This window comes from Exiguobacterium sp. A1_3_1 (genome assembly GCF_048985645.1).
Lineage (GTDB): Bacteria > Bacillota > Bacilli > Exiguobacteriales > Exiguobacteriaceae > Exiguobacterium_A > Exiguobacterium_A indicum.
Map to the genome: position 1 here is coordinate 1 of NZ_WBYY01000006.1, position 43,206 is coordinate 43,206.

The following is a 43,206-nucleotide window of genomic DNA, read 5'->3' on the forward strand; positions in this document are numbered from 1 at the left end:
ATATTCGACATAACGACCACCACCGACTAAATGTTCCGAACGTAATAGTGGCTCGTAACGTAATGTTTCTTCTTTACTGAGCATCGTCCGGCGTTCATTGCGTTTGACGCCTGCGAGCTGGTCATAGACGCGTAAGCCGATCGATGTCGAGAAGCTGCCGAACGTTCCGCCTTCGACGAGTGGAAGCATCATCCACTCCGGCGTCGTCACGTGTGGGGCGTTCTCATACACGATGGCACGTTCTTTTCCGACTTCGGCAACAAGTTTGATTTCGAACTGCTTCAGATAACGCAATCCACCATGGACAAGTTTCGTCGATCGGCTCGATGTCCCTTCGGCGAAGTCCTGCATCTCGATCAATCCTGTCCGCATGCCTCGACTTTGTGCGTCAAGTAAAATACCGGCTCCCGTGATACCGCCCCCGATGACGAGCACGTCTAAAAGTTCTTGTCCCATCTCTTCTAACCAAGCTGTCCGTTCCGTACTTGAAAACATCTTGTCTTCCCCCTGTTCGTCTGAATGGATAGTTAGTCTACTTCTATCCATGTACCCGATTTTGCACTCTTTTGAGCACGATCAATGATTTTCATGACGAGTTCAGCCTGTTTCGGAGAAACAGGTGGTGTTGTTCGCTGTCGAATGGCTGGGGCGAGATCTGTATAATAATCCCCAAATTGCCCGGAGACAAAAGGAAAGTCTTCAAGGGGACCGTTTGCTTCAGCCAATTGATACGTCGCTCGTTTCGTATCGACTTCATCGACGAAATAGCTAGCCTTTGTCCCGTGTACCATTAGCGAAGGACCAACAGCCGGAACGATGGAACCGATGTGCAAAATAGCGCGTCGCGTGCCGAATGCTAAAATCAAATGTGTATAGTCATCAACGATCCCACCTTGCCGTTGGATCGTTTGATCACAAAAGACGCGATCTGGTACTGCATTGAAGGCGACGAGTACTTGATCGATCAAGTGTGATCCAAGATCGTACAAGAGACCAGCACCGGGTACGTCCTGTTCGCGCCAACGATCCTCAACGTCTGGACGATAGCGATCATAATGCGCTTCGAACGTTTGGAGCGTGCCGATACGTCCGGATTCGAGTAAGGTCATCAGCGTTCGAAAGTCCTTCGTATACCGACGATTATGATAAACTGTCAGTAACCGATCGTGTACACGTGCTAGTTCCGTCAACGTTTCGGCTTCTTCAAGCGTGACAGTGAACGGTTTCTCGACGAGTACATCACAGCCCGATAGCAAAGCGAGGCGCGCAAGTGGATAATGTAGCTCATTTGCTGTCGCGATGACGACTAAATCGATTTGTTCTTTAGCGAGCAGGGCTTCAAGTGTCGAATAAACAGGTAGCGTCGCGTCATAAGCAGCGACTGCTTCCGGACGACTCGACTGAACAGCGACTAACTGATAATCAGGTGCGTGTAAATAAGGAGCATGTAAATGTTCACCGGCAATACCAAAACCAACTAAAGCGGTACGAATCATGGAAAACACATCCTTTTCAAGTTCATACCCTCAATCTACCATAAGGAGGAATACAAGATGATTACGGAACAACACATCATCGAAAAGATGCGTCAAGCGATGCAACGCATTGAGCAAACGACAGGAGCCGCGCAGAAAGAGCAGATTGCAGCAATGAAAACGTACTGTGAACTATTACTTGAATCTGAGGCGACATCAAGTTCAACGATATCGCTACCTACGTCAACACCAACAGTCGATCCGATGTTAGCGCGTTTCATGGGTGTTTCGCAGGAGAAAGAAGAAAAAGGCACTTCATTGCTCGATTTTTGAATGAAATGACGCGATTCAGGGAATAACCATCACAGTTGAAATGAGAAGGGGAGATACGTCATGAAAACAGTAATCGTCATCGGAGCAGGGCCAGGAAACGGATATGAAATCAGTAAACGATTCGGAAAAGAAGGCTTTCAAGTCGTTTGTGCGGCGCGGACGCAAGAAACACTCGCAGCCGTCATCACGGAACTAAAAGAAGCGGGTGTGGAAGCGGTTGGAGTGGAATGTGATGCTTCTCGAAAAGCCGATATCGCATCACTCATCGAATGGACAGAGGAGCAATACGGACAAGTCGATGTCTTAGTCTACAATGCTTCGATTTTACATCAAGCGTCTGTCCTCGAAGTTTCGGCAGAACAGATTACGAAAGAGTTCGAAATCGACGTACTCGGTGCACTGCATGCCGCACAACTCGTTGCTCCGTCGATGCAGGAACGGAAAGACGGCGTTATCCTGATTACTGGAGGCGGCGCTGCGATGCAAGCGATCAAATCGTTACCAGGGCTTTCAATCGGGAAGGCAGGCGTTCGCCAAGTGACGCATATGTTACATGATACGTTGAAGGAAGACGGTGTCTACGTCGGAACTGTCACGATTGCCGGGGAAGTGAAGCGTGGAACGGCACTTGATCCGAAAAATGTAGCGGAAGCGTTCTATCAACTTTATACTAACCGAAATGAAGTTGAAACGGTTCTTTCAGCAGACTAACGAATAAACAAGATAGCGTATGCGGGTTCGGGCTTTGACCGAATCCGCATTTTCATGGAAAGGAGCGAAACAGAAGTGAGACGATATGCAATGATGAGTCTACTTTTTTTATTCGTTCTCATCGGTTGTGCACCAGAAGAAACCGATTTGCTTGGCATCAAGCAACCGGACGACGAAAAAATCACGAAGGCGACGGTCGAACGCGTCATCGATGGGGATACGTTAAAAGTGAAGTTGGCGGATGGGAAAACGGAGGACGTTCGTCTACTCCTTGTCGATACACCAGAAACCGTCAAACCGGATACACCGGTTCAACCGTATGGAACGGAAGCTTCAGCGTTTACGAAAGAGACCTTACCGAGCGGGACAGCAATTCGGTTGGAGCGTGATCATTCCCGGACCGATCGATACGGAAGATTACTCGCATACGTCTGGTACGGCGATAAGATGTTGAATCAGGAGTTACTTCGAAAAGGACTCGCACGTGTAGCGTTCGTCTATGAGCCGGACACACGTTATGTCGATATGTTCGAACAGATCGAACAGGAAGCCAAGCAGGCGAAGAAAAAGATTTGGGAGCACGATGGCTACGTCACGAATCGTGGCTTCGACGCTCAAGCGATTACAGAAACGAAATCCTGCGAAATCAAAGGCAACATCAATCGGTCGGGTAAAAAAATCTACCATGTACCGGGAGGTCAGTCCTACGATGAAGTGAAGCCAGAGCAACGGTTCTGTACGGAAAAAGAAGCAGAAGAAGCTGGATTCGTCCGCGCTGCACGCTAATGAATGCAAACAAAAAGCCATCGAAATCGATGGCTTTTTGTTTATTCTACAGGTGGTGAGGGAGATTGATACTGCTGTACTTTATCATCTTCATCAAAGGAAATCGTGACATCGGTGACCCCTTTAAGAATTCGAATTTGTAGCTCCAGTCGATCCTTGATGTCGTCCGCTTGGGCAATCGTTAATTTAGGATCCACTTCAATCTCTGTCTCGACATGGAAGTGATCGCCTTCCTTGATGACTTCAAGCTTTTCAATATCACGAACCGCTTCATCACGTAATAGGATTTCACCGATTTTAGCAGTCAATACTTCATCAATCTCACCGAGTGCACCGGCAGCATTTTGAATAAAGACATTATAAACGACGTAGAACATCATCAGACCAATCAAAATCGATGCAATGCCCTCTGCTTGATAAAACGATGTGTAATGCGAAATCAGAACGGCGATGATCGCGATGATACCACCGAGAGTCGCAACAAGGTCTTCCATGAAGACAAGGCGTGTCGCTGGTTTTGCCTGCCCAAGATGGGTGAAGCTTTGTCCGACAAGCGTCAATCCTCGGGATTTGAGCCCGGTTTCATGAGCAATCTCGATCATTGCTTTATAAAAGACGCCGACTTCGAGGACGACACCAATTCCAAGTGCCGTCAAAATAATCCAAAGCCCAGTCGTCTCTTCGCCAGGACCGTGTGCGATATGCAAGATGCCTTCACGAATCGTCTCATACGCAAGGAGGGCGACGACGATGATTGCAGCAAGTAACACGAGGTTAACAAGCCGACCGAATCCGTTCGGGAATCGTTTCGTTGGTGCTTTTTTACTGAGAGCAGAACCGATATAGACGAAAAACTGATTCGCCGCGTCACCGATCGTATGCATCATTTCAGCGAACATTGCAACGTTCCCAGTCAAGATATAAGCGACGAACTTGATGATAGCAATGATCGTGTTGACGACAGCAGCAGCAAGTGCTGACTTATTGCCGCGACGTATCAATGAGAAAAAAGTGGCCATAAGCGGTTCTCTCCTTGTCTATTCAAAATAGGTTAACCGCGTCCTGCTTGGAACGATGGATAAAGTGTCATTCCGCCGTCCGCAAAGAGTGTGATACCAGTGACATAACTCGCTTCGTCCGACGCAAGCCATGCGGCAACGGCTGAAATTTCCTCAGGTTTTCCGATATTGCCCATTGGAATCATACTCTCGACTTCTTTTCGTTGTTCCGGATCTTCGAATTTTTCAGCGTTGATCGGTGTATTAATCGCACCAGGTCCAATCGCATTGACCCGAATTCCTTTTGGTGCATATTCCATCGCAAGGGTTTGTGTCATTAATTTAACGCCACCTTTACTTGCAGCGTAGTGGACGAACGTTGGCCATGGAATGATTTCATGAACACTCGACATGTTGATGATGCTACCTTTGACATCATGTTCGACGAAGTACTTCAGTGCTTCACGCGCACCAAGGAATGCCCCTGTTAAGTTGACGTCGATGACTTTTTGCCAGTCTTCGAGTGACATTTCATGAGATGCTGACGGCATCTCGATTCCTGCGTTATTGACGAAAACATCCAACTGACCAAAGTGAGCGACAGTCTCTTTGACGAGATTGATCATATCGTCTTCTTTCGAGACATCTCCTTGAATCGTGATGGCTTCGCCACCCTGTTCTTGAATCGATTCAGCGATTTTCTTTGCTTCTTCCGGATGACTGCGATAGTTGATGACGACACGCATGCCTTCCTCTGCATAACGGCGGACGATGGCTTCACCGATTCCCATTGATCCACCTGTCACGATGGCTACTTTTCCCTTTAAACTTTCATACATGATGCTTCACTCCTTCATTATTGTTTCGTAAATCCAATCATGATCCCACCAGCAACGACTAAAATACAACCGATGATGACGAAGGTCATTTCTTTCTTTGTCTTCGTTTCTTTTAGTAAGAGGACACCGCCAATCGTTGAGATGACGACTCCTGTTTGAGATAAGGAGAAGCTCGTTGCGACTCCGACTTTTGCTGTGGCAAACAGTAAAGCGACGTTCCCGACAGCCCACATGAGTCCACCGACTGTATTGCCGGCTGTTTTCTTCGTGAAGAGATCTCCTTCTCGTAAAGAAAGGAGAATCGCACTCACGACCATCCCGACAGCTTGTGGTAAGACTGCTTCCCATCCATTGATATCGAACCAACGGGCAATGACGACGTAGCCGACATACCCGACAGTCGAGATGAGGAGGAGCGTCAGTCCTTTTCCGATATTCTCATCTTCTTTACTCTTATCTTCCTTGTAAGACGTGAAAGCTGCTCCGGCAATGATCAATACAAGGGCACTGATTCCGAGAATCAACGCAGTTGTCGTTGACCACTCTCCAAAAGCGAGAACTCCAAACAACGATGTTCCGACGAGTTGCATCCCTGTTGAGATGGGCATCGTCTTTGAGACACCCATTTGACGGAATGCGGCAAACTGATTTTTTTGCCCGAGCGCCCAGAAGGCACCAGAAAAGAATCCGGCGACCCAAGCAGTCGTCGACATCTCTGGGCTGACAAAAAAGAAGGTGACGATCGCGAAAAGCAACGCACCCAGAGTCGTACCGATAATTTGTTGCGCCGTTGAACCTCCGATTTTTGAGACGACGAGCGGCAACGATCCCCACATTAATGCAGGAACGATGGCAATTAAAATATCAATCAAATGTTTCACCTCTCCTTACTGTTATCTCTCTACTTGAAGCTGTACCCCGCGAGACGCGAGGAAAAACCTCGAAGCGTGAAGAAGAATTATTCTGAAATAAAAAAACGCCCATCGAAATGGACGTTTACTGATATTTCGTTTATCGGAACGGTTCGTCAGCAATCCGGACGATTTGTCGTCCGATCCGTCGACCATTCCATAATGCGATGATGGCGATCGTCAAGGAAATGCCCATGACGTCGTACTGCGTAAAATAATAGCCGAGATAACTAAAGGGAAGACTGATGATCCCGACGAGTGAACTCGTCCACTGCCGGATTTTGAGTGATTCGATGTTCGCGACACGAGAGAACTTTTGTTGCTCCATGATCCGCCAACGCGTCGGTTCGCTGAGAGCGTCGTTGACAAGACGCGGGAAGGCGAGCAATCGCGCACCGTACGATCCAGCGATTTGCAGATAACGATTTTGGTTTTTTCCTTCATCATCGAGCCAACGCCGAACCATTGGTTTGGCTAACTCGAGTAGGTTGATTTGCGGTGAAAGAATCTGAAGAATCCCAAGAATCGTCGAGGCAGCACGACCGAAGAACGCAAACTCGGCAGGGAGCTGGATCGGTTCGTTTCGGACGAGCAATTCGATATCGGATAAGACCTTCTCAATCAGTTTCGTATCGACGTTTTCCATATCACTCTCGAGATAGAACGTGACCGCTTTTTCAATTGCTTGTCGGATATTTTGCTTATTCGCATTCGGCAACAGGAATCGTAAATCTTCGAGACCATCGACGATCGCATCATAATCTAATGTGACGAAGGATTGGAGGATTCGTTGAATCGCTCGCATGTCATCAGGCGTCGTCGCTCCAATCATCCCAAAATCAAGCAAGACGATTTTGCCGTCGGACTGGACGAGGACGTTGCCCGGGTGTGGGTCGGCGTGAAATTTCCCGCCGAACAGTAATTGCTCACCAGCGTTCAAGAAGAGATTACGCGCTAGTTCGTCACGATCAATCTGATGTTCCGCTAAATAATCGAGATCGGTGATACGTGTCCCGTCAATCCATTCCATGACGAGCACCCGATTCGTACAATGTTCTTCATAATAACTCGGAATATAGATGACAGGATTCGTCTCATACATTTTTTTAAAGTAGAGACCGTTTTTTAATTCAGTTCGGTAATTCAATTCATCACCGATGACGAAGACCATTTGGCGATACAGACTTTGTAAATCAGTCGATTTGTTTAATGAAGTCCGGCGTAACATGGCAATGACGATGCGCATGGCACGGAAATCGGTTTTGATGATTTGTTCGATGTTCGGTCGCTGAACTTTGATCGCAACTTTTTTACCATTTGATTTTAAGGTTCCGCTGTACACCTCACCAATCGAGGCAGAAGCGACAGGACGGGAACTGATATCCGAGATGATCTCTTCGATCGGCATACCCCAATCCTCTTCGATGATCTTACGTGACTCTCCAAGTTTACTTGAAGGAACTTTATCGACGAGTTCGGTCAGTTCCATCAAGACGGACGGAGGAAATAGATCGGCTCGAATCGACAAGAACTGACCGAGCTTGATCAGTAACCCTTCTAACCGTAATGCTTTTTTCTTATAGTCACGCGCAATCCGGATCATGATGCGCTCAAACTCTTCGTTGTTCGTACCTGGCCGGTTTTTCCGGGTGAATCGATAGATCGTAAAAATGTAACGTGCGAACATCGTCACGATGACGACGATGCGATAAAGCGCCCAACGTTTCATACGGTCACCTAGCTTCCTGTACAGTTTGTTTCAGTATAGGTTACTTTACCTAAAAACGTCACTCGCAAACGGTCGAAACGGTGACAGAAAATTAATGCTTTACGGAAACTAAAAAGAGAGTATAGTAAGTATTGGAATTTCTTTGTAGAAAGGTGAAATGTGCGCATGTCCTGGGACTTATTGAATATCATCGGCACGGTCGCTTTTGCGATGAGTGGTGCGATTGTTGCGATGGAAGAAAAATATGATTTATTCGGTGTCTGGTTACTTGCTTTGATCACAGCATTCGGCGGTGGTGCCATTCGTAATTTACTGATTGGTGTACCGGTATCCGCTCTCTGGTCGCAAGGTGGTCTCTTTTTAGTCGCGATTCTCGTTGCGTTGTTGATCTTCATGTTACCCCAGTTGTTCTTGCCGCACTGGACACGTTGGGGCGTCCTCGCGGATGCGCTCGGATTGTCTGCGTTTGCGATTCAAGGTGCTTTGATGGCGACAGCAAAAGGACTGCCATTGTCAGCAACGATTTCGGCTGCTGTACTGACTGGTGTTGGTGGTGGAGTGATTCGCGATTTACTCGCTGGTCGAAAACCACTCGTCTTGCATAAAGAGATTTATGCGATGTGGGCCGTCATGGCAGCACTTGTGATTGATCGCTTCCAATTGACGAATCCTCTACATTTGTTCACATTGCTCGGACTCATCACTGTTTTACGTATGCTATCGTATTATTATGAATGGAATTTACCAGCACGACGGTTAGGGGGAGAATAAGCATGAAAGTTTTCATTATGATTGGCGCGATCTCGATGATGTTATCGGTCGCACTAGGTGCATTCGGTGCACACGCCTTAAAAGATATGTTGACGGAACGGATGCTCGCGAACTGGCAGACAGGCGTACTTTACCAGATGGTACACTCGCTCGGTATCCTAGCACTCGGGGGACTCTTACTAAAAGCATCGATCCCGCAATGGTCGTTGGCTGCATGGCTGATGCTTGCCGGAATCGTCTTCTTCTCCGGTAGTCTGTACGTCATGGCATTGACGAATGTAACAAAACTGGGTGCCATCACACCGATTGGTGGCGTCTTGTTCATCGCAGCATGGATCTTTGTCGCAATTGGTGCCTACAAAGGATTATGAGGATTGACCGTTTTTCTTCCGTCATGGAGAAGAACGGTCTTTTTTTGTATGAAAAACGCCTACTCGCGATGGAGTAGGCGTAAGTATCAAAACGAGTTCATCGTTTTGTCGTTTGTGTTTTGTTTAGCTTCGATAATGCTTGCTCATAGCGATCCAGTACACGATCTGCAACCGGTTTCAGCTCTTTTGAAAGCACAGCGAATTGCAATTCACGCGATCGTGTCGATCGGTTCATAGCATTCCCCATGGTAATTCCTCCTTACGTAATCAACCTACTATTTTATAGCCTGTTTTGTAGCCGCAAGGAGTATATTCCCATGAGATATTTCAATCAAACGTCATTCAACACATTAAAGTGCAAAATGAGTATTTAATTGTTCACTTTCGAGACGGTTCCCGATGAAGAACTCACCAAACTCACCGTACTTCGCGCTGACTTCGTCAAAACGCATTTCATAGACGATTTTCTTGAACTGAAGAATGTCGTCTGAGAAGAGCGTGACGCCCCATTCCCAATCGTCAAATCCAGTTGATCCACCGATGATTTGCTGAATTTTCCCAGCATAACTCCGACCAATCATACCATGACGATACATGAGCTCTTTACGTTTCTCCATTGAGAGCGTGTACCAGTTGTCGCCATCGCGACGCGACTTGCTCATCGGGTAGAAGCAGATGTGCTTCGCTTGCGGCAAGATTGGATAGAGACGATCACGCACGTAAGGGTTCTCGTATGGGTTTCCTTCGCCTGAACCACGGTACGTACCGAGTTCGACGACAGAAACGTAAGAATACGTCGGGATCAAGTAATCATAGAGATCGAGTTTTTGCATTTTGACTTCGACGTCTTGGATTTGTTCCATCGTTGGACGAAGAACCATCAAGACGAGATCGGCTTTTTGACCGATGATCGTGTAAAGTGCATGGCTTCCGTCTTTTGTCGCTTCGACACCAGAAAGCTCTGAGAGGAAGGCTTGGAACTCTTCAATCATGCGCGCGCGGTCTGTTGCGTCGACTTGTTTCAAGCGTGACCAATCGATCCGGCGGAAATCATGTAATGTATACCAGCCGTCGAGTGTTTCAGCGGCTTGTTGCGTAGCAGTCGGTTCAGATGTTTGATGTTGCATGGGATGACCTCCTGAGTCTGAAATAAATTATCTTTTTCCATATCCTATCTTATCACATTCTGTTGAAACGCTTCGCCCGAAAAGGTCTTTATCCATGAGATCGTAACACATGAAAAAAGCAGAGAGTGGGTAAAAGGGGAAGTGGAGATTACGTTGCTTGGAAATAGTCTCTGTACCATTCTTGAAAATGACTGTAATAGTCGGTGAATATGGCTTCAGTGCTTTTGTTAGATAACTTTTTTGCAAATTGTTTTAACAACGATTGAGAACTGTGTATAATAAACGATGGAAAAGAAAATGGATCAAATCGACGACGTCGTGTTTACCTAAAAAGGAGAGAAACTAATGCAACTATTCGATATGTTAGAACAAAAGATTAAAGCGCACCAACCGAAAATCGTCTTCCCAGAAGGAATTGACGCGCGTGTTCTTGGCGCAGCTGTCCGTTTGAAGAAAGACGGTCTCGTCACACCGGTCGTCATCGGACCACGTGTACAAATCGAAGAAACAGCAGCAGCAAACGGAATCGATGTCACGGGACTTGATACGATTGATCCTGCTTCTTACGCTGGAATCGATGAGCTCGTCGCATCGTTCGTTGAGCGTCGTAAAGGGAAAGCAACAGAAGAGCAAGCACGTGCTGTCATCTTAAAAGACGTGAACACGTTCGGTACGATGCTCGTTCATACAGGGCAAGCAGAAGGTCTTGTATCGGGGGCCATGCACGCAACAGGCGATACAGTTCGTCCAGCACTTCAAATCATCAAAATGCAAGAAGGCTATAAAAAAACATCAGGCGTCTTCATCATGGTACGTGACGATGAGCAATACGTCTTCGCAGACTGCGCAATCAACATCGCACCAGATGCGAACGATCTAGCAGAGAACGCAATTGCATCTGCGAAAACAGCGAAAACATTCGGTATCGACCCGAAAGTAGCATTGCTCAGCTTCTCGACAAAAGGTTCAGCAAAATCACCAGAGACAGAGCGCGTCGTTGAAGCAACTCGCATTGCTAAAGAACGTGCACCAGAGCTTGCAATCGATGGCGAACTCCAATTCGATGCAGCATTCGTTCCAAGCGTCGCGAAATCAAAAGCACCAGAATCAGATGTCGCAGGTCAAGCGAACGTCTTCATCTTCCCAAGTCTTGAAGCTGGAAACATTGGCTACAAAATCGCACAACGTCTTGGTGGATTTGAAGCAATCGGTCCGATCCTTCAAGGGTTGAACAAACCGGTCAACGATCTTTCACGCGGTTGTAACGAAGAGGATGTTTACAAACTCGCGATCATCACGGCAGCACAAGCGGTCGAAGAACGCCAAGCCTAAATACGGTGTGAAAAAGTCTTTACTTTTTCGCTAAACCCCGTACAATGGTACACATCACGAAAATCACGAAACGTAAACGTATAGCAACGCTCGTATAATAGTGGGAATTGGCCCACGAGTCTCTACCGGATCGCCGTAACGGTCCGACTACGGGTGGTGAGTTACTGCTCTCTTTTTTGGCGTACAGTGGCTGCCCCCGGGTAGCGGCTGTACGTTTTTTCGTTTTTAAAGAGGAGAATGCATGTATGAAACGTCTACACGACATGATTAATCAAGAGGGAATCGTATTATCGGATCAAGTATTGAAAGTGGATGCCTTTTTAAACCATCAGGTCGATCCGACCTTGATGTGGGAAATCGCCTATGAGTTCATGGATCGCTTCCAAGATGCCGGTATCACGCGGATTTTGACGATCGAAGCAGGTGGTATTGCCCCGGCAATGATGACGGCGCTCCGTTTAGGGGTACCAATGGTCTATGCCCGTAAGACGAAATCCGTCACCCTGAATGAAGGAACGATTTCAGCTGAAGTCTTCTCGTTTACGAAACAACAGACGAGTACGATTACGGTTGCAGAAAAATACCTACAACCGGGTGAACGAGTTCTGATCATCGACGATTTCCTCGCGAACGGAGAAGCGGCATTTGGTCTCGCTCGCCTCGTTGAGCAGGCAGGTGCGGAAGTTGCTGGTTTTGGAATCGTCATTGAAAAGTCGTTCCAACCGGGACGTCAAAAGTTAATCGAAGCCGGGTTCCGCGTCGAGTCACTCGCTCGTGTGGAGTCATTGAAGGATGGAAAAGCGACGTTCGTTGACTCGGTGACCGTATGAGACTATCGAACTTCAAAGCCGCTAGTCTCGGACTTCAGCATGTGCTTGCGATGTACACAGGAGCAGCTGTCGTTCCGCTGATCGTCGGGAGTGCGATCGGATTGTCGGGAGAAGAACTTGCTTATTTAGTGGCGATTGATCTCTTCATGTGTGGCGTAGCGACCTTACTACAAGTGCTCGTCACGAAATATACAGGCGTCGGTCTTCCTGTCGTCCTCGGTTGTACCTTCACCGCAGTCGGTCCGATGATCGCGATCGGTAGTCTTCAAGGGATTACGGCGATTTATGGTGCTTTAATTGCGAGTGGGTTGATCATTCTCGTCATCTCAGGCTGGTTTAGTAAGATTGCAGTCCTGTTCCCGCCAGTCGTCCTTGGTTCTGTCGTGACGATCATTGGGATTTCCTTGATTCCGGCTGCAATCAACGATATCGGGGGCGGACAAGGGGTGAAGGACTTTGGTGACGCACGTTATCTTGGACTCGCCGGACTAACGATCGTCTTGATTTTAATCTTGAATCGCTACGGCACGGTCTTTTCAAAAGCAGCAGCCGTCTTGATTGCTGTGATGATCAGTACACTGGTTGCGTTTGGCATGGGGATGATCGACTTCAGTCCGGTGGCGGAAGCGTCATGGTTCCAAATGGTGACGCCGTTCTACTTCGGTGTTCCGACATTCAATGCGACGGCGATCTTGACGATGACGCTGGTTGGTCTCGTCTCGATGGTCGAATCGACAGGTGTGTTCTTGACACTTGGTGAGATCACGGATCGCCGTTTGACGGATAAAGACCTAGCACGTGGCTACCGGGCAGAGGGTGTCGCGACGATCGTTGGCGGTATCTTTAATAGTTTCCCGTATACGACCTATAGCCAAAACGTCGGTCTAGTTCAGTTGACTGGCGTGAAGACACGTAAAGTCATTCTGTTTGCGGGCGGATTTTTAATCTTGCTCGGCTTCTTACCAAAAGTGGCGACGTTCACGACGTTGATTCCAAAACCTGTCCTAGGTGGGGCGATGTTGATCATGTTCGGAACGGTCGCAGCGAGCGGGATTCGTATTCTGTCGCGGGTCGATTTCTCGAAGAATGAACACGTCATCACGGTGGCACTTGCCCTCGGAATTGGTCTAGGAATCAGTATGAATCCTGAGATCGTAGCCGGTCTCCCGTCACAAATCCGTGTCTTGACGGATAGCCCGATCGTCGCAGGGTCACTAACGGCATTATTGCTAAATGGAATCTTCCGATTGACGAGTAAGTCGGAGTCACCGGATGTACCACTTGCTAAAGTTGAATAACAATTGTAACTTTCCGAAAGGAGCCATCCTGTATACTACATAGTAGCAGGAGGTTCCTTTTTTTATACTGCTAACGTAATCAGAATATTCCGAGTATGTGGATTTGGTAAGAAATATACATTGAAAACGTTTACAAAATCGACACATCTTCTTTATACTGACAACGTAGCGGTACGGGGAACTGCTAAGAAACAAACAGAGACGGGAAGGACGTCGTAAAAATGAAACAACAGACAGAGTTGAATCGGGGACTGGAAGAACGTCATATTACACTGATGTCGCTGGGGGCGGCAATCGGTGTCGGACTCTTCCTAGGGTCAGCAAAAGCGATCCAATTAGCAGGACCAGGGATCTTACTTGGTTATCTGATTGGTGGTGTCATCATTTTCATTATCATGCGAGCACTTGGGGAGCTTGCAGTGCGGGAGCCGGTGGCTGGTAGTTTTGCGGAGTATGCCCGGAAGTATGTCAGTCCATTAGCTGGCTTTTTAACAGGTTGGAATTATTGGTTACTCTGGATTTTTACGTGTATGGCGGAAATCACAGCAGTCGGTATTTACATGAAAGTATGGTTCCCGGATTCTCAGGGGTGGGTATGGGCACTAGCAGCACTTGTCTTGATGACGAGCATCAACTTCATTGCTGTTAAATTTTATGGTGAATTCGAATTTTGGTTTGCGTTGATTAAAATCGTCGCGATCGTCGCCATGATCATCTTAGGGACCTTGACGATTATCATTGGTCTTGGAAACGGCGGCACACCGGTTGGGATTTCGAACCTGTGGTCACATGGTGGATTCTTACCGAACGGATTCGGTGGAGTACTTCTTGCCATGCAGATGGTCATGTTTGCGTTCCTAGGAATTGAAGTGATTGGGGTCACAGCAGGGGAAGCGAAGAATCCGAAGAAAACGATTCGAAAAGCCGTCAATAACGTCTTCCTTCGGATCTTAGTATTCTATATCGGAGCGCTCTTCGTCATTTTATCGATTTATCCGTGGGATCAAGTCGGTGCGAACAATAGTAGTCCGTTCGTATTACTATTTCAATCGCTCGGTATTGAGTCAGCAGCCGGCATCATCAACTTTGTTGTCTTAACGGCAGCACTCTCGTCATGTAACTCGGGTATCTTCTCAACAGCCCGGATGATGATGAACTTATCCGAGAACAGTGAAGCGCCACGTCGTTTCTCGAAAATCTCGAAAAACGGTGTACCGGCTCTAGCGACGATTCTTTCAGGTGTCGCGTTGCTCGTCGGTGTCGCTTTGAACTACTTCTTACCGGAAGATGTTTTTGCAATCGTTACGAGTATCGCAACGTTCGGCGCCGTCTGGACGTGGGCGATGATTCTGATCGCTCAGATGCGGGCGCGGAAGGTACATGGTTCAGCAGAATTCGCTGTTCCGTTCTTCCCGGTCGCGAACTATATCGCCCTTGCGGCACTTGCTGGTGTCATCGTCTTGATGGCATTTGACGCAAGTACACGGATCGCTCTGGTCGTTGGACCACTGTGGTACGCGATTTTGATTGCCGTCTATTATGCACGGGGAATGCATAAGGAGACACGTCAATCGACGCGTCGAGCATCAGGAGAATAATGAGATGGGCGGATCCGCAAACGGGTCCGCTTTTTCATCACTTCGTATCAAACGGTTTCGTTTTGTTTTGATGATGAATTTGCTACACTTACGGCAGAACCATACAGGAGGTCATACAAAATGAAAACGATTCATGTAGACGAGTTACAAGAACGATTAGAGGCAGGCGAGGCGTTACACGTCGTTGACGTCCGGGAGCAGGATGAATACGATGCAGGACATATTCCGAACGTCCGCTTCCTTCCGATGTCTGAAATCGGTGAACGCTATACGGAGCTGCAAGAAGGTGAAACCTACTACTTAATCTGTAAAGCGGGCGCGCGAAGCGAAAACGTCGGTCGTTTCCTCGAGCAATATGGATACGACATCGTCAACGTCGAAGGCGGCATGATGAACTGGAAGGGCGATCAAGAAGCATAAGAGGAAGCGTTACCAAGGAAGACGACTCCATGAGAGTCGTCTTTTTTTCATGTGAATCAATGAACGATTATCGATTTCTCTATGAACATTTTTCGTTATTCTTCCGATAAAGAAGGTAGAATAGCGAGTCCTTGCACTCGAGAATGGAGTGACACATGGAACAAAAGATCAAACGAACGATGAGTATCAAACAAAAATTAATTCTGACATCGATTCTCCTATTAGTAATCCCAGCGCTCGTGATCGGATTTGTTGCCTACAATCAGGCGAAACAAAAAATGACGGAGCAAATTCTACAATCGGCACATGGTGGAGTCGATCGAATGAACGATGAGATTCAGAATATCATTGATCCGATGCGACGTGATGTCGCCTTTTTTGCGGACCGAATTGACGGGACGCTCTATCAAAAAGGAAAACAAAATGCAGCGTTGAAGGAAAAAATGACGGAATATCTCGACATGCATCCGCAAGCGGCGAACATCTATTTCGCGACGACAGAAGGGGATATGAACATTTTCCCGGAACAAGTCATGCCCGAGGATTATGACCCACGTGAGCGCTCGTGGTACCAATCGGCTGAAGCAGCCGGTGGAAAAGTCGTCATCACGGATCCATACGTCGATGCTGCCTCGAACAAGATGATGGTGACATTGTCACAAACGACCGGAAACGGAAGAGGTGTCGTGGCGATTGATGTCGATGTCGACCGCATCGCGGAAATCGCGAAAAAGATTAAAATTGGTAAAGAGGGTTATGTGACGATTCTCGATTCGAATAAGAAGTTCGTTACGCACCCGACGCTAAAACCAGGTGAAAAGGCAACAGGGAACTGGGTTGCGCCACTCTACGATGACCCAGCCGGACAATTTTCGTATGAATTCGAAAATGAAGGTAAACAGATGGACTTCATGACAAATGACCTGACGAAGTGGAAGGTTGCCGGAACCCTGTACGATCATGAAATCACCGATGCGACGTCTAGTATTCTGTGGACGACGCTCGCAGTCATCGGCGGAATGTTACTCGTCGCAGCCGTCTTCATCTACTTCATCCTTCGCTCGATTCTTCGCCCACTCGGTCATTTGACACGTGGAGCAGAACGGATTCAATCTGGTGATTTGACGGAACCTGTCATCGTTGAATCAAACGATGAGGTCGGACAGGTCGCGCAAAGCTTTAACGTCATGGTCGATTCACTCCGCTCGATCATCATCAATCTCGACCAGTCGATCACACAAGTGGCTGGCTCGTCGCAGGAGTTAATGGCGAACTCAGCTCAGACGACATCCGCATCGGAACAGATCGCGGGATCGATTCAACAGGTCGCAGCGGGGGCGGATCAATCGAAGCGTCAACTCGATGCAAATGCTGTTTCGCTCCAGTCGATTACAGCGGGCATCATGCGAATTGCTGAGAGCTCAACCGATGTGTCAGAGCTATCACGTTCAACGGCAACAGAAGCCGAGAACGGAACGGTTGCTGTACTGCAAAATGTCCAGCAGATGAAAGAAATCGATGCCTCTGTTCAAAACTTTGGTGGCGTCATCAGTTCACTCGCACATCGTTCGAATGAAATCGGGAAAATCGTCGATGTCATCAACGGCATTGCCGAACAAACGAATTTATTGGCACTGAACGCGGCGATTGAAGCAGCACGGGCAGGCGAAAACGGAAAAGGGTTCGCCGTTGTCGCAAGTGAAGTGCGTAAACTAGCAGAGCAGTCACAGGATTCAACGAAGCAGATTGCGCAACTGATTCAAAATATCAAGCAGGAGACAGATCAGTCAGTCACGATGATGAAAGAAGTATCGGGACAGACGAAAGCCGGTTTATCGACGACAGAAGCATCAGCAGAACGATTCCAGAAGATTCTCGAACGGACGCAAGAGATGACACCGCGGATTGAAGATGTGACGGCAACTGTCGAGGAAATCGCAGCGAACGTTCAAGAGGTTTCTGCCTCTGCAACCGAAATCGCACATATCGCGCAAGAGAATTCATCGGCGTCGAAACAAGTCGCAGCGACGACAGAAGAACAGTTGAGTGCGATGGAAGAGATTTCGCAATCAGCCAAAGCATTATCCGATATGGCGGAAGAATTACAGGTGCTCGTTGCCCGTTTCCGTGTTTAAGCCATCGATTATACAAAGCAAGGAAGCTAGTCTTCCTTGCTTTTTTTGTCTGTCACCATTCTGTGACGAACTGAACAAATAGCTTGGAATCCTTGTGAATCCGGGCTTGAGATGGTACTAAATCGGGAATTTAATAAATATCTAAACACTTCGAAGGAGGTGGGTGCGATGAAGCAGTTACGCAAGATGAGAGAGGGGAGTGAAGCGGGGCTTTTGGACGAAGCAACCGTCAAACGAATCGTCGATTATGAGAACAATCGTAAGGAAAAGCAACGTCTACCGCTCTTGTTGATTGTAGGGGGTACGTTCGTCGTGTTGGCTGTGTTCAGCTTTTTAGCCGCTAACTGGCAAGTCATGCCGATCGGATGGAAAATCGGACTTGTCGTAGCACTCATGTGGAGCTGTTACGTCATGGCGGATCTTTCGGAACGTCGGAGTATGTTGCATCCGATTGTCTTCCGAATCGGTGGAATCCTAGCGTTTGGCGCCTCGATTCTCGTCGTTGTTCAAAGTTTCCACTTGCCGATGGAAGGATCATTACTCGGATGGTGTGTGTTTGTCGCCGCGTTAGCGCATTATGTGCTTTGGCGTCATGAAGCATACGGTGTCGTCGCCTTCCTTTCCGGATGGACGATCTTTACGAGTCTCGGTGGTTTTGGTCAGGAGCAGGCGAGTTATCTCGACTGGACATCGTTCGGTCTGATGGTCGTGCTGTCGTTCAGTTGGTTTTACTTCAGCCAACGTCTGCCATCGCTTTTGTTTAGCTGGCTGTTTCTCTTCTTCAGTGGTCTCTCCTTGTTTCTCCTTGTATCATATGACGGATTCCTGTGGCCGGTCTGGACGCTATTTTTACTCGTTCCCGTTCTCTGGCTTGTTCGTGAGGAGTCCAATCGTCGGATCGTCGAAATGATCTATCTGGTCGTTGCTGCCATCAGTTCGATCGTCTATCTGTCTGTACGTGCGGAATCAAATGCCGCATTACCATCTATGACAGAAGCGATTCTGCTAGCTATCGTATCCATTGGGTTAGGAATTTTCCTCTATCAAAAACGTCGCTCCTTATTGTTTATCGTTCCGCTTGGATTCGTTGGAGTCCTGTGGCTTGATGAACAGGCCATTCTACTCGCCATCCTCGTTGAACTATCCGCGCTACTGTATCTGTTGTATCAAGAACGTCGTCATGCGATCATCTGGCCAGCCTTCCTCTATTTCATTCTCGTTCAAATCGCGATATACGTCATCTATGCGTGGGATCGGTTGAACATGTCCTTATTTTTCCTCATCGGTGCGCTGCTCATCTTCCTATTGTCGGGTATCTTATGGTGGTTACGCCGTAGAGGAGGTGTGGCGTCATGAAACGCTATCTCATGCCCGTATTGCAGACTTGCGTCGTCGGTCTGTTGATTGTCAGCTTTTTTGCGACCTCCTGGTTCGGAACATCGTACCGTTTTCGGGCAGAACCGTTTGATCCGTTTGATCCCGTTTACGGCGAATACGTGATGCTGCAGTATCCGGATTTAAAACCAGGTCCGACGATTCAAAATGGACGTGTCTATGTCAGCTTCAAGACCGATGCTTCTGGTTATGCTCAAATCGACCGGATTTCGAATGAACGATTTTTCGGAAGTGTTGCTGGCGACTATTACGATCAATACGTGTCGATTCCACAATTGACGCAGTATTATGTCGAACAGGGAAGCGGAAAACAATATGAAAAAGCAAAAGCACTGGAAGTCCGTGCGGATGTGTCACCATGGGGAACGATCCGGACGACGAATTTAAAAATTTCTGAGTAAAAAACCTTGCGTCAGGAATGAAACGGTTGTACTATTAATTTAAATTTTCAGACAACTAAATCTGCATGCGTAGACGGGAAGAGTAAAGTGATCAGAAATCGATAGAGAGTCTCTGTTGCTGGAAATGAGACGATTTCGTCATTTGAAGATGGTCCCGGAGCAGTCGGAAGAACGTGAACCGTGTTCATCAGTAGAACCGACCGGTAGGACGGATACCGTTAGCATTCCAGGGAGTCTCGTACTCCTAGAGGTGGCTGAACGTGAGTTGAGCCATGAACGAAGGTGGTACCACGTGATCAGACATCACGTCCTGAGAGATAAGGGCGTGGTGTCTTTTTTGTGGAGACGTTCCCGCAGGAGGAGGATGACGAGATGGCAGAAGCATTGGTATTGCAATCAGACTTTGGCGTGAGTGACGGGGCAGTGAGTGCGATGTATGGGGTTGCGCATAGCATCAATCCAGAGATTCGGATTTTTGATTTGACGCACGACATTCCGCCCTTCCACATTTGGGAAGCGTCCTATCGGTTACTGCAGACGGTACCGTACTGGACGGAGCAAACGGTGTTCGTTTCTGTCGTTGATCCAGGTGTCGGATCGAGTCGAAAGAGTGTCGTCGCGCGGACGCATGCGAATCAATACATCATCACACCAGATAACGGAACGTTGACGCATCTTTGGCAAGCCGGATACATTGCTGAAGTGAGGCAACTCGATGATCGACGGCATCGCTTACCTCGAATGGGTGAATCGTATACGTTTCACGGACGAGATATCTTTGCCTTCACGGGTGCTCGGTTATCGAGCCATGTCATCACCTTCGAGGAAGTAGGACCCGTTTTACCTGCTTCGGACATCGTCTTGCTCGACCGGACACTTGCCTCGTCGTCGGATACCGGTGTTACCGGTATCGTCGAGATTCTCGATGTTCGCTTCGGAAATGTCTGGACGAATATTCCGGTCGCTCTCGTCCGTCAGGCGGGTCTCGACATCGGTAGCCACGTCAAGGTAACGATTTCGTACCGAGAACGGATTGTTTACGAACAAACACTGCTTTTTGGTCATTCGTTCGCCGATGTGCCGGTTGGTTCAGGCGTCGTCTACATCAACTCGCTGGATCAGATTGCTCTTGCCTTGAATCAAGGTTCGTTTGCGCATGCATTTGAGGTTGGAATCGGAAATGATTGGAGTGTTAACGTACAACATATTAAAGGAGGAGATCGAACATGAAAGGATTTACGACAAAACAGATCGTCGCAACCGGGATCGGAGCAGCAGTATTCATCATTTTAAGTCGATTCGCTGTGATTCCGACAGGCGTACCGAACACGTCAATTGAGACATCCTATGCATTTCTCGCATTCATGGCAGTTTTGTTCGGACCAGTCACAGCCGGTTTGATCGGTCTGATCGGTCATGGATTAAAAGATGCGATTTTATATGGGTCCCCGTGGTGGAGCTGGGTCATCGTATCCGGGTTCGTCGGTTTTGGCATCGGATTGATCGCTAACCGGATTCGTCTAGAAGAAGGCGGATTGACGACACGTAAAATCGTCTTATTCAATGCGACACAAGCCATCGTGCAAGCGATCGGTTGGATCATCATCGCCCCGGTACTCGATATCTTAATTTACTCGGAGCCAGCGAACAAAGTCTTCGTCCAAGGGGCTGTCGCTGCGACATCGAACATCTTGACAGTCGGTGTCATTGGAACGTTGTTGCTCGTCACCTATGCGAAAACAAGAAGTAAAGCAGGCAGCTTGAAACGCGAAGCTTGACCGAATGAGCTATGATCCTGTGCGAAGAGACGGCAGGATCATAGCTCATTTAGCTTGGGGGGAGAAGGATATGACAAACGTAATCGAATTTCAGGATTTTTCATTTACATATCGGAGTCAGTCGGAACCGACACTCCGGCAGATTCAATTAACGATTCAAGCAGGCGAACGCATCTTAATCGTTGGACCGTCGGGTTCAGGAAAAAGTACGCTCGCCCAGTGCATCAATGGGTTGATTCCGTTCTCATACCCTGGAACGTGGGAAGGACAGGTCCTGATCAAAGGGCAGGATGCCCGGGAGTTATCGTTATTTGATCGTTCGCTGCATATTGGAACGGTGTTACAGGATCCAGATGCGCAGTTCGTTGGTTTATCGGTTGGCGAAGACATCGCCTTTGCGCTCGAAAATAAACAGACTGGGCGACCGGAAATGCAGGAGATCGTCGAACGTGTCGCACGGATGACGGATGTCGAGACGCTCTTGCAAGCACGATTAAATGATCTATCAGGAGGACAACGACAACGGGCGGCATTAGCCGGAGTCCTCGTCGAAGATGCGGACATCTTACTGTTTGATGAGCCGCTCGCGAATCTCGATCCAGTAGCGGGACAAGAGGCGATGACGCTTATGGATCGACTGCAACGTGATACGAATCGCACATTGATTGTCGTCGAACATCGGATCGAGGATGTACTCGTCATTCCGTTTGACCGCATCATCGTCATGGTCGATGGCGAAATCATCGCTGATGATCATCCGGATGTCATCTTAAGTAACGGAAAACTGCAAGAAGCGATCTTGCGTGAACCTCTCTATGTCAGTGCCGCACGCTGGGCTGGGCTTGCCGTTCAACCTTCAGATCAGCCGAGCCGCATCGATCCCTTTTTAAAGCGATTCAACCAGACGAACGTGTTAGAGCGTTTAGAGAAAGCACCCCAAAAAGAGGTTGCAACCTCTACTTCATTGCTTGAACTCAATCAGTTGGCGTTTCATTATCGTCAAGGAACGCCGGTGCTTGAGAATGTGACGGCGACTTTTCAAAAAGGAACACTGACGACGATCGTTGGTCAGAATGGTGCCGGAAAATCCACGCTTGCGAAAGTGTTGAGTGGTTACCAACGGACGACAGCTGGTCGGATCCTGCTTGACGGAATCGACATCACGAACCAATCGATCGCAGAGCGAGCAGGAACGATCGGATTCGTTCTGCAAAATCCGAATCATATGATTTCAAAACACCTCGTGCAGGAGGAAATCCGCTACGGGATGCAGGCGCTCGGACTGAGTGAGGCGGAAGAAAACGAGCGTCTCGAGCAGACATTACGTCGTTGCGGATTATATCCGTTTCGGAATTGGCCGATCCAAGCACTGAGTTTTGGTCAGAAGAAACGAGTGACGATTGCTTCGATTCTCGTTCGACGACCGGATATCTTGATTCTCGATGAACCAACAGCCGGTCAAGATTATCGGCATTATTCGGATATGATGGACTTTTTAGAAGGATTGAAGCAGGACGGAATGACGTTACTCATCATCACGCATGACATGCATCTCGTCTTAGAATACAGCGATCAAGTCTGCCTCGTGCAAGCTGGGCGTATCCGTTATGCTGGAACATCATTTGGACTGCTGAATCAAGAACAATTGCTGCATCATGCCCATTTAAAACAAACATCGCTCTTTACGCTAGCGCAACACCTCGAAGTCGATCCGGAACGATTCGTCGAGTCCGTGATTACGGCGGAGCGAAAGGAGCGGGAACAATGGCTGTAGAAATGCTTGGCTATATTGAAAAAACGTCACCGATTCATCGATTGACGGGAACGACGAAACTGATCGGATTCTTATTATTTACGACAGCAACGATGTTCACCTATGATACACGTGTCTTACTTGTAATGGGGTTAGTCAGTATCGTGTTATTCCGATTGTCGCGTATCCAGTTTCGGGAAGTCCGCTTCGTCTTGATCTTTACAGCGATTTTCGTCCTGATTAATGCGCTCGCTGTTTATCTGTTCGAACCAGAGCAGGGCGTGGCAATCTACGGATCGCGTCACGTCTTACTTGAAGGAATCGGACGATTTACGATGACCGCAGAACAATTATTTTATCTGTTCAATTTAATCTTAAAATACAGTGTGATCGTTCCGATTGCTGTGTTGTTTCTCGTCACGACCCATCCGACGGAGTTCGCTTCTTCTTTGAATCGGATTGGTGTTCCGTATAAGATCGCATTTGCGGTCTCCTTAGCGCTCCGTTATATTCCGGACGTTCAATCTGATTTCCGGACGATCGCGAACGCTCAAGAAGCACGAGGGATTGCTGTCTCACACGGCTCCCTTTGGCAGCGGGCACGCAATAGCATCCAGATTTTACTTCCGTTGCTATTTACGAGTTTGGAGCGGATTGAGACCGTCAGCAATGCGATGGATCTCCGTGGATTCGGTGCCGGACGAAAGCGAACGTGGTACAACCAACAGACGATGACACGAATCGATTATGTCGCGATCGGCTGTGTGCTACTTTTGACGGTTTTGTCATTCGTCGTCACTTTCTATGATGGTAATCGCTTTTATAATCCGTTTTAAAAATGAGATACGAAAAAGGCAGTGGATGCGTCCACTGCCTTTTGTCATATGACCAATCCGCTTACGCAGATCGTTTTTGATTTTCCCAACGTGGTGAATTCAACAGTTCAATCCATTTCTTGACGGCTGAGATCGTGATGACGATCGCGAGCAGTCCCATCGTTACGGACAAGACCGTATTCAAGATGCTGAAACCTGGAGAATCGGGATTCGCATAGACGTTTGCGACCATCCAGATATCCGCGAACGTTACTGTGATCAGAAGATAGACGAGCGGGATGAACGTCGTCAGCGCATAGACTTTTTTATCGGCGATTTTCAAGATGATCGTCGTTCCGATGATCAAGCCGATTGAAGCCATCAGCTGATTCGATACCCCGAATAATGCCCAAATCGAACCGATGTCACCCGAAAACAGGAGATAGCCCCAGAAGAACGTCCCGAGTGCCGAAGCGAAGATCGCACCTGGAATCCAGTCGACACGTTTGAGTGGTTTGTAGAACTCCCCGAAGAAATCTTGAATCAAGTAACGGGCGACGCGTGTTCCTGCATCGATTGCGGTTAAGATGAAGACCGCTTCGAATAGAATGACGAATTGGAAGAAGAATCCGGCAATCTCTTTGAACCACGGGATGGCGCGGAAGATGAATGTCATACCGACGGCGAGTGAGACGGCACCACCTGTTCGACCTGCCAGATCGAGACCGATTTCACGGGATAAATCATCAAGATAGACCGTGCTCATACCAAGCGTCGCGAATACTTCTGGTGTTGAGTTGATGGCGAAGTAATCACCGACTTCAAGCGATGTCGCAGCGATCAACGCCATGACGGCAACAAGACATTCGACAAGCATGGCACCGAAGGCGACCGGTTTGATGTCACTCCACCGATTGATCATCTTCGGTGTCGTACCAGAACCAACGAAAGCGTGGAAACCAGAAATCGCACCACAGGCAATCGTGATCGAGATGAATGGCCAGACTGGACCAGCGATGATTGGACCACCGCCATCAACGAACTTCGTAAATGCCGGGAATCGAATGTCTGGGTTGATGATGAAGACACCAACGATCAAAGCAAGGAAGACACCGATTTTCATGAAACTCGATAGATAGTCGCGAGGTGCGAGTAAGAGCCACACTGGCAGTGCAGCAGCGAAGAATGCATAAATCGGTAAAGCAATCGCGAGTTGACGTGACGACAGATCGAACCAATCGCCGATGAATGTTTCCGTTAACTGAGGACCAAAACCAATCGCAGCTAGAATCAGTAAGAAACCAACTGTTGAAGCAAGTGCTAAGTTACCACCTTTACGTAAGTAAATCCCAACGAACATCGCAATCGGAATCGTCGAGAAGACAGCGAATGTACCCCATGGGTTATGTTCAAGGGCGTGTAAGACGACCATCGATAGACCAGCCATCGTGATTGTAATGATGAAAAGCATCGCAAGACCGGCACAAAAACCAGCGACGGGACCTAATTCTTTTTTAGCGACTTCAGAGAGCGATTGACCATCTTGGCGCATCGAAGCAAAAAGGACGACCATATCATGGACCGCTCCACCGATGACGGCACCGATTAAGAGCCACAGTAAGCCGGGGAGATATCCGAACTGAGCAGCAAGGACAGGTCCGACGAGTGGACCGGCAGCAGCGATTGCCGCAAAATGGTGTCCGAACGAGACCCATTTGTTCGTTGGGACGTAATCTTTTCCATCCGCTAATTTATGAGCGGGCGTTTCGCGATCATCTTTGATTTTTAAGACTTTCGCAGCCATGAACGTGCCGTAGAGACGATACGCGATTAATAAGATACAGATGACAGCAATAACGATTGGAGTAGCGCTCATCTAAAATTCCTCCTCTTGAATGAACTATGATGGATTTAGTATACAAGTTATGGAAGCGCTTTCTTTGATTTTTAGATGAGTTGTCGGTTTCGTTCGATGAAAGGTTGAAAATGGACCTTGAATCACAAAAAAGAAGCGCTCAAATACCGAGCGCTTCTTTCAGTAGTTTGACATACGTCCGACTGACTGGCACATCAATCTGATGAATTTTTAAATTATAGGCTCCGTTGAACCAAGGTTCGATGGCATCGATTGCTGATAAGTTGACGAGGTATGAGCGGTGAACCCGTAAAAAGCGATGATCTTGAAGCTTTCGTTCAAGTTCGAGTAAGGTCTCGTTCGATGGATACGCATGGTGCTCTGTGACGATCTTCGTCTTTCCGTTCTCAGCGACGATATAATTGATATCTTGAGGAGACAATAATTTCAGTTGTTCGCCCGTCTCGACGGCTAAACGTTCAAGGCGAGGGGCTTTTTTCGGCAGCGGTCGCGCGACTTTTTCAATCGCACGGACAATCCGTGCCGGATCATATGGTTTCAAGATGTAGTCATAGGCATTGAGCTCAAACGCTTCAAGCGCATGAGCATCATACGCCGTCACAAACAAAAGAGCCGGAGGACGTGGCATCGACTTTAAGCGTTTAGCGACTTCAAGACCACTTCCGTCCGTCAGCTCGATATCGAGAAAGACTAAGTCGGGTTGAAGGGAGCGAACGAGTCGTTCGGCTTCCTCGACACTACCGGTTTCCCCGACGACTTCAAGACCGGCTGCGGTCACGTGATAACGGAGCTCATCACGTGCGAGCGGTTCATCTTCAATCAACAAGGTGCGCATGCTGAATCTCCTTTCTGACTTCAATCGGGAGACGAATCGCGATCGTCGTGCCGTTTTGACCGTCACTCGTGATCGTAAACTGTCCCTTTTCACCATATAAACTTCGAATCCGTTCTGCCGTATTGAATAATGCGGTACCGGTGCCTGAGGACGGAACGACTTCTCGACCGAGACGGGCAAGGCGCGAAGCGTCAATCCCGCGTCCGTTGTCGACGACTTCGAGACACAGCTGGTCTGCCTCACACCATGCCGTCACCCCGACATATCCTGTCTGTTCAGAAGAAAACGCATGAAGGAACGCATTTTCGATCAATGGTTGTAAGATGAACGGTGGAACGAGTAAAGCCGTCGTCTCGTCTGCTAAATCGATATCGAGAAACGGGCGATTCGGAAAACGAGCGGCTTCAAGAGATGTGTATGCTTCGATGTGCTCGAGTTCCTTTTGGAGCGGAATTTTCGTCGATCGTGCGCCTTGGAGGTTACTGCGGAAGAACGTCGACAATTCGAGCAACAACGTGCGTGCTTGTTCGACATCCGTCCGGCACAGTGCATAAATCGTATTGATCGCATTAAACAGGAAGTGGGGATGAATTTGTGCTTCGAGTGCCCGGATCTCGGCATCCTTCAGTAAACCGGCTTGCCGCTCTGCGTTCCCGAGTGCTAGTTGTGTCGAGAACAGTTTCGCTAATCCTTCAATGAGTTCGACTTCGACAGCGTCGAGCAATTCGGCATGAGGATAATAGACTTTCAACGTCCCGATCGTCGTTTCCCCGACGATGAGCGGAGCGATGATGCCGGCTTGAAGCGGACAATCCGTTACGGGACAGCCGATATCGAGTCGTTCCGTCACAAGACGAACTTGTCCGTCCTGCAAGACATGCTCGGTCGGTTTCGTCGTCCAGTGACTTCCAGCTTGATGGTGGTCGCTCCCGATACCGATATGGGCCAGGATGACGGAACGATCCGTCAGTGAGACGGCTTCGGCTCGCGTTTGTTGCAACAGAATTTCCGCGACAGCTTCTGCCGTATGGATATGTAGACCACGCGTCAGATGCGGAAGCGTCAAATCGGCGATGTGCAAAGACCGTTCGGCTTCTCGTGCCCGAACCGTTTCCTCTTCTCGCGCAGCAAGGCGGATGATCGATAAGAACAACCAGACACCGAGGACGTTGATCAGTGTCATCGGTAAGAAGATGAACTGGACGAGTTCGACTGCCGCATCAAAGGGGCGGGCGAATAGTAAAATCAACGACATTTCAAACAGCATTAAAAAAGCAGTCAGACACACGGGCAATAATGCTTGGCTACTGAGGCGGTCGCGCCAATAGGATCGTAAGAGACCGCTGACACCACCGGCGATGACGGTGGAAAGCGCGCAAGCGAACGCTGTGAATCCGCCGAGGGAATACCGGTGAACCCCGACGATCAATCCGGTCATCAATCCACCGAGCGGACCAGCGAGCAATCCGCTGATGACGACAATCATCGTTCGTGTGTTTGCAATCGCTGATGTCCCGTCGACTTCTTCGAGCCAAGCATGGGGTAAGAATTCAGCTAAGTCGACTTTGACCCCTGTATAATTGCTTAAAATGCCGTACGTCGCAAAAAACAGGACGAGAACACGGAATTGCCAGCCTGCTTCCGGTTGACGTAGCAACCTTCGTGTCGGTCCCCACTGGGCGAGGATGAACGCTAAGATGATCATGATACCGAGTCGTTCGAGTAAAAAAGGAATCAGTTCCAACATGTGCATTCCTCCATTCGAGTTAAGTGTAAACGCTCGCAAAACGGAGAGCAATGCCGGTATACAAAAAAAGCCGTACTCGCTCGGTTTAAGAGAGAGTACGGCAGACTTACTTATTGTGCGTCTTTATCGAACGTGATCCGTGCGATCGCGTCATGTTGGTGAATCGTTTCTTCGTTACGGCATTCGACGTAGAATGAAGCGATTGGGTCCATTTCGTACAGATCAGCAGCAATCAAGCGAACCATATCTTCTACGAAACGTGGGTTTTCGTATGCCATCTCTGTCACGCGCTTTTCATCCGGACGTTTGAGTACTGGGTGAAGTGGCGCTGAGGCATTGGATTCCGCAGCATCAAGCAATGATTGTTTCCAGTCAAAGTCTTCTGCTTCATCACGTAACGATGCTTCCATCGTGACGTAACCACGTTGGTTGTGAGCACTGTATTCGCTGATTTCTTTTGAACATGGGCAAAGTGTCGTGACGTTGATCGTCAAGCCGACAGACAACGTCGCTTCGTCCGTTTCCGTGTTGACGCTGACTGTTTGCCATACTTCAGCATTCATCAAGCCGCTAAGACCTGTTGCAGGTGCTTTACGTGTGAAGAACCATGGGTAACGGATCGTCAATTGACCTTCCGTTTGTTCCATGCGGTCTGCTAAATCACGCGCGAATTGAATGAGTGACTCGTTCGTGACCGTCCAACCTTCGTTGTGGTATTGATCAAGTTGTTCCGTTAAACGGCTCATATTGATCCCTTTACGGTCTTGTACGAGTGATGTCGACAGTTCAAACGTCGCGACTGTCGCTTGTGTGTTGTCTCCGTCTTGGATGACGACAGGATGTTTGACATTCGAGATTCCGACAGCGTCTAGTGCGAACAAGAAGTTCTTCGGTGTATTTTGCAAGTCGACCATCTTATCTTTTTCAGTCGGTTTTGTTCCTTTGATCGGTGGTACCGAACCGAACAGCTTATGGCGCTCTTCTTTTGTTGGTAACGTAATCGGGTAGGTAGACATATTCATTGGCCCCTTTGTCCTTTTGTAGTGTTTCAATAGTAATAACATGACAGGAATGCTAGAGACGAGCAAGTCTGATGATTCCGCAAATGTGTTTCATCTTTTCATCGCTAGAAGTATTGTCTTGAATTTTATCACGAACGTTCGATAAACGAAACTCGCACGACTCAAAATCGACACATTCTACATCTGTAGGAATAACTTACTTGCAATCGGGTATACTATCCTATAGTATATGTTCAGGTGAACGTGTAATCATTGTTTTTTCGTCATGGTCAATAATTGAAGTTTTTTTATTTTACAGGTAGTAAGAGAAAGGGATGACAGAGATGGATTGGCAGTTACTATTACAGTATGCCTGGGTCGTACTCGTCTTGATCGCGCTCGAAGGATTACTTTCAGCGGATAATGCACTCGTACTCGCGGTCATGGTCAAGCACTTACCAGGAGAACAACAAAAGAAAGCACTTTTTTATGGACTAGCTGGAGCGTTCGTTTTACGATTCGCGGCATTGTTCGCGATTTCGTTCCTCGTCGACATTTGGCAAATCCAAGCACTTGGAGCGGCGTACTTGCTCATCATGGGACTACGGCATATTTATAAGACCGTTAAAGCCAGAAAGCTCGGTGAGAACCATGGGGCTGAAAATGAGCTAGATGAAGAACCGAAGTCGGAAGAGCCAGTTTCAAAAGGTGAATTCTGGCGGACAGTCGCGAAGATTGAATTTGCAGACTTAGCGTTTGCTGTCGATTCGATTCTTGCAGCAGTAGCACTTGCCGTTGCCCTTCCAAACTGGGGATCAGGCGAAATCGGTGGTTTGAACACAGGTCACTTCATCGTCATCTTAACAGGTGGTTTGATGGGTGTCGTCTTGATGCGTTTCGCAGCACGTGTCTTTGTTAAATTGCTCGCAGATCGCCCAGGTCTTGAGACAGCAGCGTTTGCGATCGTTGCCTGGGTTGGTGTGAAGCTAGCCGTTCTTGCGCTCGAACACCCGAAATACCACGCATCAATCGAAGGAACAATCTTTGAAGCCTTAAAACTTCCTGAAGGATTTGCCCACAGTACACCGTGGCAGGCTTTCTTCTGGACAGTCATGGTCGGTCTTGCTCTTTGGGGTTGGTTCTCTTCACCAAAAACGAAACCAAATCCAGATGCTGAAAAGAAAGTTGATCAAAACTTATAAGAAATGGAAACGATCCGTCGATGACGGGTCGTTTTTTTGTGTTAGGTTTTCTTAAACAATGGGAATAAAACACAAGGTTAAGTACTTGAGTCGAGCTTTCATCTTTTTCTTTCCGATCGACCGGCATATAATAAATAGACTGAACAATAAAGGGGATTCGTTAGTATGGATATTGGATTAATTACACAGTATGCGACCGTCGGGCTCGTACTGATCATTTTGCAGGGGTTACTTTCTGCTGATAATGCAATGGTCATGGCGGTCCTCGTTCGACCGTTACCGGACGATCAACGCAAAAAAGCACTTTTCTATGGTCTCGTCGGAGCACTCGTCTTACGTTTCGTGGCAATCTTCTTTGCTTCGTATTTAGCGACGATTTGGGAACTTCAAGCACTCGGGGCGATCTACCTTTTCTACGTCGCGTTTAAAGGAATCGTCGAGGCTCGATCGAATAAACACCAAGTACCAGATTCAATTGCCTCACAAAAAGCCTCACCGAACTTTTGGTGGACGGTCGTTAAAGTCGAGTTCTCTGACTTGGCGTTTGCTGTCGACTCGACACTTGCTGCTGTCGCCATGGCGACGACACTACCGATGATTGGTGGAACGATCGGTGGTCTGAATACAGGACAATTCTGGGTCGTCTTCTTCAGTGGGATCATTGGTCTCGTCATCATGCGTTACTTCGCGAGCTGGTTCGTCGTCTTGCTCCAAAAGCGACCAGGTATCGAAGAAGCTGCCTTTTGGCTCGTCGCATGGGTTGGTGTAAAACTGGTCGTCATGACACTCGCGCATCCGTCGATCGACATCTTGCCGCATGAGTTTCCAGAGAGTACACTATGGCAAACGATCTTCTGGGTCGTACTTGCTCTGATTTTAATCATTGGTTGGTTCCGTAGCGGAAGCAGTTCAACCAAATCAGCAAAATAATACAATGGCGGGCAGGGTACTCTCTGTCCGTCTTTCGTTAGGAGAGATTTCATGCAAAACGGTAATTTCATTCGGATGCTGACGCGGATGCAAAACGTTCCACGGTGGGATGAATATGCACCACGTTTTCCGGATAACGCAGCCAGTCACAGTTTTCGTGTTGCCTTATTCAGTTTGATGGCAAGCTATTTAGAAGAAGCAGACGGGCAACCACCAGTCGACCGCCAGATATTGCTCGGAAAAGCTCTATTCCATGACATGAACGAAGTCATCACCGGACCCATTAAACACCGGACGAAAAAAGAGCCGACGTTACATGCACACATTCAGGCAATGGAACAACAAGCAAGTGAACAGCTCGTTGCCTTACTCTCGAAGTCGCTTCAACCAGCGTTCACGACATACCTCGTACATGCAGAGGATGAATCACCGGAAGGGCGAATCGTCGAAGCAATCGATACGTTCGATGCGATGTTGTACGCACGAAGGGAAGCACGGATGACGGAGTCCGTCTTTTTCGAACAAAAGGCAGCGGAATTAAAGGCTGTTCTGGAACGACATCCACTCGTTTCGATCCGTCGCTTGACACAGTCGGTCATGGAAGAGGACGAGATGTCTCATTTCATTGAAAACGTCTTGATGATGGATACGATTCGGCGCTGGAAAGGACGTTTCAACACGATTGATGATAACGACGCGACACATGCGTTTCGAGCAGCCTCACTTGGTATCTTCAATGGTCTGATTGAATCAGAGAAGTACGGCGTCACGATCGACATCGAAGAAGTCGTCTCACGTCTCTTGTGTCATGATCTCGTTGAAGGAACGACAGGAGATGTTCTTGGACCTGTCAAACATGCAACACCGGTCACAGCAGCGGCCTTCGAAGCTTACGAACGGGCAGAAGGAGAGACGTTGATCAATAATTTACCGAAAGAAATCCGAGCACCATTTCGTCGGTTCGTCGTGGAAGCAAAAGATGAGACATACGAAGGACAGATGGTTGATGTGATCGATAAACTCGATGCATTGATTAAAATGAACATGGAACGGAAATTGAACGGGGTCGAGTATGAGACCGGTTACCGCGCACAACTCAAAAAGGTTCAGATGACATATGAAAATCCATCGGTCGTCTTTTTCCTCGCTTATGTCCTGCATGATTTGGATTACGTGACGTCATGACGAAAGAAACCATGACCCCACGTCGCTTAACGTTGATCTTGATCCTCGGTTCACTCGCTGCACTTGGACCGCTCTCGATCGACATGTATCTACCTGCTTTTCCGGATATGTCACGCTCGTTTGATGCGAGTGCATCACTAATCCAATTGAGTTTGACCGCTTGTATGCTTGGGATGGCACTCGGACAGTTGATTGTTGGTCCGCTCAGTGACGTTCGCGGTCGTAAACGACCGCTGATGGTTGCTCTGCTCGCATATCTGCTCGCGTCTCTCGCCTGTGCGATGGCACCGACGATTGAAGTGTTGATCGCGCTTCGATTCATCCAAGGGGCAGCTGGAGCGTCAGGAATCGTCATTTCCCGGGCAATCGTTCGTGACTTGTTTGATGGACCCGAATTGACGCGGTTTTTTGCTGCCTTGTCACTCGTCAACGGAACAGCACCGATTCTCGCACCCGTCATCGGAGGACAGTTGCTTCGGTTCGGTGACTGGGATTTCGTCTTCTACTTGCTTGCGATTTTAAGCACGATGATGTTACTTGCTGTCGCACTCCGTTTACCGGAAACACTTCCGCTTGATAGACGTGTTGAAGGAAACCTGACAACGACGTTGAAGACGTTCGGACGTTTGTTAACGGATCGCGTCTTCATCGGCTATGCGTTCGCGCAAGCATTCGTCATGGGCGCGATGTTCGCCTACATCTCCGGTTCACCGTTCGTCTTACAAAATATTTATGGTGCTTCGCCGCAACAGTTCAGTTTTTTGTTCGGTTTAAACGGAATCGGAATTATCTTAGCAGCACAAATCGCCGGTCGTCTTGCGGGTCGTGTCGATTCAGAGCGGCTGATGCGAATTAGTTTGACGATCGTTGCGGGTGCAAGTATCTTATTGTTCCTCGCTTTGACGTTAACGAATCAGTTGATCTTCGTCATGATTCCACTATTCTTCGTCGTTTCAAGCGTCGGATTGATCTCGACGCTCGGTTTTACCTTAGCGATGCAAAATTACGGAGCAACGGCAGGCAGTGCCTCGGCTCTTCTAGGGCTCTTGCCGATGCTCGTCGGTTCTCTTGTGTCACCACTCGTCGGGATCATGGGAGAGCAGTCTGCTGTTCCGATGGGGTTGATCATCATGACCTTAGATTGCCTGGCGCTCATTCTCTATTATGGTCTGATTGTTCGTCGACCGAATCGTTCATAAACGCTAATTATTCAAAAACGTTTGTCCTCTGTATGGGACGAACGTTTTTTTCTTTTAATGAAAGGAAAATAAATGGAATTCATTTTGAAACATTTTCTAAAAAATAAGCGTAGAAGATAAAGAAAGCCAGTACTTCAGAAAGGAGTAGAGCGATGAAACAGGAGTTGCAGCGTGAACGAGAACCGTCGATTGAGGCAAGATTAGCACGTCATTTTGCCGCACAGAAAAAATACTTACGCCGTCAAGAAGAGGCAATCGATCAACGAGACAAAGAATTGGCTCGTTTATTGTTTGAGGAAAACCGGGCTGCTTATCAAAGGGCTTACCACGAACTGTATGGCTCACATCCTTACATCGAGGTGAACGAAGATGGACGTTAGTACACTTTATTTATATGCATTAGCGGCCGCTGCTTGTGGTGTGTTTGTGTCTATCCTATTCTCAGACGTCATTCCAGGCGTCGACCAAATCTTTCATCCCACGTTGATCTTATCTTTTGTCATCATCACGTCAGCGATCGGATTCGGACTCGAACAGCTCAGTCCGTTTCGTTCGATATTGATTTTAATCATCAGCAGTGTGATTGCGTTATTAGTGACGACGCTGATGCATATCTTTTTATTCGTTCCGATGGCACAAGCCGAACAGTCGCTTGGATTTTCGGAACAGATGCTAGAAGGACGCAGCGCAACCGTCATCGTTCCGATTCCGACTGAAGGATATGGTGAAATCTTACTCGATGACGTCTCAGGACGCGTATCAAAGTCAGCCGTTCTGTTTGAAGGACCTGCCCTACCACAAGGTACGAAGGTGCTCGTCATCGAGATCAAACAAGGCGTCGCGTCTGTCGTGACGTACCCCCAACAATGGAAAAAGGAGATGTTTACATGAATCCAGTATTAATCGTATCGATCGTCGCGGTCGCGTTGATTGTTGCATTGATCGTCTTATTCATTACGAAGTACCGAACGGTCGGTCCGGAAGAAGCGTTGATCGTATCGGGTAGTTATCTCGGAGGACGCAACGTCAATACCGATGAGTCCGGCAACCGAGTAAAAATTATTCGTGGCGGCGGAACATTCGTGTTACCTGTCTTCCAACAAGCGACACCACTGAGTTTGTTATCGAGTAAACTCGAAGTTACGACACCTGAAGTCTATACGGAGCAAGGTGTACCGGTCATGGCAGACGGTACAGCGATCATCAAGATCGGTAGCTCGATTTCTGAGATTGCGACGGCAGCGGAGCAGTTCCTCGGAAAATCAAAGGAGGAGCGAGAAGGCGAAGCACGTGAAGTCCTTGAAGGACACTTGCGTTCGATTCTCGGGTCGATGACCGTCGAAGAAATTTATAAGAACCGTGATAAGTTCTCACAAGAAGTCCAGCGGGTCGCGTCTCAAGACCTAGCGAAGATGGGACTCGTCATCGTTTCGTTTACGATTAAAGACGTCCGTGACAAGAACGGATACTTAGAATCCCTCGGGAAACCTCGGATTGCACAGGTTCGTCGTGATGCGGATATCGCAACGGCAGACGCGGAAAAAGAGACACGCATCAAACGGGCAGAAGCTTCAAAAGATGCGAAAAAAGCAGAACTCGAACGCGCAACAGAAATCGCTGAAGCGGAAAAAGAAAATCAGTTGAAGATGGCAGACTACCGCCGCGAACAAGATATCGCGAAGGCGAAAGCCGACCAAGCGTATGATCTTGAGAATGCACGCGCGCAACAAGAAGTCACCGAGCAACAGATGCAAATCAAAATCATCGAGCGTCAAAAACAAATCGAGCTCGAAGAACGTGAAATTCTCCGTCGTGAGAAACAATACGACGCGGAAGTCAAAAAACGCGCTGATGCCGATCGGTACTCGATTGAGCAAGCTGCCCAAGCCGACCGTGCGAAGCAATATGCGGAAGCAGATGCAACGAAATACCGGATCGAGGCATCGGCAAAAGCGGATGCAGAACGAATTCGTCTGGATGGTCTTGCGAAAGCGGACGCGGAGCGGGCACAAGGGGAAACGGAAGCGGACATCATTCGTCTGAAGGGTCTTGCGGAAGCAGAAGCAAAAGAAAAAATCGCGCAGGCGTTCGAACAATTCGGACAAGCGGCGATTCTCGACATGGTCATTCGGATGATGCCAGAGTACGCGAAAGAGATTGCAGCACCACTCGGCAACATCGATAAAATCACAGTCGTTGATACAGGTAGTGGTGAAGGGGGCGGTGCGAACCGTGTCACCGGTTACGCAACGGATTTGATGGCATCACTGCAAGAGACGTTAAAGGCGTCGTCAGGATTAGATGTCAAAGAGTTGATCGAGAACTTCTCCGGTAAAGGAACAGCAAAGCCGTTGACGGTCAACTTGAATTCCCATGATGCAGTGGCAGCGTCGAAAACAGAAGACTGATGGCAATCCGCGTCTTATTGATTGTGTTCGCACTCCTGCTTTTTCATGTCGCTTGGCCACTTCCATGGTATGCACTGGCGGTACTAGGCGGCGTCATCGGCATCATCAAAGGATACACATCAGATGACGGAATCGCGAATATATTCAATATAAAGAAGGTATCTTACTCACTTTACGATCGACAAACACGTCAGGAAGCCGTTCTTGCTTTGATATGTAGTCTGTTGACGGTCGACTTCCCGTATTGGTTCGCTGGGGTGACGACAGGAATCACGTGGCGTGATGTCGGATATGTTGGTTTCGAAGTAGTGTCGACACTTCTGTTCGCTTATGTTTTATTCCGTTTCTTATGTCTGAATCTATTCCGACCATTCTTGGAGTCTGAAAGAAGGGAGCAAAGAAATGGATAGTTTATTTTTACTGCAAGAGCGTTGGATGCTGCTGCTTCCGTTCCTCGTCGTCTTCTTGATCAACGTCGGGTTATTAATTGCCCTTCTGAAGAAGCGACGTGATTTACCGAAGCTGTTAGTCTTCGGAATGGGTGGGATGGCGATCGTGTTCATCGTCTCTTCGCTTGGATTAAGCATGGCATTGCTGTTCTTCGGATACAATTCATAAAAAAACGGGGCAGGCTCTAAACAGAGTCTGTCCCATTTTGTCGTACTATAAGATAAAAATGAGTGCCGTTAACGTGGAAGGTCATACCCAATGACGACGAGTCCCGGTCCTGTATGTGAACCAATCGCTGCGCCGGCGATCGTCAAGATGACTTCGCTTGGTGAAAACTGTGCTTCAATCAATTGTTTTAATTGTTCTGCCCGTTCGATCGAATCCCCATGACCAATCATGATTCGATGTCCGTCAATCGCTGGACGTGCTTCTTCCATCCACTCGACGATCCGGTTCATGACTTTTTTCTGACCACGGATCTTCTCTTTTGGAATCAATTTTCCGTCTTCGACTGTCAATAGTGGCAAGATCGATAAGAGACCACCAATGAAGGCGCTAGCTCGCGAAACGCGTCCACCGCGCATCAAATATTCGAGTGATTCGACTGTAAACAGATGACGAATCGTATTTACTTTGGCTTCAGCATAAGCCACTGTTTCTTCAAACGAATGCGTTTGTGCGTATTCTGCGACGTCGAGAACGAACAATCCTTGTCCTGTCGAAGCGGTTTTCGTATCGAGTACGAGATAAGGAACGTTCGGATACTTTTCTGCGAGTTCCTCTGCTAGCATCTTCGCGGTTTGATATGTTCCCGATAATTCGCTCGAGAAGGCGAGGTAGAGGAAGGGATCCCCTTGTTCGAAGTGACGCGTGAACACCTCGACCATCCGGCTGACTTCTGCTTGGAATGTCTTTGGTGCTGCACCGTCACGCATCTTATCATACAGTTGTTTCGGAGATATCGATTCTCCATCGAAGAACGTGTCTTCGTCGATCAATACGCCGAATGGCATGACCGTAAAATCATATGCATCTAACATGTCTTTTGGTGCATCAGCACCACTGTCTGTGATCAATCGGATCATCACGTTCTCTCCTTTCTTAACCTAGGGCTTTTTCGTTTCGATCAAGCATCCGACTCAAGTTGACGCCGAATCGCTCGTTCTCGAGTTCCGTCAAAGTTGCGGGCGTCAAATCAGCGTCGAGCGCAAGTAACGCTTCATATGCACGACGTAAGCACTCCTCGACTGTCAATGGAGTACCAAGCAGTTCCTCGAGTGACGCCATCGTTTCCGGCACGACGGTCGGATAAACGAATTTCGTCGTTTCACCTTGAAGCGCTGCCTCGTAAAAGTCACGGACTAAAGCGGCGCGTTGACTTCCACTTCCGTTGACACAAAGATAGATTTGAACGGCCACTCCGCCACGGACACGACGCTGGGAGATACCAGCGAATTTTTTACCGGCAATCGATAAGTCATAAGAACCGGGACAATACGATCCGACGACTTCACCAGCGACGATCGCGTCCGTTTCTTGTGCGAACATGCGGCGGACGAGCGCAAGCATCGCTTCGTAACCACTGTCGATATCGATGCCGCCGCGTTCCGGTAAGACGAGTGAAATATTCAAGACACCAGCGTCGAGGACGACGGCAAGACCACCTGAGTTACGGACGACGGGCGAGAAACCATGTTCATGCAGAACGGCTACACCGTCAGCAAGATGAGGAAGACGGGCATCCTGGATGCCGAGGACGACGGTTTCGTGGTGAATCCAAGAGCGGAGTGCGGCTCCTTCTGTTGCAACGGAAGCACATAATGTGTCGTCCATCGCAAACGATTGTGTCGCATGGAAAGCAGTTCCGAGTGACGTTTGATCAAAAATACGATAATGTTCTTGTTTTAAGAGTTCGATTCCCATAGGCTCGTTCCTTTATTGTAGATTTGCGACATCATTATAGCACAGGGTGTGTAAAGTTTCTGTGCGAAGCGCCGCGGGAGACAGGAATCCTTGGAAACAAAACCGAACAACAACGACATAGACACGATTTAAAGGAGAGAAACATATGTATCAATCATTAGGACAATTAAAGGAAACGAAGGTCTTCAAGGATCCGGTTCATCGCTATATCTATGTCAGTGATCAGTTGATTTGGCAACTGATCGGTACACGTGAATTTCAGCGACTACGCCGAATCAAACAACTCGGAACATCCTTTTTGACGTTTCATGGAGCAGAGCACACACGGTTCCATCATTCGCTCGGTGTCTATGAAATCACGCGTCAACTGATCGATGTCTTCAACGGTCGCGCCGATTGGGACGATCAGTACCGGGAGTTGACGCTGGCTGCGGCACTCTTACACGATGTCGGACACGGTCCGTTTTCGCACGCATTCGAGAACGTCTTCGGTGTTAATCACGAAACGTGGACGGAGCGGATCATTCTCGGGGATACGGAAATCAAGAAAGTCCTCGACCAAGTCGGAGACGGATTTGCGGAAGAAGTAGCATCGATCATCAACAAGACGCACCCGAATCAACTGCTTGTTACGATGATCAGCTCACAACTCGACGTTGACCGGATGGATTATTTATTGCGCGATGCGCATTTTGCCGGTGTCAGCTACGGAAAATTCGATCTCGAGCGGATGCTTCGGGTATTGCGTCCGGCCCATAATCAGATGGTCGTCAAACAATCCGGAATGCATTCGATCGAAGACTACATCATGAGGCGGTATCAGATGTATTGGCAAGTCTACCTGCATCCGGTGACACGATCGAGTGATTACCTATTAAAAGCCATTCTCGAACGGGCGCAGGAGTTGTACCTGTCCGCATATCCGTTTGCGATTGCACCAATCCATTTGATGCCGCTATTTGATCAGAAGATGGAGTTGCGTGATTTCCTTGGGCTGGATGAGACAATCGTCTACTTCTATTTTCAGCAGTGGGCGAATGAACAGGATCCAATCCTTGCAGATCTATCGGGGCGATTCGTTGACCGGAAGTTGTTCAAGTATGTCGATTATCCGGCTGAAAAACGTGAACTCGTCCACGATAAGTTGTGTGAGTTGTTCGAAGCAATCGGCTTGAATCCGACGTATTATCTGCTTGAAGATAAACTCAGTCGTCTTCCTTACGATTTATATGGAGATAACGGTGAAATCAGTAAGCAGCCGATCATGTTGCAGATGAAGGATGGGCAAATGAAAGAGATTTCGCAAGTTTCACCACTCGTTCAAGCCATCGCGACGTCACGCCAGACGGATGAGAAGCTGTTCTTCCCGCAAGAAATTTTGCACGACTTGCGCGAACATGCGAATGAGAAGATGCAAATCGACCAGTTATTGATTGGCAGCGTGACATCATGATATCGTCCGCTGTCCTTACGAAAATCTTGCAACAGCTTGGACAGGAAGGAGGAGAGGTCGAAGTCTTAAAAGGCGCGACATCCTCCCTTGTTTTTCGAGTCGGTGAGGGAATTCTTCGCGTCCATACGAATCAAGACTGGCTACATGAGGAGCCGGATCTTGTCTTGCATGAAGTGTTTGCGTTACAAGCAGCAGGTGACTTAGCACCAGATGTGTTGGACTATCAAACCGATGTTAGAGACGAAGTCCCGCCGTGGTTATATATGACCCGCTCGCCGGGAGAGATCCGGCTTGATCAGGTGGATGAGCAATATGTCGATCGACTGGCACAGATGCTTGCTGCGATTCATGCACTACCGATACCAGAATCTCGGTATGTCTATCAACCGTATGCGACAGAGCGTCACGTTCCGACGTGGACGCAGCATCCGGAGAGATGGCGTCAGCTACTTGCGGTCGAACCGGACGAAAGTCAAACGATCCGATTCATTCATCGGGATTTTCATCCGGTCAATGTGTTATACGAAATGAATGGAACGTGCCATACGATTGATTGGATTAATGCGTGTGTAGGTCCCATTGAAGTCGACCTTGCGCATTGTCGTTTGAATCTTGCCTTGCTTGAATCCATTGAGATGGCGGATCATTTTTTAAAAAGCTACCTCAAACAGACGAAACGTTCTTACGATCACGCGTGGGATATTCGGGCTGTTTTTGATTTTGGACCTGAAACGATCGACGTCTATCCGGGGTGGAAAGCATATGGAAGGCAAAACCTTAGTCAGGACAATGTTCGGGAACGCTTGGAAAAGTTTGTCTTGAAAGTCTATGAAAATAACGAAAGCGGTTACTAAATGAACTTTTCCTCTTGTAGTTCTTCGAAATATTGATTATTCTATTACTTGGAAAGAGATTAAACGTCAGACATCGTACGAATGTACAACTGATAAACAACTAATAGATAGAGGGGTACTTCATGAAATATCTTATCGCACTACTCGGACTGGCTATCGTTTTCGGCTTGGCACTCCTTGTCAGCAGTAACCGTAAAGGCATCAAATTGAAACCGCTTGCGGTCATGCTAGTTCTTCAGCTCGTACTTGGGTTCATTTTACTCAATACATCGTTCGGATATATCGTCATTCGTGGCGTCGCGAAAGTCTTTGAAAAACTGCTTAGTTATGCGGCAATCGGAATTGATTTCGTCTTCGGTGGTTTAGCGAACGAAGGCGCACAACCATTCTTCATCAATGTTTTGCTCCCGATCGTCTTCATCTCTGCTTTGATCGGGATTCTACAATTCACGAAGATTTTACCACTCTTAATGCGCGGTATCGGTTTCGTCCTATCAAAAGTCAACGGTATGGGACGTCTTGAGTCTTACAACGCGGTTGCTTCAGCTGCGATCGGACAATCAGAAGTATTCATCACAGTTAAAAAACAAATCGGTCAATTACCAGCAAACCGTCTCTACACATTGTGTGCGTCAGCGATGTCGACGGTTTCGATGTCGATCGTCGGTGCATACATGACGATGGTAGAACCGAAATATGTCGTTACAGCAATCGTATTGAACTTGTTCGGTGGTTTCATGATCGTCTCGATCATCAACCCATACACGGTTGATCCGGAAGAAGATATTCTTGAAATCGTCGAAGAAAAACAAACGTTCTTCGAAATGCTCGGCGAATACATCATGGATGGATTCAAAGTCGCAATCATCGTTGGTGCGATGTTGATCGGTTATAACGCCTTGATCGGTATGGTCAACGATATCTTCTTGATGGTTCTAAACATCTCGTTCCAAGAAATCCTCGGATACATCTTTGCACCGTTCGCTTTCATCATGGGTATTCCATGGGCGGAAGCTGTCAGTGCCGGTAGTGTCATGGCAACGAAATTGATCACGAACGAATTCGTTGCGATGTTGAGCCTTCCAGAATACTCAAAAGAATTCTCGGAACGCACACTCGGAATCGTTTCTGTCTTCTTGATCTCGTTTGCGAACTTCTCGTCAATCGGAATCATCGCTGGTGCGGTTAAAGGATTGAACGACCGCCAAGGAAGCGTTGCGGCTAGTTTTGGTCTGAAGTTACTCTACGGCGCAACACTCGTCAGTGTCTTGACGGCAATCGTCGTCAGCGTCTTGCTTTAAGAGATACACTTATAAAAGAGCAATGGATCATTGATCCATTGCTCTTTTTGTCTGTCATTTAGTCGTACCGTGCGACGCAATCCCGACACGGACGCGATGATGGGTTCCGTCACGGTAGACTTCAACGGCGAACTGCGCGACGTTTTCCCGGGGAATCGGTCCTGTCGGTGCAGTGAAGCGTGTCGCCTCGATCAACAGGTCGTCAGCAGCAAGTGCTTTGTCTTCCGTCAGTTGTGTTGGGCAGATGACGGTGAAGTCGACGTCTGCATCCTTTAAGGTCAAATAAGCTTTCAAGTGATCCTCTGCTGCAATCGTCGAGCGTCGACGGGACTCACTCGATTGGAAACGATACTTTCCTGGTTCTTCTGATGCATCGAGAATGCCTGCTGTACCGATGAAGACGATCCGTTCGATACCTACGTCCTTCATCTTCGTGACGAGATGTGGAATCGCTGTCGAGAGGACCTGCTGTTGATCGGTACCGAGACAACTGAAGACAGCGGTACTTCCTGCGAGTGCTTGTTCGAGATTGTCCGGGTTTGTCGCATCTCCCGTCAGGACGTGGAGTCGGTCATGGACCGGTAAGTCCGGTGACGTGGAACGCACGAGTGCTTGGACATCATAGCCGTCTTCTAATAACCGATCAATCAAAGGTCGACCCGTTCGACCGGTCGCACCAAGTACAGTAACAGTAGTCATAAGAATTCCTCCTTAGAGATCAAGTAGATGGGAAAAAGAGACGCACGGTAACGACCGGACGTCTCTTGTTGTTTATTTATCCGCGAACATGACGCCAGCTTGACCGTAATCTGTTTTTTCCATCTCTTCGATGAAGACCGTGATGTTTTCTTTAGGAGCATTCGTCGTTTCCGAAACCGCTTCCGTGACTTTTTCAATCAAAGCGCGTTTTTGTTCGACTGTACGACCCGATAACATTTTAACCGTAACATATGGCATGACTTCATTTCCCCCTCTAGCATGATGACGATACGCCATCAGTATAGCGCCTGTCTCTTATACACATCTCCGAGCCCAC

45 protein-coding genes and 1 riboswitch are annotated in these 43,206 nt (G+C 48.1%); of the genes, 29 read left to right on the forward strand and 16 right to left on the reverse strand.

What is annotated here, in order from left to right; all coding sequences use genetic code 11:
• Positions 1 to 495: FAD-dependent oxidoreductase (locus F8N00_RS01375; protein ID WP_421017625.1), on the reverse strand; the 495-nt coding region annotated here is incomplete at its 3' end.
• A gap of 32 nt (positions 496 to 527) precedes the next feature.
• Complete coding sequence (locus F8N00_RS01380; protein ID WP_058714048.1) at positions 528 to 1,496, reverse strand: Gfo/Idh/MocA family oxidoreductase; 969 nt, start codon at positions 1,494 to 1,496, stop codon at positions 528 to 530.
• A 57-nt stretch (positions 1,497 to 1,553) separates the two neighbouring features.
• Between F8N00_RS01380 and F8N00_RS01385 the strand changes: the two genes are divergently transcribed.
• The 3 genes from F8N00_RS01385 (at position 1,554) to F8N00_RS01395 (ending at position 3,305) form a co-directional block, all read left to right on the forward strand.
• Positions 1,554 to 1,808: a DUF5327 family protein gene (locus F8N00_RS01385; protein ID WP_075642780.1), complete on the forward strand. Its 255-nt coding sequence runs from the start codon at positions 1,554 to 1,556 to the stop codon at positions 1,806 to 1,808.
• A 60-nt stretch (positions 1,809 to 1,868) separates the two neighbouring features.
• The gene (locus F8N00_RS01390) at positions 1,869 to 2,519 is read left to right on the forward strand and encodes an SDR family NAD(P)-dependent oxidoreductase (RefSeq protein WP_023466746.1); all 651 of its coding nucleotides are present in this window, start codon (positions 1,869 to 1,871) and stop codon (positions 2,517 to 2,519) included.
• A gap of 75 nt (positions 2,520 to 2,594) precedes the next feature.
• Entirely contained in the window at positions 2,595 to 3,305 is a 711-nt protein-coding gene (locus tag F8N00_RS01395) for a thermonuclease family protein (RefSeq protein ID WP_244150224.1), read from the forward strand.
• Positions 3,306 to 3,346: 41 nt separating this feature from the next.
• Here F8N00_RS01395 and F8N00_RS01400 read toward each other — a convergent pair whose 3' ends face one another.
• The 4 genes from F8N00_RS01400 to F8N00_RS01415 all read right to left on the reverse strand — a co-directional run bounded on the left by F8N00_RS01400 (position 3,347) and on the right by F8N00_RS01415 (position 7,782).
• Positions 3,347 to 4,324: a cation diffusion facilitator family transporter gene (locus F8N00_RS01400; protein ID WP_058714050.1), complete on the reverse strand. Its 978-nt coding sequence runs from the start codon at positions 4,322 to 4,324 to the stop codon at positions 3,347 to 3,349.
• Positions 4,325 to 4,356: 32 nt separating this feature from the next.
• A complete protein-coding gene (locus F8N00_RS01405) occupies positions 4,357 to 5,142 on the reverse strand; it encodes an SDR family oxidoreductase (protein WP_075642779.1) in 786 nt (261 codons plus the stop codon).
• A gap of 17 nt (positions 5,143 to 5,159) precedes the next feature.
• On the reverse strand, positions 5,160 to 6,011 hold the full coding sequence (locus F8N00_RS01410; protein WP_174316738.1) for a GRP family sugar transporter: 852 nt from the start codon (positions 6,009 to 6,011) through the stop codon (positions 5,160 to 5,162).
• 142 nt (positions 6,012 to 6,153) lie between these two features.
• Positions 6,154 to 7,782 carry an ABC1 kinase family protein gene (locus tag F8N00_RS01415; RefSeq protein WP_421017626.1) on the reverse strand — a complete coding sequence of 543 codons (1,629 nt, stop codon included), beginning with the start codon at positions 7,780 to 7,782 and terminating at the stop codon, positions 6,154 to 6,156.
• Positions 7,783 to 7,947: 165 nt separating this feature from the next.
• Here F8N00_RS01415 and F8N00_RS01420 point away from each other — a divergent pair, with 165 nt between their 5' ends.
• Positions 7,948 to 8,553, forward strand: coding sequence for a trimeric intracellular cation channel family protein (locus F8N00_RS01420; protein WP_023466752.1), 606 nt, complete (start codon positions 7,948 to 7,950; stop codon positions 8,551 to 8,553).
• 2 nt (positions 8,554 to 8,555) lie between these two features.
• Positions 8,556 to 8,924: a DUF423 domain-containing protein gene (locus tag F8N00_RS01425; protein WP_023466753.1), complete on the forward strand. Its 369-nt coding sequence runs from the start codon at positions 8,556 to 8,558 to the stop codon at positions 8,922 to 8,924.
• A gap of 97 nt (positions 8,925 to 9,021) precedes the next feature.
• Here the strand turns inward: F8N00_RS01425 and F8N00_RS01430 are convergent, their stop codons facing one another.
• Both F8N00_RS01430 and hemQ read right to left on the reverse strand, forming a co-directional pair.
• Positions 9,022 to 9,171 (reverse strand): hypothetical protein, encoded by a 150-nt coding sequence (locus F8N00_RS01430; protein WP_023466754.1) that lies wholly within the window; start codon positions 9,169 to 9,171, stop codon positions 9,022 to 9,024.
• 103 nt (positions 9,172 to 9,274) lie between these two features.
• The gene (hemQ, locus tag F8N00_RS01435; protein ID WP_050677313.1) at positions 9,275 to 10,051 is read right to left on the reverse strand and encodes a hydrogen peroxide-dependent heme synthase; all 777 of its coding nucleotides are present in this window, start codon (positions 10,049 to 10,051) and stop codon (positions 9,275 to 9,277) included.
• A 345-nt stretch (positions 10,052 to 10,396) separates the two neighbouring features.
• Here hemQ and pta point away from each other — a divergent pair, with 345 nt between their 5' ends.
• The 12 genes from pta to F8N00_RS01495 all read left to right on the forward strand — a co-directional run bounded on the left by pta (position 10,397) and on the right by F8N00_RS01495 (position 23,827).
• Entirely contained in the window at positions 10,397 to 11,383 is a 987-nt protein-coding gene (pta, locus tag F8N00_RS01440; protein ID WP_035399200.1) for a phosphate acetyltransferase, read from the forward strand.
• 70 nt (positions 11,384 to 11,453) lie between these two features.
• Positions 11,454 to 11,553, forward strand: a riboswitch (purine riboswitch).
• A 75-nt stretch (positions 11,554 to 11,628) separates the two neighbouring features.
• The gene (locus tag F8N00_RS01445; protein WP_023466757.1) at positions 11,629 to 12,213 is read left to right on the forward strand and encodes a xanthine phosphoribosyltransferase; all 585 of its coding nucleotides are present in this window, start codon (positions 11,629 to 11,631) and stop codon (positions 12,211 to 12,213) included.
• Complete coding sequence (locus tag F8N00_RS01450) at positions 12,210 to 13,511, forward strand: nucleobase:cation symporter-2 family protein (protein ID WP_035399197.1); 1,302 nt, start codon at positions 12,210 to 12,212, stop codon at positions 13,509 to 13,511. The genes F8N00_RS01445 and F8N00_RS01450 overlap by 4 nt, the downstream gene beginning before the upstream one ends.
• Before the next feature lie 221 nt (positions 13,512 to 13,732).
• Positions 13,733 to 15,109 (forward strand): amino acid permease, encoded by a 1,377-nt coding sequence (locus F8N00_RS01455; protein WP_075642777.1) that lies wholly within the window; start codon positions 13,733 to 13,735, stop codon positions 15,107 to 15,109.
• 120 nt (positions 15,110 to 15,229) lie between these two features.
• The gene (locus F8N00_RS01460) at positions 15,230 to 15,529 is read left to right on the forward strand and encodes a rhodanese-like domain-containing protein (protein ID WP_023466762.1); all 300 of its coding nucleotides are present in this window, start codon (positions 15,230 to 15,232) and stop codon (positions 15,527 to 15,529) included.
• A gap of 155 nt (positions 15,530 to 15,684) precedes the next feature.
• The gene (locus tag F8N00_RS01465) at positions 15,685 to 17,664 is read left to right on the forward strand and encodes a methyl-accepting chemotaxis protein (protein ID WP_075642776.1); all 1,980 of its coding nucleotides are present in this window, start codon (positions 15,685 to 15,687) and stop codon (positions 17,662 to 17,664) included.
• 168 nt (positions 17,665 to 17,832) lie between these two features.
• Positions 17,833 to 19,020, forward strand: coding sequence for a DUF2157 domain-containing protein (locus F8N00_RS01470; protein ID WP_421017627.1), 1,188 nt, complete (start codon positions 17,833 to 17,835; stop codon positions 19,018 to 19,020).
• On the forward strand, positions 19,017 to 19,460 hold the full coding sequence (locus F8N00_RS01475) for a GDYXXLXY domain-containing protein (protein WP_023466766.1): 444 nt from the start codon (positions 19,017 to 19,019) through the stop codon (positions 19,458 to 19,460). Before F8N00_RS01470 ends, F8N00_RS01475 begins: the two co-directional genes overlap by 4 nt.
• A 372-nt stretch (positions 19,461 to 19,832) precedes the next feature.
• On the forward strand, positions 19,833 to 20,690 hold the full coding sequence (locus tag F8N00_RS01480; protein WP_029343188.1) for an SAM hydrolase/SAM-dependent halogenase family protein: 858 nt from the start codon (positions 19,833 to 19,835) through the stop codon (positions 20,688 to 20,690).
• Entirely contained in the window at positions 20,687 to 21,238 is a 552-nt protein-coding gene (locus F8N00_RS01485; RefSeq protein ID WP_075642774.1) for an ECF-type riboflavin transporter substrate-binding protein, read from the forward strand. Before F8N00_RS01480 ends, F8N00_RS01485 begins: the two co-directional genes overlap by 4 nt.
• 70 nt (positions 21,239 to 21,308) lie before the next feature.
• Positions 21,309 to 23,012, forward strand: a complete 1,704-nt coding sequence (locus tag F8N00_RS01490) for a DUF3744 domain-containing protein (RefSeq protein WP_035399188.1) — start codon at positions 21,309 to 21,311, stop codon at positions 23,010 to 23,012.
• Complete coding sequence (locus F8N00_RS01495) at positions 23,003 to 23,827, forward strand: energy-coupling factor transporter transmembrane component T family protein (RefSeq protein ID WP_023466770.1); 825 nt, start codon at positions 23,003 to 23,005, stop codon at positions 23,825 to 23,827. The genes F8N00_RS01490 and F8N00_RS01495 overlap by 10 nt, the downstream gene beginning before the upstream one ends.
• Before the next feature lie 61 nt (positions 23,828 to 23,888).
• On the opposite strand, the gene F8N00_RS01500 is transcribed toward F8N00_RS01495, so the two are convergent.
• The 4 genes from F8N00_RS01500 to folE2 all read right to left on the reverse strand — a co-directional run bounded on the left by F8N00_RS01500 (position 23,889) and on the right by folE2 (position 29,280).
• Positions 23,889 to 25,682: a carbon starvation protein A gene (locus F8N00_RS01500; RefSeq protein WP_023466771.1), complete on the reverse strand. Its 1,794-nt coding sequence runs from the start codon at positions 25,680 to 25,682 to the stop codon at positions 23,889 to 23,891.
• A gap of 139 nt (positions 25,683 to 25,821) precedes the next feature.
• Positions 25,822 to 26,517, reverse strand: a complete 696-nt coding sequence (locus tag F8N00_RS01505) for a LytR/AlgR family response regulator transcription factor (protein ID WP_023466772.1) — start codon at positions 26,515 to 26,517, stop codon at positions 25,822 to 25,824.
• Positions 26,498 to 28,264: a LytS/YhcK type 5TM receptor domain-containing protein gene (locus F8N00_RS01510; protein ID WP_075642773.1), complete on the reverse strand. Its 1,767-nt coding sequence runs from the start codon at positions 28,262 to 28,264 to the stop codon at positions 26,498 to 26,500. The genes F8N00_RS01505 and F8N00_RS01510 overlap by 20 nt, the downstream gene beginning before the upstream one ends.
• A 110-nt stretch (positions 28,265 to 28,374) precedes the next feature.
• Entirely contained in the window at positions 28,375 to 29,280 is a 906-nt protein-coding gene (gene folE2, locus F8N00_RS01515; protein ID WP_035399184.1) for a GTP cyclohydrolase FolE2, read from the reverse strand.
• Positions 29,281 to 29,609: 329 nt separating this feature from the next.
• Here folE2 and F8N00_RS01520 point away from each other — a divergent pair, with 329 nt between their 5' ends.
• From F8N00_RS01520 to F8N00_RS01560, 9 genes are all read left to right on the forward strand, one after another.
• A complete protein-coding gene (locus F8N00_RS01520; RefSeq protein ID WP_041255251.1) occupies positions 29,610 to 30,467 on the forward strand; it encodes a TerC family protein in 858 nt (285 codons plus the stop codon).
• Positions 30,468 to 30,632: 165 nt separating this feature from the next.
• Positions 30,633 to 31,397 (forward strand): TerC family protein, encoded by a 765-nt coding sequence (locus F8N00_RS01525; RefSeq protein ID WP_058714061.1) that lies wholly within the window; start codon positions 30,633 to 30,635, stop codon positions 31,395 to 31,397.
• A 51-nt stretch (positions 31,398 to 31,448) separates the two neighbouring features.
• Positions 31,449 to 32,582, forward strand: a complete 1,134-nt coding sequence (locus F8N00_RS01530) for a YfbR-like 5'-deoxynucleotidase (RefSeq protein ID WP_058714062.1) — start codon at positions 31,449 to 31,451, stop codon at positions 32,580 to 32,582.
• Positions 32,579 to 33,781, forward strand: a complete 1,203-nt coding sequence (locus F8N00_RS01535) for a multidrug effflux MFS transporter (protein ID WP_075642772.1) — start codon at positions 32,579 to 32,581, stop codon at positions 33,779 to 33,781. The genes F8N00_RS01530 and F8N00_RS01535 overlap by 4 nt, the downstream gene beginning before the upstream one ends.
• 152 nt (positions 33,782 to 33,933) lie before the next feature.
• Complete coding sequence (locus F8N00_RS01540; RefSeq protein ID WP_058265474.1) at positions 33,934 to 34,161, forward strand: hypothetical protein; 228 nt, start codon at positions 33,934 to 33,936, stop codon at positions 34,159 to 34,161.
• Positions 34,151 to 34,672 carry a hypothetical protein gene (locus F8N00_RS01545; protein WP_075642771.1) on the forward strand — a complete coding sequence of 174 codons (522 nt, stop codon included), beginning with the start codon at positions 34,151 to 34,153 and terminating at the stop codon, positions 34,670 to 34,672. The genes F8N00_RS01540 and F8N00_RS01545 overlap by 11 nt, the downstream gene beginning before the upstream one ends.
• Positions 34,669 to 36,189 carry a flotillin family protein gene (locus F8N00_RS01550; protein ID WP_029343201.1) on the forward strand — a complete coding sequence of 507 codons (1,521 nt, stop codon included), beginning with the start codon at positions 34,669 to 34,671 and terminating at the stop codon, positions 36,187 to 36,189. Before F8N00_RS01545 ends, F8N00_RS01550 begins: the two co-directional genes overlap by 4 nt.
• Positions 36,189 to 36,599 (forward strand): hypothetical protein, encoded by a 411-nt coding sequence (locus F8N00_RS01555; protein ID WP_075642770.1) that lies wholly within the window; start codon positions 36,189 to 36,191, stop codon positions 36,597 to 36,599. Before F8N00_RS01550 ends, F8N00_RS01555 begins: the two co-directional genes overlap by 1 nt.
• On the forward strand, positions 36,592 to 36,807 hold the full coding sequence (locus tag F8N00_RS01560; RefSeq protein ID WP_075642769.1) for a hypothetical protein: 216 nt from the start codon (positions 36,592 to 36,594) through the stop codon (positions 36,805 to 36,807). Before F8N00_RS01555 ends, F8N00_RS01560 begins: the two co-directional genes overlap by 8 nt.
• 68 nt (positions 36,808 to 36,875) lie before the next feature.
• Here F8N00_RS01560 and F8N00_RS01565 read toward each other — a convergent pair whose 3' ends face one another.
• Together F8N00_RS01565 and F8N00_RS01570 are read right to left on the reverse strand one after the other, a co-directional pair.
• Entirely contained in the window at positions 36,876 to 37,724 is an 849-nt protein-coding gene (locus F8N00_RS01565) for a DegV family protein (RefSeq protein ID WP_075642768.1), read from the reverse strand.
• A 16-nt stretch (positions 37,725 to 37,740) separates the two neighbouring features.
• Positions 37,741 to 38,562: a lipoate--protein ligase family protein gene (locus F8N00_RS01570; RefSeq protein ID WP_075642767.1), complete on the reverse strand. Its 822-nt coding sequence runs from the start codon at positions 38,560 to 38,562 to the stop codon at positions 37,741 to 37,743.
• A 145-nt stretch (positions 38,563 to 38,707) separates the two neighbouring features.
• Here F8N00_RS01570 and F8N00_RS01575 point away from each other — a divergent pair, with 145 nt between their 5' ends.
• From F8N00_RS01575 to F8N00_RS01585, 3 genes are all read left to right on the forward strand, one after another.
• On the forward strand, positions 38,708 to 40,015 hold the full coding sequence (locus F8N00_RS01575; RefSeq protein WP_075642766.1) for an HD domain-containing protein: 1,308 nt from the start codon (positions 38,708 to 38,710) through the stop codon (positions 40,013 to 40,015).
• Entirely contained in the window at positions 40,012 to 40,869 is an 858-nt protein-coding gene (locus F8N00_RS01580; protein WP_075642765.1) for a phosphotransferase family protein, read from the forward strand. The genes F8N00_RS01575 and F8N00_RS01580 overlap by 4 nt, the downstream gene beginning before the upstream one ends.
• Positions 40,870 to 40,991: 122 nt before the next feature.
• Positions 40,992 to 42,170: a NupC/NupG family nucleoside CNT transporter gene (locus F8N00_RS01585; RefSeq protein ID WP_023466789.1), complete on the forward strand. Its 1,179-nt coding sequence runs from the start codon at positions 40,992 to 40,994 to the stop codon at positions 42,168 to 42,170.
• A 54-nt stretch (positions 42,171 to 42,224) separates the two neighbouring features.
• Here F8N00_RS01585 and F8N00_RS01590 read toward each other — a convergent pair whose 3' ends face one another.
• The gene (locus tag F8N00_RS01590; protein ID WP_421017628.1) at positions 42,225 to 42,869 is read right to left on the reverse strand and encodes an NAD(P)-dependent oxidoreductase; all 645 of its coding nucleotides are present in this window, start codon (positions 42,867 to 42,869) and stop codon (positions 42,225 to 42,227) included.
• Between the two features lie 72 nt (positions 42,870 to 42,941).
• Complete coding sequence (locus tag F8N00_RS01595) at positions 42,942 to 43,127, reverse strand: 2-hydroxymuconate tautomerase (RefSeq protein ID WP_023466792.1); 186 nt, start codon at positions 43,125 to 43,127, stop codon at positions 42,942 to 42,944.
• Positions 43,128 to 43,206: the final 79 nt, after the last annotated feature.

Bases quoted from the DNA above. Each gene is read 5' to 3' on its own strand.
- F8N00_RS01385 (WP_075642780.1), top strand. From the start codon at position 1,554: ATGATTACGGAACAACACATCATCGAAAAGATGCGTCAAGCGATGCAA.
- F8N00_RS01510 (WP_075642773.1), bottom strand. From the start codon at position 28,264: ATGTTGGAACTGATTCCTTTTTTACTCGAACGACTCGGTATCATGATC.
- F8N00_RS01555 (WP_075642770.1), top strand. From the start codon at position 36,189: ATGGCAATCCGCGTCTTATTGATTGTGTTCGCACTCCTGCTTTTTCAT.
- F8N00_RS01550 (WP_029343201.1), top strand. From the start codon at position 34,669: ATGAATCCAGTATTAATCGTATCGATCGTCGCGGTCGCGTTGATTGTT.
- F8N00_RS01405 (WP_075642779.1), bottom strand. From the start codon at position 5,142: ATGTATGAAAGTTTAAAGGGAAAAGTAGCCATCGTGACAGGTGGATCA.
- F8N00_RS01420 (WP_023466752.1), top strand. From the start codon at position 7,948: ATGTCCTGGGACTTATTGAATATCATCGGCACGGTCGCTTTTGCGATG.
- hemQ (WP_050677313.1), bottom strand. From the start codon at position 10,051: ATGCAACATCAAACATCTGAACCGACTGCTACGCAACAAGCCGCTGAA.
- F8N00_RS01595 (WP_023466792.1), bottom strand. From the start codon at position 43,127: ATGCCATATGTTACGGTTAAAATGTTATCGGGTCGTACAGTCGAACAA.
- F8N00_RS01590 (WP_421017628.1), bottom strand. From the start codon at position 42,869: ATGACTACTGTTACTGTACTTGGTGCGACCGGTCGAACGGGTCGACCT.
- F8N00_RS01530 (WP_058714062.1), top strand. From the start codon at position 31,449: ATGCAAAACGGTAATTTCATTCGGATGCTGACGCGGATGCAAAACGTT.
- F8N00_RS01455 (WP_075642777.1), top strand. From the start codon at position 13,733: ATGAAACAACAGACAGAGTTGAATCGGGGACTGGAAGAACGTCATATT.
- F8N00_RS01470 (WP_421017627.1), top strand. From the start codon at position 17,833: ATGAAGCAGTTACGCAAGATGAGAGAGGGGAGTGAAGCGGGGCTTTTG.
- F8N00_RS01445 (WP_023466757.1), top strand. From the start codon at position 11,629: ATGAAACGTCTACACGACATGATTAATCAAGAGGGAATCGTATTATCG.
- F8N00_RS01465 (WP_075642776.1), top strand. From the start codon at position 15,685: ATGGAACAAAAGATCAAACGAACGATGAGTATCAAACAAAAATTAATT.
- F8N00_RS01535 (WP_075642772.1), top strand. From the start codon at position 32,579: ATGACGAAAGAAACCATGACCCCACGTCGCTTAACGTTGATCTTGATC.
- F8N00_RS01450 (WP_035399197.1), top strand. From the start codon at position 12,210: ATGAGACTATCGAACTTCAAAGCCGCTAGTCTCGGACTTCAGCATGTG.
- F8N00_RS01570 (WP_075642767.1), bottom strand. From the start codon at position 38,562: ATGGGAATCGAACTCTTAAAACAAGAACATTATCGTATTTTTGATCAA.
- F8N00_RS01475 (WP_023466766.1), top strand. From the start codon at position 19,017: ATGAAACGCTATCTCATGCCCGTATTGCAGACTTGCGTCGTCGGTCTG.
- F8N00_RS01495 (WP_023466770.1), top strand. From the start codon at position 23,003: ATGGCTGTAGAAATGCTTGGCTATATTGAAAAAACGTCACCGATTCAT.
- F8N00_RS01525 (WP_058714061.1), top strand. From the start codon at position 30,633: ATGGATATTGGATTAATTACACAGTATGCGACCGTCGGGCTCGTACTG.
- F8N00_RS01430 (WP_023466754.1), bottom strand. From the start codon at position 9,171: ATGGGGAATGCTATGAACCGATCGACACGATCGCGTGAATTGCAATTC.
- F8N00_RS01425 (WP_023466753.1), top strand. From the start codon at position 8,556: ATGAAAGTTTTCATTATGATTGGCGCGATCTCGATGATGTTATCGGTC.
- F8N00_RS01520 (WP_041255251.1), top strand. From the start codon at position 29,610: ATGGATTGGCAGTTACTATTACAGTATGCCTGGGTCGTACTCGTCTTG.
- F8N00_RS01575 (WP_075642766.1), top strand. From the start codon at position 38,708: ATGTATCAATCATTAGGACAATTAAAGGAAACGAAGGTCTTCAAGGAT.
- F8N00_RS01415 (WP_421017626.1), bottom strand. From the start codon at position 7,782: ATGAAACGTTGGGCGCTTTATCGCATCGTCGTCATCGTGACGATGTTC.
- pta (WP_035399200.1), top strand. From the start codon at position 10,397: ATGCAACTATTCGATATGTTAGAACAAAAGATTAAAGCGCACCAACCG.
- F8N00_RS01485 (WP_075642774.1), top strand. From the start codon at position 20,687: ATGAAAGGATTTACGACAAAACAGATCGTCGCAACCGGGATCGGAGCA.
- F8N00_RS01400 (WP_058714050.1), bottom strand. From the start codon at position 4,324: ATGGCCACTTTTTTCTCATTGATACGTCGCGGCAATAAGTCAGCACTT.
- F8N00_RS01505 (WP_023466772.1), bottom strand. From the start codon at position 26,517: ATGCGCACCTTGTTGATTGAAGATGAACCGCTCGCACGTGATGAGCTC.
- F8N00_RS01580 (WP_075642765.1), top strand. From the start codon at position 40,012: ATGATATCGTCCGCTGTCCTTACGAAAATCTTGCAACAGCTTGGACAG.
- F8N00_RS01490 (WP_035399188.1), top strand. From the start codon at position 21,309: ATGACAAACGTAATCGAATTTCAGGATTTTTCATTTACATATCGGAGT.
- F8N00_RS01480 (WP_029343188.1), top strand. From the start codon at position 19,833: ATGGCAGAAGCATTGGTATTGCAATCAGACTTTGGCGTGAGTGACGGG.
- F8N00_RS01560 (WP_075642769.1), top strand. From the start codon at position 36,592: ATGGATAGTTTATTTTTACTGCAAGAGCGTTGGATGCTGCTGCTTCCG.
- F8N00_RS01500 (WP_023466771.1), bottom strand. From the start codon at position 25,682: ATGAGCGCTACTCCAATCGTTATTGCTGTCATCTGTATCTTATTAATC.
- F8N00_RS01380 (WP_058714048.1), bottom strand. From the start codon at position 1,496: ATGATTCGTACCGCTTTAGTTGGTTTTGGTATTGCCGGTGAACATTTA.
- folE2 (WP_035399184.1), bottom strand. From the start codon at position 29,280: ATGTCTACCTACCCGATTACGTTACCAACAAAAGAAGAGCGCCATAAG.
- F8N00_RS01545 (WP_075642771.1), top strand. From the start codon at position 34,151: ATGGACGTTAGTACACTTTATTTATATGCATTAGCGGCCGCTGCTTGT.
- F8N00_RS01565 (WP_075642768.1), bottom strand. From the start codon at position 37,724: ATGATCCGATTGATCACAGACAGTGGTGCTGATGCACCAAAAGACATG.
- F8N00_RS01540 (WP_058265474.1), top strand. From the start codon at position 33,934: ATGAAACAGGAGTTGCAGCGTGAACGAGAACCGTCGATTGAGGCAAGA.
- F8N00_RS01390 (WP_023466746.1), top strand. From the start codon at position 1,869: ATGAAAACAGTAATCGTCATCGGAGCAGGGCCAGGAAACGGATATGAA.
- F8N00_RS01460 (WP_023466762.1), top strand. From the start codon at position 15,230: ATGAAAACGATTCATGTAGACGAGTTACAAGAACGATTAGAGGCAGGC.
- F8N00_RS01585 (WP_023466789.1), top strand. From the start codon at position 40,992: ATGAAATATCTTATCGCACTACTCGGACTGGCTATCGTTTTCGGCTTG.